44 protein-coding genes are annotated in these 48303 nt (G+C 58.5%); 17 read left to right on the forward strand and 27 right to left on the reverse strand.

Annotation, left to right across the window (positions count from 1 at the left end; translation table 11 throughout):
• The 5 genes from rbsK to IEX53_RS17835 form a co-directional block, all read right to left on the reverse strand.
• Positions 1–939, reverse strand: a complete 939-nt coding sequence (gene rbsK, locus IEX53_RS17815) for a ribokinase (RefSeq protein WP_188825528.1) — start codon at positions 937–939, stop codon at positions 1–3.
• A 119-nt stretch (positions 940–1058) separates the two neighbouring features.
• Positions 1059–2057 (reverse strand): ABC transporter permease, encoded by a 999-nt coding sequence (locus IEX53_RS17820; RefSeq protein ID WP_188825529.1) that lies wholly within the window; start codon positions 2055–2057, stop codon positions 1059–1061.
• A gap of 14 nt (positions 2058–2071) precedes the next feature.
• Positions 2072–3049 (reverse strand): ABC transporter permease, encoded by a 978-nt coding sequence (locus IEX53_RS17825; protein ID WP_188825530.1) that lies wholly within the window; start codon positions 3047–3049, stop codon positions 2072–2074.
• A 13-nt stretch (positions 3050–3062) separates the two neighbouring features.
• Positions 3063–4562, reverse strand: a complete 1500-nt coding sequence (locus tag IEX53_RS17830) for a sugar ABC transporter ATP-binding protein (protein ID WP_188825531.1) — start codon at positions 4560–4562, stop codon at positions 3063–3065.
• Positions 4563–4630: 68 nt separating this feature from the next.
• Positions 4631–5677 (reverse strand): autoinducer 2 ABC transporter substrate-binding protein, encoded by a 1047-nt coding sequence (locus tag IEX53_RS17835; protein ID WP_188825532.1) that lies wholly within the window; start codon positions 5675–5677, stop codon positions 4631–4633.
• A 327-nt stretch (positions 5678–6004) separates the two neighbouring features.
• On the opposite strand from IEX53_RS17835, the gene IEX53_RS17840 reads away from it, so the two are divergent.
• From IEX53_RS17840 to IEX53_RS17880, 9 genes are all read left to right on the forward strand, one after another.
• A complete protein-coding gene (locus tag IEX53_RS17840; protein ID WP_188825533.1) occupies positions 6005–6727 on the forward strand; it encodes a DeoR/GlpR family DNA-binding transcription regulator in 723 nt (240 codons plus the stop codon).
• 622 nt (positions 6728–7349) lie between these two features.
• Complete coding sequence (locus tag IEX53_RS17845; RefSeq protein ID WP_188825534.1) at positions 7350–8345, forward strand: substrate-binding domain-containing protein; 996 nt, start codon at positions 7350–7352, stop codon at positions 8343–8345.
• Between the two features lie 117 nt (positions 8346–8462).
• Positions 8463–9485 (forward strand): galactitol-1-phosphate 5-dehydrogenase, encoded by a 1023-nt coding sequence (locus IEX53_RS17850; RefSeq protein ID WP_188825535.1) that lies wholly within the window; start codon positions 8463–8465, stop codon positions 9483–9485.
• A gap of 102 nt (positions 9486–9587) precedes the next feature.
• Positions 9588–11108, forward strand: a complete 1521-nt coding sequence (locus tag IEX53_RS17855) for an FGGY-family carbohydrate kinase (protein ID WP_188825536.1) — start codon at positions 9588–9590, stop codon at positions 11106–11108.
• Positions 11105–12103 carry a sugar-binding transcriptional regulator gene (locus IEX53_RS17860; RefSeq protein ID WP_188825537.1) on the forward strand — a complete coding sequence of 333 codons (999 nt, stop codon included), beginning with the start codon at positions 11105–11107 and terminating at the stop codon, positions 12101–12103. Before IEX53_RS17855 ends, IEX53_RS17860 begins: the two co-directional genes overlap by 4 nt.
• Complete coding sequence (locus IEX53_RS17865) at positions 12096–13589, forward strand: sugar ABC transporter ATP-binding protein (RefSeq protein ID WP_188825538.1); 1494 nt, start codon at positions 12096–12098, stop codon at positions 13587–13589. The genes IEX53_RS17860 and IEX53_RS17865 overlap by 8 nt, the downstream gene beginning before the upstream one ends.
• Complete coding sequence (locus IEX53_RS17870) at positions 13576–14589, forward strand: ABC transporter permease (protein ID WP_188825539.1); 1014 nt, start codon at positions 13576–13578, stop codon at positions 14587–14589. Before IEX53_RS17865 ends, IEX53_RS17870 begins: the two co-directional genes overlap by 14 nt.
• Positions 14586–15587, forward strand: coding sequence for a deoxyribose-phosphate aldolase (gene deoC, locus IEX53_RS17875; protein ID WP_188825540.1), 1002 nt, complete (start codon positions 14586–14588; stop codon positions 15585–15587). The genes IEX53_RS17870 and deoC overlap by 4 nt, the downstream gene beginning before the upstream one ends.
• 10 nt (positions 15588–15597) lie before the next feature.
• Entirely contained in the window at positions 15598–17997 is a 2400-nt protein-coding gene (locus IEX53_RS17880; protein WP_188825541.1) for an aldehyde dehydrogenase family protein, read from the forward strand.
• Positions 17998–18366: 369 nt separating this feature from the next.
• On the opposite strand, the gene IEX53_RS17885 is transcribed toward IEX53_RS17880, so the two are convergent.
• The 9 genes from IEX53_RS17885 to IEX53_RS17925 form a co-directional block, all read right to left on the reverse strand.
• Positions 18367–20304 (reverse strand): acetoacetate--CoA ligase, encoded by a 1938-nt coding sequence (locus IEX53_RS17885; RefSeq protein ID WP_188825542.1) that lies wholly within the window; start codon positions 20302–20304, stop codon positions 18367–18369.
• Positions 20297–20632: an AtuA-related protein gene (locus IEX53_RS17890; RefSeq protein WP_188825543.1), complete on the reverse strand. Its 336-nt coding sequence runs from the start codon at positions 20630–20632 to the stop codon at positions 20297–20299. Before IEX53_RS17890 ends, IEX53_RS17885 begins: the two co-directional genes overlap by 8 nt.
• A 1-nt stretch (position 20633) precedes the next feature.
• Positions 20634–21980 (reverse strand): acyclic terpene utilization AtuA family protein, encoded by a 1347-nt coding sequence (locus tag IEX53_RS17895; RefSeq protein WP_188825544.1) that lies wholly within the window; start codon positions 21978–21980, stop codon positions 20634–20636.
• An 83-nt stretch (positions 21981–22063) separates the two neighbouring features.
• The gene (locus IEX53_RS17900) at positions 22064–23518 is read right to left on the reverse strand and encodes a carboxylesterase/lipase family protein (protein ID WP_188825545.1); all 1455 of its coding nucleotides are present in this window, start codon (positions 23516–23518) and stop codon (positions 22064–22066) included.
• Positions 23485–24450 carry an ABC transporter ATP-binding protein gene (locus IEX53_RS17905; protein WP_188825573.1) on the reverse strand — a complete coding sequence of 322 codons (966 nt, stop codon included), beginning with the start codon at positions 24448–24450 and terminating at the stop codon, positions 23485–23487. Before IEX53_RS17905 ends, IEX53_RS17900 begins: the two co-directional genes overlap by 34 nt.
• Positions 24450–25466 (reverse strand): ABC transporter ATP-binding protein, encoded by a 1017-nt coding sequence (locus IEX53_RS17910; protein WP_236016257.1) that lies wholly within the window; start codon positions 25464–25466, stop codon positions 24450–24452. The genes IEX53_RS17905 and IEX53_RS17910 overlap by 1 nt, the downstream gene beginning before the upstream one ends.
• Positions 25463–26407: an ABC transporter permease gene (locus IEX53_RS17915; protein WP_188825546.1), complete on the reverse strand. Its 945-nt coding sequence runs from the start codon at positions 26405–26407 to the stop codon at positions 25463–25465. The genes IEX53_RS17910 and IEX53_RS17915 overlap by 4 nt, the downstream gene beginning before the upstream one ends.
• A gap of 1 nt (position 26408) precedes the next feature.
• Positions 26409–27311: an ABC transporter permease gene (locus IEX53_RS17920; protein WP_236016258.1), complete on the reverse strand. Its 903-nt coding sequence runs from the start codon at positions 27309–27311 to the stop codon at positions 26409–26411.
• 2 nt (positions 27312–27313) lie between these two features.
• Positions 27314–28891 (reverse strand): ABC transporter substrate-binding protein, encoded by a 1578-nt coding sequence (locus IEX53_RS17925; RefSeq protein WP_188825547.1) that lies wholly within the window; start codon positions 28889–28891, stop codon positions 27314–27316.
• Positions 28892–29083: 192 nt separating this feature from the next.
• Here IEX53_RS17925 and IEX53_RS17930 point away from each other — a divergent pair, with 192 nt between their 5' ends.
• The gene (locus IEX53_RS17930; RefSeq protein ID WP_188825548.1) at positions 29084–29776 is read left to right on the forward strand and encodes a GntR family transcriptional regulator; all 693 of its coding nucleotides are present in this window, start codon (positions 29084–29086) and stop codon (positions 29774–29776) included.
• A gap of 287 nt (positions 29777–30063) precedes the next feature.
• Here IEX53_RS17930 and IEX53_RS17935 read toward each other — a convergent pair whose 3' ends face one another.
• A complete protein-coding gene (locus IEX53_RS17935; protein WP_188825549.1) occupies positions 30064–30879 on the reverse strand; it encodes a GntR family transcriptional regulator in 816 nt (271 codons plus the stop codon).
• Between the two features lie 207 nt (positions 30880–31086).
• Here IEX53_RS17935 and IEX53_RS17940 point away from each other — a divergent pair, with 207 nt between their 5' ends.
• From IEX53_RS17940 to IEX53_RS17955, 4 genes are all read left to right on the forward strand, one after another.
• Complete coding sequence (locus IEX53_RS17940; RefSeq protein ID WP_188825550.1) at positions 31087–32292, forward strand: mandelate racemase/muconate lactonizing enzyme family protein; 1206 nt, start codon at positions 31087–31089, stop codon at positions 32290–32292.
• 10 nt (positions 32293–32302) lie between these two features.
• Positions 32303–33070, forward strand: coding sequence for an SDR family oxidoreductase (locus tag IEX53_RS17945; RefSeq protein ID WP_188825551.1), 768 nt, complete (start codon positions 32303–32305; stop codon positions 33068–33070).
• A 68-nt stretch (positions 33071–33138) separates the two neighbouring features.
• Entirely contained in the window at positions 33139–34176 is a 1038-nt protein-coding gene (locus IEX53_RS17950) for an L-idonate 5-dehydrogenase (RefSeq protein ID WP_188825552.1), read from the forward strand.
• Between the two features lie 7 nt (positions 34177–34183).
• On the forward strand, positions 34184–34657 hold the full coding sequence (locus IEX53_RS17955) for an ureidoglycolate lyase (RefSeq protein ID WP_188825553.1): 474 nt from the start codon (positions 34184–34186) through the stop codon (positions 34655–34657).
• 71 nt (positions 34658–34728) lie between these two features.
• On the opposite strand, the gene IEX53_RS17960 is transcribed toward IEX53_RS17955, so the two are convergent.
• From IEX53_RS17960 to IEX53_RS18005, 10 genes are all read right to left on the reverse strand, one after another.
• Positions 34729–35460 (reverse strand): amino acid ABC transporter ATP-binding protein, encoded by a 732-nt coding sequence (locus IEX53_RS17960; protein WP_188825554.1) that lies wholly within the window; start codon positions 35458–35460, stop codon positions 34729–34731.
• Positions 35441–36097, reverse strand: coding sequence for an amino acid ABC transporter permease (locus IEX53_RS17965; RefSeq protein ID WP_188825555.1), 657 nt, complete (start codon positions 36095–36097; stop codon positions 35441–35443). The genes IEX53_RS17960 and IEX53_RS17965 overlap by 20 nt, the downstream gene beginning before the upstream one ends.
• Positions 36094–36792 (reverse strand): amino acid ABC transporter permease, encoded by a 699-nt coding sequence (locus IEX53_RS17970; protein WP_188825556.1) that lies wholly within the window; start codon positions 36790–36792, stop codon positions 36094–36096. The genes IEX53_RS17965 and IEX53_RS17970 overlap by 4 nt, the downstream gene beginning before the upstream one ends.
• Before the next feature lie 69 nt (positions 36793–36861).
• Positions 36862–37647: a transporter substrate-binding domain-containing protein gene (locus IEX53_RS17975; RefSeq protein ID WP_188825557.1), complete on the reverse strand. Its 786-nt coding sequence runs from the start codon at positions 37645–37647 to the stop codon at positions 36862–36864.
• Between the two features lie 86 nt (positions 37648–37733).
• Entirely contained in the window at positions 37734–38714 is a 981-nt protein-coding gene (locus IEX53_RS17980; protein WP_188825558.1) for a 2-hydroxyacid dehydrogenase, read from the reverse strand.
• 457 nt (positions 38715–39171) lie between these two features.
• A complete protein-coding gene (locus IEX53_RS17985; RefSeq protein WP_236016259.1) occupies positions 39172–40338 on the reverse strand; it encodes an alpha-hydroxy acid oxidase in 1167 nt (388 codons plus the stop codon).
• Between the two features lie 93 nt (positions 40339–40431).
• Positions 40432–41940 carry a tripartite tricarboxylate transporter permease gene (locus IEX53_RS17990; RefSeq protein ID WP_188825559.1) on the reverse strand — a complete coding sequence of 503 codons (1509 nt, stop codon included), beginning with the start codon at positions 41938–41940 and terminating at the stop codon, positions 40432–40434.
• A gap of 29 nt (positions 41941–41969) precedes the next feature.
• A complete protein-coding gene (locus IEX53_RS17995) occupies positions 41970–42431 on the reverse strand; it encodes a tripartite tricarboxylate transporter TctB family protein (RefSeq protein ID WP_188825560.1) in 462 nt (153 codons plus the stop codon).
• A complete protein-coding gene (locus IEX53_RS18000; protein WP_188825561.1) occupies positions 42428–43387 on the reverse strand; it encodes a tripartite tricarboxylate transporter substrate binding protein in 960 nt (319 codons plus the stop codon). Before IEX53_RS18000 ends, IEX53_RS17995 begins: the two co-directional genes overlap by 4 nt.
• A 47-nt stretch (positions 43388–43434) precedes the next feature.
• Entirely contained in the window at positions 43435–44130 is a 696-nt protein-coding gene (locus IEX53_RS18005) for an IclR family transcriptional regulator (RefSeq protein WP_188825562.1), read from the reverse strand.
• Positions 44131–44260: 130 nt separating this feature from the next.
• On the opposite strand from IEX53_RS18005, the gene IEX53_RS18010 reads away from it, so the two are divergent.
• The 3 genes from IEX53_RS18010 (at position 44261) to IEX53_RS18020 (ending at position 46734) form a co-directional block, all read left to right on the forward strand.
• On the forward strand, positions 44261–45277 hold the full coding sequence (locus IEX53_RS18010; RefSeq protein WP_188825563.1) for a hydroxyacid dehydrogenase: 1017 nt from the start codon (positions 44261–44263) through the stop codon (positions 45275–45277).
• Positions 45278–45327: 50 nt separating this feature from the next.
• The gene (locus tag IEX53_RS18015) at positions 45328–46002 is read left to right on the forward strand and encodes an RraA family protein (protein ID WP_188825564.1); all 675 of its coding nucleotides are present in this window, start codon (positions 45328–45330) and stop codon (positions 46000–46002) included.
• Positions 46003–46233: 231 nt separating this feature from the next.
• Positions 46234–46734: a DUF2165 family protein gene (locus IEX53_RS18020; protein WP_188825565.1), complete on the forward strand. Its 501-nt coding sequence runs from the start codon at positions 46234–46236 to the stop codon at positions 46732–46734.
• Positions 46735–46834: 100 nt separating this feature from the next.
• Here the strand turns inward: IEX53_RS18020 and kdgD are convergent, their stop codons facing one another.
• A complete protein-coding gene (kdgD, locus tag IEX53_RS18025) occupies positions 46835–47740 on the reverse strand; it encodes a 5-dehydro-4-deoxyglucarate dehydratase (RefSeq protein WP_188825566.1) in 906 nt (301 codons plus the stop codon).
• 85 nt (positions 47741–47825) lie between these two features.
• A partial coding sequence (locus tag IEX53_RS18030) for an aminotransferase class I/II-fold pyridoxal phosphate-dependent enzyme (RefSeq protein WP_188825567.1) occupies positions 47826–48303 on the reverse strand: 478 nt, incomplete at its 5' end.

Consider the following 48303-nt stretch of genomic DNA (forward strand, 5'->3'; position numbering starts at 1 on the left):
TCAGGCTGTTGCCGCGACGTGCTCGCGGCAGAACACCTCGAATTCTTCAATGCTGGCATAGGCCTTCTGTGTTCCGGGGCGGGTGATGGAATGGGCTGCATAAAGCGAAGCCTTCTTCAGTGAAGACACGACTTCGCCCGTCTCTGCATAGAAATGGGCGAAAGAGCCTATGAAGGCATCGCCGGCGCCTGTTGTGTCCCTGGGCGTTACCTTGACGGGAGCGATATTGATGGCTTCGCTTGCGGTGATCATGCGCGCTCCGCGTCCCCCAAGCGTGACGATGACCGTACGGATGCCGCGTGCGATCAGGGAGCGTGCGGCCGCCACGATCTCTTCGTCCGTTCCGGTCGGCAGTCCGGACAGCAAAGCCAGTTCGCTCTCGTTCGGAACAAGGAAGGTCACCTGCCGGATGCGATCTGGATCAAGATCGGCGGCGGCCGGTGCTGGGTTGAGAATCGTTTCAATGCCGTTTTCGGCAGCCAGCGCAATGGTGTGGTAGACCGTCTCGACCGGCACTTCCATCTGCATCAGGATGAGGCCGCACTGTTTCAAATCGACCGCTGCCTTGTCCACCTCCACCGGCAGCAGGTGGGCATTGGCGCCCTTGACGATGAGAATAGAATTCTCGCCCGATTGCTCGACAAAGATCGGCGCCACCCCGCTCGAAACTCCGGGGACTTTGTGCACATGGCGCGTATCGATGCCGAAGCTTGCAAGGTTGTGGATGGTGTTGTCGGCAAAGACATCGTCACCCACACGGGTGACCATCATGACATCAGCGCCAAGACGGGCTGCCGCGACGGCCTGATTGGCGCCCTTTCCGCCGCAACCCATTTCGAAGGTCGGCGCCTCAAGTGTTTCGCCCGCCCCTGGCATGCGGTTCACATAGGTGATCAGATCCACCATGTTGGAGCCGACGACACCGATTTTCTTGCTCATTGTGACTATTTCCTGCGAAAGCCGGTTTCAAAGAGTGCGGATGGTAGGGCCGAACGCGACCGCAAAAGTGCTGTGTTCCCGCACCGCCTACGAAGATAAAAACTCTGTCTGCTGCAAAATCACCTGCCGGGGTTGCGCCATGCATTGATGGCGATGACAAGAATGAGGAATGCACCCCAGATGAAGTCGATGAGATGGTTGGAGAACCGCATCATTTGGAAGCCCGACGACAGCAGCATCAGTGCAACCAAGGCGATGACGACGCCAAGCACACGCCCCTTGCCGCCAGCCGGATTGGTGCCGCCGAGAACGGCAATCAGCACTGCCTGCAATAGATAGGATGCGCCATAATCAGATTTTGCCGCGTTGGTGCGTCCCGACAGGATGATGCCCGCGAGCGAGGCCAGGACGCCGGTCAGCATGTAGGAGTAGAGGATCATCCGGTCCTTGCGGATGCCGGCGAAGACGGCGGCCCGCGGATTTGTGCCGATCAGCATGAGATTGATACCGAGGGTCGATCTCGTCAGCAGAACAGCCACGACGAGACAGACGCATATGAACAGCAGGAAGGGCGTGGCAATGCCCAATATCTTGCCGTTGCCGATCCAGTTCCACCCTTCCGGGAAGCCGACAATCGCCGGACCGCCGGTCAGCACCAGCGCAAGGCCCATCAGCACCTGGCCGGTGCCAAGCGTTGCGAGGATAGGAGTAAGGCGGAGCTTTGCGATCAACAGCCCGTTGACCAGTCCGGCCACCAACCCGACTCCCACGGCCAAAAGGATACCGAGTCCTGTGTAGAATATCATCCCCGACGTTGAGGATTGCCCCGCCTGCACCATCGTGGAGTGAAAATAGACGCCCGCTATGATGCCTGCGAGATTGGCGATGCCGACGACCGACAGATCGATCCCGCCGGTCAGCATCGCAATCATCATGGCAATGGAGAGTATCCCCAGTTCCGGCATAATGTAGCTGATGGATTCGAAGTTATAGTAACGCAGGAACTTGTCGGGGTTCATCCAGCTCATCATTGCAAACACGATCAGCGTGATGAGCAGAAGTTGAATGATGTTGTTGTCGTTGCCGAGAAGCCGGCGCATGTCGAACGAATTTTTCATGTTGCGCTCTCCCCTCACGCGATGCTTTTGCGGTCGCGCCATGCGGTGATGGCGGTGGCGACGATGATGATGACCCCGACAACGACACGTTGCCATGTCGTATCGACCTTCATGATGATCAGCGAATTCTTGACCATCACCAGCATGAACACGCCCATCAGCGTACCGAGCACCGTCCCGCGCCCTCCGAAGATTGACGCACCACCGAGGACCACGGCCGCGATAACATCGAGTTCAAGGCCGACAAAATCACGGGGGTTGGCAAGCCAGATCATCGACGAATGCAGGAGGCCGGCAAATTCAGCCAATGCGCCAGCCACGCAATAGACGAAGAAAATCGTCACGCCAGTGTTGAATCCCACGCGCTTGGCCGCTTCAGGTGAGCCTCCATAGGCATACACGCTGCGGCCGATCATTGTGTAGTTAAGGACCAGATGGATGATAAGTGCCAAACCCAGATAGACGAGGAACATGGCGGTTAGGCCAAAAGTCGAGCCTGTTGCGGACGTCAGCGAAATCGCGTCCATCTTGCCGAATTCAATGAGCTCCTTCGGCATCCTGTTGATGTTGACGATGCTGCTGCCGACGAGACCCAGAACCAGGCCGCGCACGATTGATCCCGTTCCCAGAGTTACGATCAGCGGGATCATCTTGAAACGGTGGATGATGAAGCCATTGAATGCGCCGAGCAATAATCCGATGAGAGTGGCGGCGACAAAGGGAATGAAGACGCCGTCATAGCCGAGATAGACCATGGCACGCACGGTGAGATACATCGCCGCTATGGCGAAGGCTGTGAACGAAACGTCAATGCCGCCGGATATCATCACCAGGAGCACGCCAAGCGCCATGATGCCGATCACGACATTGGAGCGAAGAAGGCTGAAGATATTGTCGAGCGACCAGAAGGCGGGGTTGATAAGCCCGATGGTCACCATCGCTATCGCGAGCACGCAAGCAATGACGAATTCAGTGCTTCTGAAGAGCTTCATGTCTGCCGCCTCCTCAACTCAGCGCCTTGAGCCGGTCATTGACCGCATCCTCGGTCAATTCCCCTCCTGCAAGCTCGCCAAAGAAACGACCCCGGTGCATGATCAGCACCCGGTTGCAATTCTGCACGAGTTCCGGAACGTCGTCTGAAAGCATCAAGACTGCCAGTCCTTTATCTTCGGCCAATTTGCGGATTATGTTGTGGATCTGTGCCTTGGAGCCGACATCGACGCCGACGGTGGGGCCGTTCAGGATAAGCAGCTTTGCGCCCGTCAGGAGCCAGCGAGCGAGCACCACGCGTTGTGCATTCCCACCGGAAAGATGATTGACCGGCGTGTGCGGCCCCGGCGCCGCGATCTGCATGGCGGAAAACATCTCGCGGGTCGTTTCTTCCGCCTTCCTGCGGTTGATGAACAGCCCACGCACGAATTTGTCGATCGAAGTGACGATAATGTTGCGCTCGATGGACTGCGTCAGGAACAAGCCTTCCGTCAGCCGGTCTTCGGGAACATAGGCGACGCCGGAAGCAATGCCCTCCTGAACGCTTTTCAGATGCACATCCTTGCCGCCGATGCGAACGGAGCCCCGGAACTCCGGGCGCATTCCAAACAGCGCCAGCGCGAGTTCAGTGCGGCCCGAACCAATCAAGCCGGAAATGCCGACGATCTCGCCGGGATAAAGGGTGAGGCTGGCATCCTCGACGAAACCTGGAATACTCAAATTGCGGACTTCAAGGACTGGCGCATCTGCGCCCTTGCGCGGCGTCCAATGGTAATTGTGGGCGGCAAGTTCCTGGCCGGTCATGGCGCGCGTTATGGCTGGCTCATCGAAATCGGAAATCGGACCTTCGGCGACCTTTTTGCCGTTTCGGAAAACGGTAAGGCGCTCGCTGATTTCAAGCATTTCGCGCATTTTGTGGCTGACGAACAGAACAGCAATGCCCTGTGATTGCAGGTCGCGCACCACTTTGAAAAGAGCATCGACCTCGTGCCGGGTCAGTGCGGTTGTTGGCTCATCCATGATGATCAGCCGAGCATCCGCCATGACAGCGCGTGCAATGGCCACAACCTGCTTGCCGAATGTTGGCAGGCTGTCGACCTCGGCGTCGAGATCAATGGTGACACCAAGGCGTTCCAGGGCCTTCCTGGCCAGATTACGAGACCGCCGCCAGTCGACGATCCTGCGGCCTTCGATGAGGAAGGTGTTGATCGTAAGATTCTCGGCAACCGTCAGGTTTCCGAACAGGGAAAAGTCCTGGTAAATCACCTGGATGCCGTGATGAACGGATTTCACCGGATCAAGCCTGCCAACCGGCTTGCCATCGATCAGGATCTCTCCATCCTCGGGCGTATAGACCCCCGACATTATCTTGATGACGGTCGACTTTCCTGAGCCGTTCTCTCCGGCAAGGCAATGGATTTCTCCAGCCCTGATGTTCAGCGAAACGTCGTCAAGCGCCTTCACGCCGCCAAACTGCTTGCCGATATGGCGCAGCTCGATCAGATTTTCAGTCATGTGTGCCTCGAAAAAGGCTTGAAATGCAGGAGATAAGGGAGAGAGGGGCACCCCCCTCTCCACATGGATCAAAAGTCGTATTTGTCCATGTTTTCCTTGGTCACACCAACCCAGCCTGCACCATAGAGCAGGTTCGGTTTGGAGGGGTCGGGAGCCAGCAGGCTTTCGTAGCCAGGAAGACCGAGGTTGAGACCGGCCTTGATCTGGCCGTTCTTCTTTTCGAGAGCTGCAACCGCGAGCATATTCATGGCATAGCCAGCCACTGCCGGATCCCAGAACTGGATATACTGGATGTTGTCGTTCTTGAGATATTCTCCGGCCACCGAAACGAGGCCCGTGCCTGCGAAGAAGACCTTGCCGGAAAGACCGCTCTCGGCAATCAGCCGGCCGGCACCGGCCGATGTCGGCATCGGAGCGCCTAGAATGCCGGTAATATCCGGGTAGGCAGTCATCGCTTCTTTTAATTTGGTGTAGTCGGTGTTGGCATCGTCATAGGTTTCGAGCCGTTCCGTGACGAGCGACATTTCCGGGAAATTGGCCTTCTGGTATTCTACCGCGCCATCGACCCACTCCATCTGAGACTTGGAGGTCAGTCCCCCGACAGTGGCGACATACTTGCCTTTGCCACCCATGGACCTGGCGAGCTCTTTCATCAAGTTGGCGCCATAAGCCTTATTGTCGAAGGCTTCGATGTCGTAATCGACGTTTTGTATGTTGGAAGCCTCATGACTGATAACCACAATTCCGCGGTCACGGGCCTTCTTGAGGACGGGTTCGACGGCTTCAACCGAGAATGGCACGATTGCGATGGCATCCACGCCTTGCGCAATCAGATTTTCTACGATCTGGACCTGGGCCGCCGCATCGGCCTGGCTTGGCCCCAACATCCAGACATCGTGGCCGGTGTCGGCCTTGAATTGCTCGACGCCGCCGCGCATGCGATCAAACCACGCAATACCATCCACCTTAACGACGGTTGCGATTGTGTAGGTTTTTCCGTTTGCCGTCGTGATCAGGTCCTTGTTGACCTTCGAGGTATCTACGGCGCTCTGTGCGAGCGCTGCGGACGCGGAAAGCGACATGGCAAACGCTGCGGTTGCTATGAATTTGTTCACTGACATTTCCTCCCATTAAAACCGCAGACTCTCCGCCGGCGGGTAGCCAAATTTTTGGTGTTCGAATCCTAACGCATGCCCAGCCCAGTCCTACGGGTCATCTCCTCCCGGGAAAGACACCGACTCCGTTCATGGATTCAATCCACGATAGAACACAATTCCTGTTGTTTTCCCTTTCCGATAATGCGAATTGTAATGTTATAATCCAATCATTATGTTTCGATCGTTCCATGGCTACACCGCACTTGTCAAGCATGTCAAAGGACAATTGCTGGAAAAGCAGCAGGCGTTAAGAAACATGACGGCTAGCTAATTTTTGGAGGGGCAGTGAGCAGAATAAGCGCGCGGGATGCCAGGATAGGTAAGCTTTCGCAATTTGTTCAGGAGGCAGGGATCGTGCGGCTGCGCGACGCCGCGTCATATCTCGGCGTGTCTGAAATGACCGTCAGGCGTGATATCGGATCCGATGGCGAAAAGCTCAATTGTCTTGGTGGCTATGTCATACCCACGCAGGACAGCGCAACTCCCAGTGATTATGTTCTTGATCATGAGAAAGATTGTCACGCGATCGATAAAGCCCGGGCATGCGCTGTTGCGGCTTCCTTGATTGAGCCCCAGGATACGGTGTTTATCGACTGTGGCACGACAACGCCGCACCTCGCCAGGCAAATACCATCCAATTCAGACATTACCGTAATCTGCTACTCCTTGAACGTTGCGGAAGTATTGGCGGTACGCAGTGATGTGCGGTTGATCATGCTTGGCGGGCTTTATCATCCACAGGCGGCATCGTTTTCAGGCGACGAGAGCATAGAGGCCCTCAGACGCATCAACATCAACAAGGCCTTTCTCTCCGCCGGCGGCGTGGATGAGCGGCACGGAATCACCTGTTCGCATTTTCATGAGGTTCCGCTCAAACAGATGGCCATGCAACGTTCGGTGCAAAAGCACTTGGTGGTCGATAGCAGCAAGTTCGGCAAAGTCAGGGCTGCCCGCTATGCGTCCATCCAGGATTTCAATTCTATCATCTCCGATCAGCCGACCTCATAATGTGGGAGGTAATTTAGATCCGCTGCGTGATCTGAAGGTTGCCAGGTTGACCTACCGGGAACTGGCGGAGCGAGACGAATGTTCAAAGAGGTTCGTCTTTGGTCTGTTTTTCAAGTTGGCCAAAATTGCACTTTGGGCCAACTGCGCCTTTGGTGAAAACCGCGTACGGGGCATTATTAACGATTAACGGCCTGAGATGCTTGGTTGCTGCTGCCATTACCAATCCGAAGAAGACGCTTATCTTCGCAAGTGCCAACGGCGCCTTCGCGGCCCTGCCAATCGCTATGGAGGCAATGCTCATAGAAGCCAAGCGCCGCACTGGAAGTAGCCCATACCGGCCAACCCGCCTCAGGCACCCAGGACCAGGCTTCCAAAGCAAACCTCACCCGTTCTGAAGAGCGACAACCAGTTCGCGTTTTGCCCCCTAAATACGTCACCCTCCCAACCACCACGCCATGGCGTGGCGGTGTGGGGCCGCGAGCACCATTAATGTCCTGGTCTCCTCCTCGCTGACAAAATCCATTGACAGCTTCGGGAGCTTCTGATTTCCTCAATTCACAAATGAGTAGTAAATGCTCATTTGTTGATTTTAGGATGTCAGAGCCATTCGGGAGGAGAACCAATGCTCAAGCGCCGCGCACTCATGAACAAATTAATTTTAACCGCCTCGGCCTTATCGCTGACGGTCGGGATAGGCCTTTTTACCCCTGCTGCCCACGCCAAGGATCTGAAGATCGGCTTCAGTCAGGTTACTCTGCAGTCACCGTTCTATGTTCAACTGAAGAACGGCGCCGAAGCCGCCGCCAAGGCCGGTGGCGACACCCTGGTCTTTCTCGATGCCAATGGCGACGTCAGCAAGCAGAACAATGACATCCAGGACCTGATTACCCAGGGCGTCAGCGCCATCATTATCAATCCAGTCAATCCGGACGCCGTCGTGCCCTCGCTGGAAGCTGCCGCTGCCGCTGGCATACCCGTCATTACCGTCGATCGCAGCGTCAACGGCGGTAAGGTCACCGCCCATGTCGGACGCGACAACAAGAAGATGGGCCAGCTGGTGGGCGAGGCCGTCGTTGCACGGTTGAAGGCAGACGGCGTGACCAAGGCAAAAATCATCGAAATCCAGGGCGATGCCGGCGGCGCCGTGATGATGGACCGTCGCGATGGGTTCCATAAAAGCATCGAGGGATCAGGAAACACCATCACCGAAGGCCCCTATGCCGAATACATCCGTGCCAATGCCGTGACTGCCATGCAGGATCTGCTCCAGGCCAATCCGGACGTGAAGGTCGTCTACGCCCATAATGACGACATGGCGCTCGGTGCGCTCCAGGTTCTAACGGAAAACAACCGCACCGACGTGCTCGTTGCTGGCGTCGACGGCCTCTCGGAAGCACTCGATACCATCGCCGATGGCGACAACTACGTTGCCACCGCGCTCAACGACCCGCAATATCTCGGCGACGTCACCATCCAGGTTGCCCGTGAAGCTGCGGCTAAAAAGCCGGTTCCAGCATTCGTCGATGCCGGAACCGCGGTCGTCACCAAGGCCAATGTCGGCGACTTCCCCCATAAGGGACTGTTCGCCGAATATCGACCCCAAGTCTTGGGCAACTGATCAGGAGATCAGCTCCACTTTCCGAAGCGCGGGGCCTCTCCTGCAGGCTCCCGCAGCTTCTCGGGCATTGTTGATCAATGTTCCATCTTTTCATCCGTCGTTACAGGAAATCCTATCATGCGTGCAGCAGTCCTTTATTCGCCCGGCGATATCAGGCTCGAAGACGTTCCAGCTCCCACACTGCAGGCCGGCCACGTGATTGTGCATGTCGAAGCTGTCGGCGTTTGTGGTTCGGATCTGCCGCGTATGCTGATCAAGGGCGCCCACAAAATGCCGCTCATCTGTGGCCATGAATTCTGTGGCCGCATTACCGGGATAGGTGCTGGCGTCGAGGGCTTCGAGGTCGGCGAACTGGTTGCTATCCCGCCTATGATGCCCTGTTACAAGTGCGATCAATGCCTGCAGGGTCAATTCTCGCGCTGCCGCGACTATGATTATTTCGGTTCGCGCCGCGACGGCGCCTATGCCGAATTCGTTGCCATTCCCGTATCGAACCTGTTGAAGACGCCGGCCGGCATCGATCCGCGCGCGGTCGCAATGACCGATCCCGCCTCGATTGCCCTTCACTCGCTGTGGAAGGCCGGCGGCATGGGAATGGGGCGGCGCGGCGGCGTCATCGGCTGCGGCCCGATCGGGCTGTTCGCCATCCAATGGATGAAGCTTATGGGCGCAACGGAAGTCGTTGCTGTCGACCTGTCGGAACGCAAGCTGGAATTGGCGCGCGAAGCCGGCGCCACCCATACCTTTCTTTCCGGGACAGATGTCCCTAGTTCCTTGCTATGCGATACCATCGTCGAGGCCGCCGGCCATCCGTCTTCCATTAACATGGCGGTAAAGATGAGCGCGCCGGGCGGCCATGTCGTCTTCATCGGTATCCCGGTCGGCGAGATAGCGCTTGAGAACAAAACCTTTCAACATTTTCTGCGCCAGGAAATCTCGTTGCATGGGTCCTGGAATTCCTTCGGCTCACCCTATCCCGGTCCGCAGTGGACTGTCACCCTCGACAAGCTGGGAAGCGGCGAACTCAAATGGGAGTTCATGATCAGTCACGATCTCGATCTGGCAGAGCTGCCCAGCATGTTCGACAAATTCAAGAACGACAAAAGCATGTTCTTCTCTAAGGTCATATTTCGCCCTTGAGCATGATTGCTCGTCCCGGACTGGAGGCTCGCATTCTGTGCGTGAAACGGGACGTTGCAATACTGCATATTGGATGGGTGAAAGCTGGGAGGCTTGAATTGAATGACAAATGTGCTGAGTTTTGATTTTGGCACCGGCGGGGTGCGCGCCGGCGTCTATGATGTCGAACGACAAATCATGGTGGCGACCGCCGAGTCGCCCTATGCCACCGATTTTCCGCGTGCCGGTTGGGCCGAACAGCGCCCGAACGACTGGTGGGCAGCCCTTCTCATAGCGGGACGCGACGCGGTCAAAAAATCCGGCACGGCAAATATCGCTTCCATCTGCGTCGCAACCACGGCGTCAACAGTTGCCATCTGCGACAAGGCAGGCAACCCTATTCGCCCCGCCATCCTCTGGATGGATTGCAGGGCTTTTGAAGAGGCGCGCGCCACAGAGGCGGTCCGCCATCCAGTCATGGCCTATAGCGGCGGTGGCGATGCGGTGGAATGGCTTGTTCCCAAGGCCATGTGGCTGCAGCGCAACGAGCCGGATACCTATCGCAAAGCTGAGATCATTTGCGAAGCGATCGACTTTATAAATTATCATCTTACCGGCATCTGGGTTGGTTCGCGGATGAACGCTGCTTGCAAATGGAACTACGATTCCAGCACCGCGCAGTTCGTTCCGGCTGTATATGATGCACTTGGCATCCCGGAGCTGATCGACAAACTGCCGCAGCAGATTATCCCTGTGGGTGATGTCATCGCCCCGCTGAAGCGCGACGTGGCTGTGGCGCTGGGTATCGATTCCGCCGCAATCGTCGCCCAGGGCGGCATCGACGCCCATATCGGCATATTGGGTGCGGGAACGGTTGATGTCGGCGGAATGTTGATTATCGGCGGCACCTCCGTCGTTCATCTGACGCAGCTTGCAGGAGCAGGCGACGTCAGTGGCTTCTGGGGTCCATATCCCAACGCGCTGGTCGATGATTTGTGGCTCGTCGAAGCGGGACAGGTATCGGCCGGATCAATCCTTCATTGGTTGAGCGAGCGCCTTTTCGGTCTTGACGCCGCTGGACATGCCGCGTTGATCAATGAGGCGATGGCGGTTCCCGCCCGCGGCTCAGGCCTGTTGACGCTGGACTACTGGATGGGCAATAGAACGCCCTACCGCGACGGCAACCTTCGCGGTGCGATAATGGGCCTGTCGCTCGGCCATGGTCGTGCCGACATCTATGCCTCCGCAGTGGATTCCATCGCGCTTGGCACCGCAAACGTTCTGGCGGTGCTTGAAGAGCGTGGCGTCGCTCTCGACAAGATCGTTATGGCGGGCGGCATCTGCAAGAACCCGCTCTGGCTGCAGGCGACGGTCGATGCCATCGGCCGCCCGGTGCATGTCGCAAGCGAAGACAATCTTTCGCTGATCGGCGCTGCCATCAGTTCTGCCAATGCGCTGGGACTTTTTCCAAACCTCGCAGCTGCATCGCAGGCCATGGCGATTTCAGCCAAGCCGACATTGCCCAATCCGGCGCGCAGTCGTTGGTATGCAGAGACGCTGCCAATGTACCGTCAGGCAACGGCGGCTCTGACACCCACATTTCACGCGCTTTCGCGCCAGCAAGCGGAAGGATATGCGGCATGAGTGAACCAAAACTGCAGGTAACGAGCGTTCGGCTCCCGTCAGACGAACAGCGCGAGCATCTGATGGTGCGGGTAGCCAAGCTCTATTACGACCTGGAACGCACCCAAAGCGAGATCGCCTCCGAACTCGGCCTGACCCGCTGGCAGGTCGGTCGCTTGCTTACCGAAGCCAAGGAACTTGGTGTCGTTCGCATCGAAATCACACCGCGTGCCCTGCGGAAGACCGAGCTCGAGGTTCAGCTTCAACAGAAATACGGACTTCGCGACGCTATCGTCGTTCCATCGGGAGGCACCACCGATACCGCACTGCTGATGGAGAGTGTCGCCCAGGCGGCGGCAAAATACTTGGCAGGTCTCAATCCCGGCACTGATCTGTTCGGCGTCTCCTGGGGACGGACGATGTCTGCAGTGGCGCGCTTTCTGCCCGCCAACTGGAACCCCGGCATCCATGTCGTTCTCGTCAACGGAGCGACGACATTGCGTTCGACCTCGACTCGCATCAGCGCCGTTGCCGAGGAATTTGCGCAGTCCGGTGGGGGCACGGCAACACTCTTGCCGGTTCCCGCCATCGTCGGGAAAAAGAGCACGCGCGACGCCCTGGAGGAGGATCCGATCATCGAGCGGGTTCTGGCGCTTGCCGAGGAAGCCGATATCGTCTGCTTCGGCATGGGGGGGATTTCCCACCATTCGGTACTGCTGAATTCCGGCTATCTCACCGAAAACGACATCGACCGTCTGCGCGAAGCCGGCGCCGTCGGCGATATTCTCGGTCGCTTCGTCAACCGCGATGGCGAGATTGTCGACAAGGACATCGATGACCGGACGGTCGGTCTGCGGCTTGAATCGCTGAAGCGCAAGCAGCGCACGATCGGCGTTGTCTCCGGCGAGGAGAAGCTGGAAATCGCGGTCGCCGCGCTCAAGGCCGGCTACGTGTCGATCATCGTCACCGATGAGGCGACGGCGTGCCATGCAATCGAGGTCGATCACGATGCATGAAGTCCTGAACGTCAGAAACGTCTCGAAGAAATTCCTGCCCAACATCATTGCGCTGGAAAGCGCCTCCCTCAGCGTCCGCAAGGGCGAGGTCCACTGCCTGCTCGGCGCCAATGGCGCCGGCAAGTCGACCTTCCTGAAGATCATTGCCGGGGCTTTGCGCCCGTCGAGCGGAGAGGTGACGATCGATGGCGTGCCGGTGTCGTTTGCCAGTCCGGCGGAAGCGGCGCGTCGTGGTATTTCGATGATCTACCAGGAGCTCGATCTCGTCCCGCAGCTGACCGTCGAACAAAATCTGTTTCTGGGTCACGCACCGGGCGCATTCGGGGTCATCAACAAATCCGAACGCCGGCGCCGAGCCCGTGAAGCCTTGCGGCGGGTCAGCGCCGGTTTTTCGCCGGATGTGCGGGTCGAGAGCCTGTCGGTCGCCAATCAGCAACTGACAGCCATCGCGCGATCTTTGACGATGGACGCCAAGGTCATCATCATGGACGAACCATCGGCGTCCTTGAACGAAACCGAATTGAAAAGTGTGTTTTCGGTCATTCGCGAGCTGACGGCCGCGGGCGTGGGCATTCTCTATGTCAGCCATCGCCTCGGCGAATTGCGTGAAATCGGCGACCGCGTCACCGTGTTGCGCGGTGGGCGGACGATCGACACCTTCAATGTCTCCGAGACCGGCGATGAGGTGCTGGTTCAGGCGATCATCGGAAAAGAGCAGTCACTGGCCGAACGCAAACCTCGCGAACCCGTCTCCGGCGACATGGCGATCAATGTGACACGGCTGAAGGGCGCTCAGGGCCTGGATATAGCCGGGCTGCAAGTCCGCTGGGGCGAGGTCGCGGGGCTCACGGGCCTTAACGGTTCCGGCCGCACGAGCTTCCTCAAATCGCTGTTCGGCGCCCTTCCCTTCAGCGGCGAGATCACGCTGGGTGACAAGGTGTTTCATCCTCGCCATCCAGCCGATGCGATCCGCAACGGGATCGGCCTGGTCCCGGAAAACCGCAAGACAGAAGGGCTGATCCTGCATGCGCCTATTTATAAGAACGCGACGCTGCCGTCGATGCGCCACAGCTGGCTGACCCGCCATGCGCTGCAGAAGGAACGAACCCGTCCAGTCCTGCAGGCACTTTCAACAAAATATGGCCGGCCAGAACAGGCTGTCGTCCAGCTCTCTGGCGGCAATCAGCAAAAAGTGGTCCTTGCCAAATGGATCATCAATGGCGCGAAGATCCTGCTTCTCGACGAACCGAGCCGTGGTCTCGACATCGGCGCCAAGGCCGACCTCTACACCCTCGTCGAGCGGCTCGCCCGCGATGGCGCCGCGATCATCGTTGCCAGCAGTGAATTCGAAGAGCTTTACGTCGCCTGCGACACCATCTGGGTCTTTCACGAAGGCCGGAACATCGCCTCCTTCGATCCGTCGATTACCGATCGAGATCAGATCCTCAAAGCCACCATTCTGGGGGACAACCATGCCCAACACTAACACCGCTTTAACGGTCCAGTTGACCGATAGACCAGCCATCGGTCGGCGAATGATCAACGTGGCAATTGAATATAATTTCATCGTCATATTCATTGCCGTGGTGATCATCGCCACGATGCTATCCAGCAGCTTCATGACCTTCACCAACATCTCGAACCTGTTTCAGCAGGCTGCAGTCGTCGGTGTCGTTGCCGTCGGCATGACGTTCGTCATACTGACGGGCAACATCGATCTGTCCGTCGGCAGTATCGTGGCACTGAGCGGTATGCTGGTAGCCGTGTTGATCGGCAACGGCTATAATCCGACCCTTGCGGTCGTGATGACGGCACTTGTTGGCCTCGGATGCGGGGCAGGTATGGGCGCGATCACAGCATTGGCGCAGGTGCCGAGTTTCATTGTGACGCTTGCCGGCTTGGTGTCGTTTCGAGGCCTCACCTATCTGATGACCGATGGTGTGCCGGTCAGTGGCTTGCCGCAAGGTTTTGCGGCGATCAGTTCAACGATGATACCTCTGTTGCCCGGTTTTTCGCTGTCGTCGATGGGCCTCATATTCATCGTGCTCTGCATTGCCGCCGGCCTTCTGCTGCGCTTCACAGTCTTTGGTGAGTACATCTATGCGACCGGCGGCAATCCGGAGGCAGCCAGACTGTCGGGTCTTCCGACCCGGCTGATCGTGACCGCTGTCTTCGCCGTCTCGGGGCTGATGGCGGCGCTTGGCGGCATTCTGTTGACGTCCCGCCTGCGCATCGGGCAACCGACAGCCGCCCAGGGACTGGAGCTGGACGCCATCGCAGCTGTCGTGCTCGGCGGTACCAGTCTGTTTGGCGGTCGTGGCGGGGTGCTGGGAACGTTCTTCGCCGTCATGCTGCTTCAGGTTCTTCGCAACATCTTCAATCTTCTCGGTTTGGGCTCCTTCTACCAGATGACTGTCACCGGCATCATCATCGTAGCAGCCATCCTGCTCAACCGCTTCATCGACCATAGAAAGGGCCGCGGATGACCATTCCCTTCCCGCATACGGCGCAAAAAGCCGACATCGTTACCGATCACCACAAGCGCAACCCGGTTTCCCAACTGCAGACCGACTGGTTCGAAGACATAGCGGTCAATCGCTCGGCCTCCGAGCGAAGAGCCGCAAGCTTGCCAACGCGGCGTACCGTGAAAAAGGAATATCAGGCGGCGTGGCTGGTGAAGGCGATTACCTGTATCGATCTGACCACTCTTGCCGGCGACGACACCCCCGGTCGCGTCCGCCGGCTGTGCGCCAAGGCCAGTAAGCCGATACGCGACGATATCGTCGAAGCCCTGGGGCTGGCCGAACTCGGCATCACCACTGGCGCTGTCTGCGTCTATCCGACAATGGTACCGCATGCGGTTAAGGCACTGGAAGGCACCAATATTCCGGTCGCCTCCGTCGCAACGGGCTTTCCCGCCGGCCTGACGCCACTGGCGCAGCGGCTCGACGAAATTCGCTATGCGGTGGGCGAAGGCGCACGCGAGATCGATATTGTCATCACCCGCGAATATGTCCTGACCCAGAATTGGGAGGCATTGTTTGACGAGATCGCCCGCATGCGTGAAGCCTGCGGGGAGGCCCATATGAAAGCCATTCTGGCGACCGGCGATCTCAACACGCTGCGCAACGTCTACCGTGCCTCGATGGTGGCGATGCAGGCCGGCGCCGACTTCATCAAGACCTCGACTGGCAAGGAAGAGGTCAATGCCACCATTCCCGTCAGCCTGACGATGGTGCGCGCCCTGCGCGATTACGGTGAGCGAACCGGTTTCAAAATCGGCTTCAAGCCGGCGGGCGGCATGAAGACGGCAAAGGATGCAATGCTGTGGTTCTTTTTGATGAAGGAAGAACTCGGTCTTCCCTGGCTGCAGCCTGACCTCTTTCGGCTTGGGGCCAGTTCTATGCTCGGCGATATCGAACGGCAGCTCGAACACTTCGTGACGGGCCGCTATGCGGCCGCGCACCGTCACCCACTCGCTTGAGGAAAATCAAATGCCTACGATCAAGGAAATTCTGCAAACTATGGAATATGGTCCCGCTCCGGAATCCAATACGGATGTCCAGCAATGGCTGAACGCCAAGGAAGCTGGCTTCGGCCACTTCATCGACGGCAAGTTCACAAGCCTCGAAGGCCGGCAGATGCTCAGTGTCATCAATCCCGCCAATGACACGATTCTCGCCAAGGTGCCGCAGGGCACAGCTGAGGACGTCAACCTGGCCGTCAAGGCCGCCCGCGCTGCATTTGGCAAATGGTCGAAACTGTCTGGCCATGAACGCGCCAGATATTTATACGCCATCGCCCGACACATCCAAAAGCGCGAGCGGTTTTTCTCGGTCCTGGAAACGATGGACAATGGGAAAACTATCCGTGAAAGCCGCGATATCGACATTCCTCTGGTTGTGCGCCATTTCTATCACCACGCAGGATGGGCCGAACTGGTCGAGACGGAATTCGAAGGATACTCGCCCGTCGGCGTCTGCGGTCAGGTCATTCCCTGGAATTTTCCGCTGCTGATGCTGGCCTGGAAAGTTGCGCCCGCACTGGCCGCAGGCAACACAATTGTCCTCAAGCCAGCCGAGCTGACGCCGCTGACGGCCATCGCCTTCGCTGAGATTTGCGCTGAAGTCGGCCTGCCTGCCGGCGTCGTCAACATCCTTCACGGCGATGGAGCGACAGGTGCTGCTATATGCGGTCACTCCGATATCGACAAGGTTGCCTTCACGGGCTCGACCGAGGTGGGGCGGATTATCCGCGAGCAGATTGCAGGCTCGGAAAAGAAGCTGTCGCTGGAGCTCGGTGGCAAATCTCCGTTTATCGTCTTCGAGGATGCCGATCTCGATGGTGCCGTCGAGGGGGTCGTCGATGCCATCTGGTTCAATCAGGGAGAAGTCTGCTGCGCCGGCTCGCGGGTGCTTGTCCAGGAAGGCATCGCCGAGCGTTTCTTTACGAAGCTGAAGGCGCGAATGCAGACATTGCGGATCGGTGATCCACTGGATAAGTCCATGGATATCGGCGCCATCGTTTCGCAGGGACAGTTGAAGCGCATCAATGGCCTGCTCGAACAGGGCAAGCAGGAAGGCGGCACACTCTGGCAGCCGACCACCACCCTGCCCGCTAAGGGAAGCTTTTGCCTTCCAGGCTTCTTTACTGACAGCGATACGGCTTCCATCGTTGCGGAAGTGGAGATTTTTGGACCTATTGCCGTAACCGGCACCTTCCGGACACCCGACGAGGCGTTGGCGTTGGCCAATAACAGCCGTTACGGCTTGGCGGCTTCTGTCTGGTCTGAGAACATCAATCTCGCGCTCGACGTGGCAGCCCGCGTCAAAGCCGGCGTCGTGTGGATCAACTCGACCAATATTTTTGACGCCGGCGCCGGTTTCGGCGGGTATCGCGAAAGTGGGTTTGGGCGCGAGGGCGGCCGTGAGGGATTGTATGAATATCTCGCGCCGGATTGGGAAACGCGGCTACCTGCGGCCAAAAGCGAGGAACCTTTCAGGCCATCGGCATTCCCAGCGCCGGACGGCAAGATCGTTCGCATTGGTGCGATCAATCGGACGGTTAAAAACTATATTGGTGGCAAGCAGGCGCGGCCTGACGGGGGCTATAGCTATTCGGTCATCGGCAAAGGCGGCGTTGTCATCGGCGAGGCTGGTATCGGCAGCCGCAAGGATATTCGCAATGCGGTTGAAGCCGCGATGAAAGCCGGGGCCTGGAGCGGTGCGACAGCCCACAATCGCGCGCAGGTTCTGTACTATCTGGGTGAAAACCTGGACGCACGAAAAGCGGAGTTCGAGGCTTTGCTCATGGAGAGCACTGGCGTGTCGTCAAAGGCGGCATCGGAGGAATTCTCAGCCGCCATTCGCAGGATATTCTACTATGCTGCCCAGGCCGATAAATATGACGGTCAGGTGCATCAGACAAAATCCAGGCATGTGACCTTGGCAATGAACGAGCCGTTCGGCGTCATGGGCATTGTCTGCCCGGACGAAATGCCGCTGCTGTCCTATATTTCCATGCTGCTGCCGGCTATCGCCATGGGCAACCGGGCGGTCAGCATCCCGTCGCAGCGCCATCCCCTTGTCGCCGCCAATCTCTACCAGGTATTCGACACCTCCGACATACCGGACGGCGTCATCAACATCATCACCGGTGAGCGCGATCTGTTGACCAAGACACTCGCCGAGCACGACGATGTCGCCGCAATCTGGTATGCTGGCTCCAGACAGGGCAGCGAGTTGGTGGAAAAAGCGTCCGTCGGCAATCTCAAGTCCACCTGGGTCAATCACGGCCGTTCTCGCGATTGGCTGAGCGCTCAGCAGGGACAAGGTCGCGATTATCTACGCCATGCCACGCAGATAAAAAACATCTGGATCCCTTACGGGGAATAGTGTCGCATTGCTGGTCTGACACCGCTGGATCTCCCAGATGTCAGACCAGCCGAGCCGAGAAGGGCCGCTGCGGGCGAGTCAAACCATCTCCGGCCGCAAAACCGTGTCGAGCTGTTCCTTTGTCGCGACCGAAACTGCTGATTGTCGATGAGTTGGACTATCTGTCCTTCGAAACCATCGATCTCAACGCGCCCATACTTATGCAGTCGGAGCGCACCGTTCCTGGAGCTTTGTGGCGCATTGACACGGCGCAAGCGTCCAGGACGTGAATACGCACGGCGGCGTCACACTAATGAAAGCAAGCGGGCGCAAGCGCCAATAACGCCCTCTCCTTATCGACCGGCGCTTCTTGGCTCCGCCTTCCACCGCTCACGCCCTCAAGACCGACAGATTGCGGTAGAATTCGAGAGAGGCGGGGTTAGCAAGCGCGGTATCGTTGCCGATCGGCCTGTCATGGATCGTGTCGCGCACGGCGACTTCGGAGATTTTGCCCGATCGCGTGCGCGGGATTTCCGGCACGGCGATGATACGCGCCGGGACATGGCGCGGCGTCGCCCCGGTGCGGATACGCGATCGGATGATGGCCTGAAGCTCGTCGTCGAGTTCCATGCCCGGTCGTAGTTTCACGAACAGCACGATCCGCTGGTCGCCTTGCCAGTCCTGCCCGACGCAGACCGCTTCGATCACCTCAGGGATGGTTTCCACCTGCCGGTAAATCTCGGCAGTGCCGATGCGCACGCCGCCCGGGTTGAGCGTCGTGTCGGACCGGCCCTGGATGACATAGCCGCCCGAGGGCCGCTTCTCGACGAAGTCGCCATGCGCCCACACCCCGGGAAACCGGCTGAAATACGCCGCGTCATAGCGACCGCCATCGCTGTCCGCCCAGAACCCGACCGGCATGGAAACATGCGCATTGCGGCAGACGAGTTCCCCGGCCCGCCCGGCGATTTCGCCGCCATCACTGGCCAAAATAGCGATGTCCATGCCAAGCATAGCGCCCTGCAACTCGCCGCGCCGCACGGGCAGCGTCGGCACACCGCCGAGGAAGCAGGCGCAGATGTCGGTGCCGCCGGAAATCGAGGCCAGATGAACGTCTTCCTTCCATCCGCGATAGATATAATCGAAGCTTTGCGGCAGCAGCGGCGAGCCGGTCGAAAGGATGGTCTTGAGGCTTGCGAGCGAATGCGTTGTCCGCGGCGTCACATGCGCCTTGGCCATCGCGTCTATATATTTGGCCGATGTGCCGAAAATCGTAATCGCTTCCGCATCGATCAGGTCGGGAAGACGCGAAGGAGACGGATAGGCCGGGTTTCCGTCGAAGGTGACAAGCGTGGCGCCGGTGGCCAAGCCGGTAATCAGCCAGTTCCACATCATCCAGCCGCAAGTGGTGTAATAAAAAAGTCGGTCGCCGGGCTTCAGGTCGCAGTGGAGGACGTGCTCCTTCTTGTGCTGTAGGAGAAGCCCGCCAGCGCTGTGAACGATGCATTTCGGCTTGCCGGTCGTGCCGGAGGAGAACAGGATCGCCAGCGGCGCATTGAAGGACTGGCGGTGATAGGCGATAGGCTCCGGTGAGAACGGCGTGAGCCATTCTTCCAGCGAAACATGCAGCCTGGCGTGCGCATTCCGGCTGTCCGCCTCGCCCAGAATGACGATATGCTCAATCGATGGCGTAGCGGCGACGGCATCGATGCTGGCGCCAATATCTATCCATTTCCCGGCATAGCCATAGCCCGGCACGGCGAACAGGATCTTCGGCGTGACCTGACCCAGCCGGTCGCTGGCGCCCGCCGGGCCGAAATCAGGCGAGCACGACGCCCAGATCGCGCCGATGGCGGCGGAGGCGAGATAAAGCGCGATGGCCTCTATGTCATTTGTGACGATGGCGGCGATGCGATCACCCGGGCCGACGCCTTCGGCTCGGAGCGCCTGCACCATGCGGGAGACAAGATCGTGCAGTTCCTTCCGCGTCAGCAACCGCCGCGTTCCGTCATCGCGATGGGCGATCAGCGCAGTCCGCTCGTCGGGATCAGCGAGCAGGTTTTCGGCATAATTGAGTTCCGCGTCAGGAAAGAAGCGGGTCTTGCGAAGGTCGCCATCGCGTTCGACAGCCCGCGAGCCTTTCGCGCCGATGATGCCGAGAAAGTCCCAGAGACGCGAATGAAAGTGCTCCGGCTCATCGATCGACCACCGATGCAAGGCAGCATAGTCGCTCGGGTCAAACCCGGCTTCGCGGCTGAACCGCGCCAGATTGCTCATTGCGATGCGGTTCTCATCCGGAGTCCAGAGGATTTCGCCAATGTCAGACATGCTTCACCCCATGGAATGGAAGGTCAACGGGCAGTTCAAGGTCGAGCAGAGCAGAGCTCAGGCTCTTGCCATGGGCGTCGAGAACTAGCGAGCGGGTCACGCCGCCTGCGAGCGCCTGCCGCAATACAAAGTTCAACGCACCGAGACTTGCAATTTCGTAGCGCGTCACCTCGCCGTCGACAAGGTCGCCGAAATGGACTTTGACGCACTCCGGCGTCACGAAGCGCTGCAACAGCGGATAGTCGCGTTCATCATAGGCGATGACAGAGATGTTCGAGGTGTTGCCTTTGTCGCCACTGCGGGAATGGGCTATCTCGCGCAATTTCATCTCAGCTCTCCAGATAATGGACCATGGGCCGGACATGACCGCGTGGGATATATGTCGATAGGATGCCGATCGTCTCGCGGGCGGATTTGACGACCCCTCCCCCGCCTGCCGGTCCGTTGGTGTAAAGCGTCTCCACCTCATTGCCGATACGCACCGCCTCGGCGAGGTTCGACGTCCGCCCCGCAACCCGGACGCGGACTTCATAGGGCTCATCGTGAGGCCGCCTCAGCGAAAACGCACGACCGTGCAGCGCATCGAGCCCGATGAGATCGAAGCGCAATTGCGAAGCCTCGACGCCGATGGCTTTCAAGCGGGCCCGGACGATGTCGAGAGCAAGTTCACCCCGCGCCCGCGCGCCATGGCCTGCATAGGAAATCTGCCCCTCCCCCACGAAGCCTTCGACCACGCCAACCGAGACTTTCAGCGTTTCGGGCCGTGGATGGCCGGATGCCCCATGGATACGCACCCGGTCGGGGCCGATTTCCTCGACGGTAACGTGGGAAAAGTCCGCCACCACATCCGGCGTCAGGTAACGCGCCGGATCATGGATTTCATAAAGAATCTGCTCCTTGCACCCGGCCTCCGTCACGCTACCGCCGGTACCAGGCACCTTGGTGATGACGATCGTACCATCCTCGCTGAACTCGCCGATGGGAAAGCCGAGCCGCGCGAGATCGGGAACATCCTTGTAGCCCGGATCGGCAAAATATCCGCCAGTCACCTGTCCTGCGCATTCGAGCAGATGTCCGAACAGAGTGGCTTGCCCGAGCCGGGGCCAATCGTCGGTCCGCCAGTTGAATTCATGCATAAGAGGGCCGACAAAAAGCGACGGATCGGCAGCCCTGCCCGTGACGACGATATCGGCGCCGTTGTTGAGCGCCTCAGCAATGGATTCGGCCCCGATATAGGCATTGGCCGACACGATCCCTTTGCCGATATCGTCCACGGCGCCTCCGATCTCCTCGAGTGAGAATTTACTTCCGGCAAGCTGGGACAGGACATCGTCGCCGGTAACTGCAGCGATCTTCAGGCCCTTCAACCCAAGTTCCAGGGCAATCTCCGCGATTCTGCGGGCCGCCGCCTCGGGATTGGCCGCTCCCATATTGGTCACGATCCGAACGCCGTTGGCGTGAGCGGACGGAAGGACGGCGTGAAACCGCTCGGCGAGAAGAGGGTCGTACCCGGCGTCCGGGTTCCTGAGCCTCGCCTGCTGGGCGAGCGCGATGGTGCGCTCGGCGAGGCACTCAAAGACCAGATAGTGGAGTTGGCCCTTCTCCGCTAATTCGATTGCCGGCTCGATTCTGTCACCCGAATAGCCCGCGCCCCCGCCGATACGTACCTGTTTCATCGTTCCCTATCCTAAATCGCAGATCGCCAGCGAGACCGTTCCAGACGACGATGATGATCGTATAAGCATCTCCGCGCCAACGCTTAGCGCAACTGCTTGATCTGGCCCGATTGGCAAAAATCTGGCCAGGAAGGTGCTCCGGTGCGTGCGAAACGGACCAATTCTCCAGACATCTCCCGAGCGAGTTGCTGAGCTTCGGTTCGCCCCCTGGCGAGCGGGACTCTCTCGGCCTCGACATTGCCGAAGATGAAGGGCTCGTCAAAACCGTGGGACGCTCCCAGCCTGCCACCCTCGAAATCCGGAACCCAGCAGAACTCGTAAGCGAAGGCCCGCCCACCTGCCCTGCCATGCGTCTCGGCGGTGCGCTGAGCGGGACCGCGATAAATGGTCACTGAAAGGAACCTCTCTTCAAGTTCCGCAAAGCTGGCACCCGGATAGGCTGCTTGCAGCGTTGCCAAAGTTGCCTTCTCCCGATCCGGAAAAAACCGGCGAATGGTTGCAAGAAGCCGCTCCCGGCTCTCAGGCGGCTGCATGATGCCGCATGCGTACCACATGCGCGCCTCGTCACGTGTCCAGCCGACCACGATCGGCTTGTCGCGGAATTCGCCTGAAGCGAGCCCTTCCAGGGGGTGACGCTTCAGGCTTGTTCCGTCGAGGATTATGCCGAACGTATGGCCTCCAGGCGCGTTGCGCTCACCCAGATCCGTTGCAACGATCTGCTCCTGAAGGCTCAGAACGGTCTCGACCGGCAGATTTTCCAGCGCCGCCCGATCGCCGGGACGGATTCCAGCGCGTTCGAGGAAATCCTGCGTCATGGCTCTCGCCGTATCGATGTCAATGATACGACTTGCCGATCCGCTCATCATCCAGGCCCTATGGAAGAGATGGCCGACGCCCTCCATACCAAACAGGCTGCCGATCATGAAGGCGCCGGAGGACAGACCAAGCAGCGTCACATTGCCCGGATCGCCGCCGAAGTCAGCAACATGCTTTGCCACCCATTCTAGCGCGACAACGAGGTCGAGCATGCCGCGATTGGCGGGTGCGGCATCCCCCATTTGCGCGCCAAGAGCAAGAAAACCCAGCGCGCCGATGCGAAAATTCGGTCTCACGAGAACGACATCGCCAGCGGATGCAAAGCCCATATCATCCTGATAGCCGCCATTTGCGGAACCTGTCTGAAATCCTCCACCGAAGACATGGACGATGACAGGTCGCTTGCCTTCGAGCCCCGGCGTGAACACATTGAGGTTCAGACAGTCTTCGCCGACCTCGAAACCGGTGTTGCGCGGTGCCCAGGCCGGCATCGGACGCGGCACCTGCGGCGGAGCTCTTCCCGCACGCGTCGCGTCAACCATGCCGGTCAGGGCAACAGCCTGTGGTGGCTGAAACCGTAAGGCGCCGACAGGCGCTTTGCCGTAAGGTATCCCGAGGAAGCGAAAACCGTCTTTGTCATAGAGCCCGCGATAGGCGGCTCCGCGACTTGAAACATCGACAGGGGCCATCATGCGCTCGCGGCCCCATCGAATAGATGACATGCTGCTTGCTGCCCGCTGCCAAGGGCGTGCATGGCCGGCGCTTCCCGCGCGCACCGCTCATGGGCATGCGGACAACGCGTGCGAAAGGCGCAACCACTTGGCGCAGCGTGGGCGCTTGGTATCTCGCCGGTGAGCCGTGTCCGCTTGCCCGAACCCTTGCCGGGAGCGGAGGCGAGCAGCGCCTGGGTGTAGGGATGGGCCGGCGCGCCATAGAGGCGATCGCGCGGTCCCTGCTCGACGATCTCGCCGAGATACATGACGGCAATGATGTCGCACATGAACTGCACGACCCGCAAGTCGTGCGAGATGAAGAGCAAAGTTGTACCGTGCCGGTCCTGGATATCCCGCATCAGGTTCAACACCTGGGCCTGGACCGATACATCCAACGCGCTCACCGGTTCGTCCGCGACAATCAGGTCAGGCCCTGTCGCGAGCGCACGCGCAATGGCAATCCGTTGGCGCTGGCCGCCTGAGAATTCATGTGGAAACCGATCGAGCGCTGCTGATGGCAGGCCGACTTCAGCCAGCATGCTGCGGGCGGTTTCGATCCGGGAGGCTGGCGTACCAATACCATGCACGAGCTGCGGCTCGACCAGCGTTTCGCGAACCGTCATGCGTCCGTTGAGGGAGCCGAACGGATCCTGGAAGATCATCTGCATGTGCCGGCGTTGACGGCGCAATTCTTCCCGTTTCATCGCAGCCAGATCCGCCCCCTGGAAGTGGATTTTGCCCGCGGTCGGCTCGATCAATCTCAGCACCAGCCTGGCTGTCGTCGATTTGCCGCTGCCAGATTCACCGACAATGCCGAAGGTCTGCCCCCTTGCCACGGAGAACGAGACGTTGCGCACGGCACAAACAGCCTTGAAAGATTTCGAAAGGCCTCGCACATCGAGGACGGGCGCATCGGAGACCTGCGGATTGACGCCATTCATCATGCGGTCTCCTCGACAGGGTGCCAGCAACGAGCAAGCGAGGCACCGACAGAGTCAAGTATTGGATGGTCGTGGCATTGTCTGTCGGCGCGTCCGCAACGCGGAGCAAATCGGCAGCCCGGCGGCCATGCGCCGACCGGAGGAACCGTTCCGGGAATCGGCGTCAGGCGGTTGCAAGTCTGCCCGTGCGCCGGAATGGCGTCGATGAGCCCGCGGGTGTAAGGATGCCGAGGCGTCTTACCGATCGCCCGGCTCGCTGCCCGTTCCACGACTTCGCCCGCATACATGACAACGGCCTGATCGCAGAAATCGCCGACAACCTCCAGATCATGGGTGATGAACAGCATCGCTAGATCAAGTTCGTGGCGCATATCCTCCAGAATATCCAGAACCTGGGCTTGTATCGTCACGTCCAAAGCTGTGGTCGGCTCATCCGCGATGATAAGCGATGGGCCACAGGAAATGGCAAGCGCGATCATCACGCGCTGACGCATGCCGCCTGAAAGTTCATGGACATAGCCATCGAGAATACTGCGTGCCCTCGGAATGCCCACCTTCGCCAGGAGTTCGGCCGCTCGGTCACGGGAGGCAGTCCTGCCGAGGTTGAGGTTGTGGCGCAGCGTATCCGTCATTTGCCGACCGATGGTCAGGGTGGGATGTAGTGCAGTCATCGGTTCCTGGAAAATGAAGCCCATATGCCGACCGCAGAGTCTTCGCCGTTCCTTCGCGGGCAGACCCGAGATGCGTTGACCGTTGAGGTGAATTTCACCGGTAATCACCGCATTGTCCGGCGCAAGTCCCATGATCGCGCTGGCTGTAATCGATTTACCGCAGCCCGATTCTCCGACGAGTGCCACAGCCTGCCCACGGCCAATCGTAAACGATACATCAGTCACGATCGGCAGCAGACCGCCTTCATTGCGGAACGACAGACAGAGGTTCTCGACGCTGAGAACGGGATGAGGCGGTCCATGCTCCAGACCGAGCGGCGTCCCCATTGAAATGATCTTGGTCATCGGTAACGTATCCGTGGATCGAGAATGGCGTAGACGATATCAATCGCCAGATTAAGGGCCGCCAAGATCAGCGAAATGGTCAGCACGCCGCCCTCGACGAGAGGATAATCGCGCCGTGCAACGGCTTCCACCAACATGCGTCCTAGCCCCGGCAGCGCGAAAATGATCTCGATCGCCACCGCACCGCCTAACATATGCCCTGCGGCCAGCCCGATGACGGTGATGACCGGAATGGATGCAGTGCGTAACGCGTAGCTTCCAATCACCTTACGCTCGGGCAATCCTTGGGCGCGCGCAGTCGTGATGTAAGGCTCGTTCAGCACGTCCAGCATCGAGGAACGCATCATGCGGGTCATCAGGGCCGACTGGCGCACGCCGAGAGCAAGTGCCGGAAGAAAAATGGTGGCGGCGAAGGCGATAAGGCCCGCCGAGGGCGGATTGTAGCCAGCCACCGGAAACCAGCGTAGCGTGACAGAAAACAGGAATATGAGCAGCAGGGCGAACCAGAACTCAGGCAGCGAGATACCCAGAACCGCACTCACGACGACACCGCGACCGACGGGGTTGCCCCGGTTCATGGCCGAGACGATGCCCAGTGTCACGCCGATGAGAACGGCAAGCGTGAGCCCCACCAGCGTCAACAGGATGGTAACGCCGGCATAATCGGGAATGATGCTCATGACAGATTTCCGGAAGAAAATCGACTGCCCGAAGTCAAGCGTCACGATGTTCTTCAACCACAGCAGAAACTGCACGAAGATCGGCTGATCGAGGCCGAGCTCCACCCGAAGTGCAGCGATCTGATCCGTCGTTGCCTGGTCGCCCAGCATCATTCCGGCGGGGTCTCCCGGCGCCAGGCGCAGCAACAGAAAGACCAGAATCAGGGGCACAAAGATTGTCGGGAGGGTGAGCAGGAGACGTTTGCCGAGATATTGAAACATGTCAGCGCCTCCTTGCCAATCGAGGATCGAGCAGATCACGCAACGCATCGCCCAACAGATTGAGGGAAAGGATCGTCAACATCAGCGCGAGCCCGGGGAAGAGCACGATCCATGGTGCCTGTCCGATATAGTTGCGGGCTTCGGTAAGCGCATTTCCCCAGCTGAGATCCTTGGAACCAATGCCCACGCCGATGAAACTAAGACCCGCCTCGCCCAGTACTGCTGCCGAGAAAATGAAGGATGTCTGCACCAGGATGGGTGAACTGACCGCAGGCAACACATATTTGGTGAGAATGCGAAGCGTGGGGACACCTGTTGCCCGCGCCGCCTCGATCATCTGCAATTCGCGCACCACGAGAACCTGCCCGCGCACAATACGCAAGGAGGGAGCAATCAGGACGAGCGACAGCGATGTGATAACGGTGCTGACGCTCGGGCCCATGATGCCGGCGGCAGCCGTTGCAAGCACGATGCCCGGAAAGGCCATGAGGCCATCCACGAACCGCATCAGCACCATATCCACCTTGCGGTAGAAGCCGGAGAGTACGCCCAGGATAATAGCGATAGACATGGAAATCCCCGTCACCACCAGGCCGACAAGCAACGATGTCTGCGACCCGTGCAGGACCAGCTTGAACATATCGCGCCCGAGATTGTCCGTCCCGAAGAGATGCTCTAGGCCCGGCGGGGTGAATCGCTGCGCCGGGCTGACCCGCATGGGATTGCCGGGTGCAATGACCGGCGCGAGAAGCGCACCGGCACCAAGGACAAGCAGGACGACGATGGAAAAGACGGCTGCAGGATTCGTGAGAAGCCTCTGCCAGAATGGACGGTGAGTGGAGACGATTGTCGCCGCCTCGCCCTTATCCATATCCTTGGGCAAGCTTTGATCCAGCGAGGTCATCCTCATTTCCCTGCCGGAGGTGCTACGTTGAACAGGTCATCCGAACGTGCAGGAACGCGCGGCGGGTTACCAACCCCCTCGCGGATGCCGTACATGTTCGCCTCGGTTCCGTATTTGATGAACGGGAACTGGTCGTAGATGAGGGCGTGTATTTTTTCAAAGATTGCCTTGCGCTCCTTGGGGTCAATCGTCGTTACGATCTTACTCATCAGATCCATCTTCTCCGGATCCGTCCAGAAGCCAGGATAGGTCGGGTTGAGATAGGCAATCGCGGTCGGATCCACATAGGTGGGCAGGAAGCTTGAGAAGGCATCCATCTGCGCGGGATTGGCTCGGGCCTGGATATAGTTGGCCATCGGCTGCTGTACGATTTCAACGTTGATGCCGAATTCTTCAAGCTGCTGGCTGGCGGTGATCGCTGTGAGATAGTGTTTTTGATACTGCTCGCTCGCAACGAGCCACCGGATCGGCTCGCCGTTGTATTTCGACTTCGCCAGATAGTCCTTAACCTTTTGGGCGTTCGGCTTGCCAAAGTCGGCCGGCACGCCAGCCTTGGTGTACCAGAAGGAGTTCGGGTCCGGGATCCAGCTTGGATCCAGGTTATAGAACTCAGGATCGCCAACGGAGGCCTGCATAATCGGCTCCATTTGCAGTGCATGGTAGATTGCCCGACGCAAGTTGATGTCGGCAGCCAACCCTTCCTTCGTATTAAACACAACCGCCAGTGACTGGTTGTTCGGGACAACGACCGGCTCTGTGCCGACATTGCTCTTCAGCGTCTCATAGAAATCCGTCGGCATTTCGCGTGCAATATCGATCTGGCCGGTAATGAGCGCATCGCGCCGCACCGAAGGCTCCGGCATCAACTTAAGATCGATCTCGTCTGCATAGGCGTGCTTCATTCCGGCGAGGCCTGAGGATGGCTCGCTGCGGCTCTTATACTCCTCCCACCGCACCAGCTTTGCACCTTGGTCAGGCTGATAGTTGGCAAGCTTGTAGGGACCTGCGCAGTCCAAACCTCTGGTTCCGATGGTCGGCGAAGCACCCTCGAGAGATCGAGTGGACATGATTGATGCCTGGGCACCCGCCAGGAGACCGGGCAAAATCGCGCTCGGGCTTATCAAATCGAACTCAATGGTATGGGCATCCACGGGCTTTATCGAAGATGTCACGGCTTTCAGCGAAGCGCCAATACCCGCGGCTTCCCGGAAACGAAGAAGTGAGGCCACCACATCCCCCGAAGTCATCGGGGCACCGGAGTGAAACTTGAGCCCCGGCCGTAGCGTCACGGTTAGCTTCAGACCATCGTCACTGTAGGCAAAGCTGTCCGCCAGCATCACCTGCGGCGTCCAGTTTTCGTCCAATGCGAACAGCCCTTCGCAGACGACATAGGCCGTTGCCCAGTTGACGCCGAAGGTGGTCACCACAGGATCGGGAGATGGCGCCATTTGTGAAATGCCGACACGCAGTTGGCCGCCTCGGCTTAATTTTTGCGCGTCTGCGGTCGCAAGGGGAACTGCAAACGTGCTGATTCCCGCCAGAAGGGCCGAGGCAAGACCCTGATTGTTCAGTCTAAGCATTTATCCACTCCTCCCGAGAACAGATCAAAACGAGTTGTGTCTGCACGGCCGGTCTGGCTGCGCTAACGTCCATGTCGTTCTCCTCTGTCGCGATTTTGTAGGTAAGATTATCGATAATGTCAACGATGATTGTATTGAATAGGAAGATGCGCTAATCCTGTTTTCAAAGAGAACGATCCCGGATGCGAATAAATGAATGATACGACTGAAAAACACGGCAGCTGGGAAGCGGTCTATCGAGACCTCCAGCGCAAGATCATCTCCGGTGTCTGCCATCCCCGCGAGCGGCTTATCGAGGACGAAATTATGGCCCGCACCGGTGCGACGCGACACGGCGTTCGCCGAGCCTTCGATGAACTGGAGAGGGTTGGCCTCGTCATCCGTCAGCCGAATAAGGGCGTGCATGTGCGCGATTATTCGGTGCGCGAAGTGGAAGAATTATATGAAATTCGCGAGTGCCTGGAAACACAGGCGGCAAGGCATTTCTCAAAGCCCGCCTCACCCGAGATCGTTGCTGCGCTGATGAAAGTGGCGACTCGGCACCGCGATGCGTCAAGGGCGCAGCGTTTTTCGGAGATCTTTCTCCTCAACAACCAGTTCCATGAGATGCTTTACGCCGAGGCAGGCAATCGACGACTCGCGGAGGCGATTCAGCACTACACCTTCTCTACCCATCCGATCCGCACCCGCGCCTTTCCGAACGAGGAGATGCGCGAGGTGGCGATCAAGGATCATTTCGCGATGATTGATGCCATCCGCGACGGCGACAGCGACCGACTAGCCGAGATAATCCGCAGCCACATTGCTCGGCCGAAGGAATTCTACCTGCAGGCCACAAGCTTCGAGAACTCATTCGTGGATGGCGCAGTCGATGAGATTGTCTAGCTGCACGTGAGGTGCCAATCTGCGCCAGCAGCAGCGCCAACTGATCCTGATCTCCGACAATGTTCTTGACCGCGGCGCAGGCTATCCTGATCGTGTTTCTTGCCTCCGTCCTGATGCGGTCAAGCATTCCGTTCTCGTCTTCGGCAAGCCGCTTGAGGTTGTTGACCAGATCGACCAGGAGAAATTCCTTCGTTGTAACGGCCGGAAAGTCGAGCTTCATGCATAAAGCTTGGCTACGCTGCTTCCCAGTGCTGATTGCATAAGCTGCACGTTCGCCGTGCGCGCCTTCAACTGTGGGTGACGGAGCTGGCCGGCAGTCGGCTGTAAACATCCGTCTGGCAACCAGGCAGCGCGTCAAAACTGCAGTCCAAAATGGCAGGATCAATCTTCTTCTCAATGGCATCGAGCATATCGTCGACAAAGGAGATTAAGGAATCCGACGCCTCCACCGCCTCAGCTACATTCCGTTTGACAATGGCCTCAAGCAGCTTGATGTGCACATTGACGGTTCCAGAGAGGCTGTCGCTTCCACCGATATTCACGTGATGAATCAGGCCGATGCGTCTGAACAATGTGTGGAGGGGACGTAGCGTATGCTCCAGAAAAGGTTCCCCGGCTGCCAGCAGCACAAGCTTGTCTATCCGGCGATCGAAGGCGTTGAACTCGCTGATCGACATGGTATCGCGCTGTTCCTGAAGATTTCGCGTTATATGAAGCATCTGTGAGCGATGTGTTGCTGTGGAGTGCTCCGCAGCAAGCGTGACAACGAAACGCTCCAGATCCTTGCGCAGCCGCAGCAGCATCCGCTCTCTTGCAAGATCGATCGGCGCGATCTGCAAGCCATGGCGAGGCCGGATGATGATAAGCGTATCGGCCGCAAGTTTGTTAACGGCCTGATGTACGGGTGTGCGACTATATCCCGTGATCTCCACAAGGTCCTGAATGGCAAGAAACGCGCCCGGTTTCAGATCGCAACTGATGATCAGGTTTTCAATGCGCTCATACGCTTGCTCAACGAGGTTGACCGCGTTACGCCGCCTGCCTTCGCCGGTTTTTGCGCTATTTCCTTCGTTTTCATCTTTTTTGTTTTTTAAAGTGGCCATGATCCAATCCGTTGATCCGGGTTCTGAATCTAACCGGTCACGGTCGTATTCGCAAAAAATAACTTCAAAAAATATTGTGATATTTTACAGGCCACTCTATGTTCCTTCTCATGCAGGTCAGGAGTGAGGCGGGACAGCGCGATTGCGCCGTTGTCACCTGACTGAGGTGGGTTCGATCTGTGATCGAATGGCGGAGAGGAGATACCGTTGAAAATTACCCGGATTGAGACCCTGCGGACGCAGGAGTTCGCGAACGTTCTATGGGTCAGGGTTCATACGGATGCTGGCATAATCGGCCTTGGAGAAACCTTCTATGGCGCGGGTGCCGTCGAGGCGCACATCCATGACACGCTGTGCGGCCGGCTGATCGGCAAGAACCCGCTGCATATCGAGGCCCTCCACAAGGAGATGCTCAACCTGCCCATGGCCCAGTCTTCCACGGGTGTCGAGTATCGTGCCGCCTCCGCCATCGATATCGCCCTTTGGGACCTGTTCGGAAAAGTGTGCGATCTGCCGGTGCATCAGATGCTCGGCGGGCTGTGCCGCGACAAGTTGCGCATCTACAATACCTGCGCCGGCTACGGTTACGTGCGGTCCAACAATATCAAGCCTGTCTCCAATTGGAATTTCAGGAAAAGCGACGCAGCCGGTCCCTATGAAGATCTCGAAGGCTTCATGACGGATGCCGGAGCGCTGGCGGAAAATCTGCTTGAAAGCGGGGTCAACGCCATGAAAATCTGGCCTTTCGACCCTGCCGCCATCGAGAACAACGGCCTTTATATTTCCGCCGAGCAGATGAAAAAGGCAATCGAACCGTTCGAGAAGATCCGTAAAGCGGTGGGAGACCGGATGGACATCATGGTGGAATTCCACTCCCTTTGGAATCTGCCGGCTGCCATGAAGATCGCCCGTGCCCTCGAGCCCTACATGCCGATGTGGTACGAAGACCCGATCCGCATGAACTCGCCCCAGGCTCTGGCGGAATATGCCCGTTCGACCGACGTCTGGGTATGCGCCAGCGAAACGCTAGGATCCCGCTGGCCTTATAAGGATATGCTGGATCGCGACGCCGCGCATGTGGTGATGGTAGATCTATGCTGGACCGGGGGCTTGACCGAGGGACGCAAGATCGCCGCGATGGCCGAAACATATCATCGGCCGTTCGCTCCGCATGACTGCATCGGCCCCGTCGGCTTTGCCGCGGCGGTCCATATGTCGTTCAGCCAGCCCAATACGTTGATCCAGGAATCGGTTCGGGCTTTCTATACGGGTTGGTACAAGGAACTTGTGACGGTCGTTCCGAAAATCAAGGACGGTTATGTCTACCCGATGGAAGGACCGGGGCTTGGTGTCGAGCTACTGCCTTCGGTATTCGAACGCCCGGACCTTATCGTCCGCACAACGGAAGCATGAGGGAAAAACCATGTCCAAGCAATTGTTCGACCTCGCCGGCAAAACGGCGCTGATCACCGGCTCGTCACGCGGACTCGGATACGCTATCGCCAGCGGACTGGGTGCTGCCGGCGCCACCCTTGTTCTCAACGGCACCAGTGCCGGCAGCTTGGCGCAAGCAGCAATGGCCCTGCGCGATCAGGGCATCACGGTTCACGAGGCGGCTTTTGACGTGACCGACGAGGCGCAGATCATTGCGGCATTCGAACGTTTCGACGCCGAAAGTCTACAAGTCAACATTCTCGTCAACAATGCCGGGATCCAACTGCGCAAGCCGATGGTCGAACTGACGACATCCGAATGGCAAAAGGTCATAGACACCAACCTGACCAGCGCTTTCGTGATCGGCCGCGAAGCAGCAAAGCGAATGATCGTCCGCGAATACGGCAAGATCATCAATATCGGCTCACTGACCAGCGAGTTGGCACGCGCAACCGTTGCACCCTACACGGTCGCCAAGGGCGGCATCAAGATGCTGACCCGCTCCATGGCTGCCGAATGGGCCATTCATGGCATCACCGCCAACGCGATCGGTCCAGGCTATATGCTGACCGACATGAACGAGGCTCTGGTCAACAATCCACAATTCGACGCCTGGGTTAAAGGCCGCACGCCGGCAAAGCGCTGGGGCAAGCCGGAGGAACTGATCGGCACTGCGATTTTCCTCGCGTCCGACGCCTCCGCCTACGTCAACGGCCAGATCATCTATGTCGATGGCGGCATGCTGTCGGTTCTTTGAGAATGCCATCAGACACTCTTCCCCAGACAGCAGGCGCGCCCGCTGTTCCCGTTCGATAGGAAATCGTTATGCTTGGCGTCATACTTCACGCACCGAAAGACCTGCGCATAGAGCCAGTACCCACGGCTGAACCCGGACCGGGTCAGGTCAGCATCGGCATCAATGCCGGTGGCATATGCGGGTCGGACTTGCATTATTATCACAATGGTGGAACGGGCACGATCCGGCTGAAGGAGCCTATGGCTCTCGGCCACGAGATTGCCGGAACCATCGACAAGGTCGGCAGTGGTGTCTTGCATCTCGTTGCGGGCATGCGGGTTGCCGTCAACCCCGCCGGTCCGTGCAATGTCTGCGAATACTGCCACGCAGGCACCCATAACCAGTGCCTCGACATGCAGTTTATGGGAAGCGCCATGCGCATGCCCCACACCCAGGGCGGCTTCCGTCAACGGGTGACGGTCAATGCCTTCCAGGCCATTCCGATTGCCGATACGATGACCATGGCCGAAGCAGCCGTTGCCGAGCCTCTGGCCGTGTGCCTGCATGCCGCCAGGCGAGCGGGTTCGCTGATGGGCAGGCGCGTGCTGGTGACGGGCGCCGGACCGATCGGCTGCCTGGCCGTGCTGGTTGCCCGCTTCAGCGGCGCAAGCGAAATCGTTGCGACCGATATCGGTGAATTCGCCTTGAAAACAGCCCGTGCTTGCGGTGCGACTGCCACGATCAACACGACAGAGGAGCCGGATGGGCTTCAGCCGTGGTGTAAGGGCAAGGGAACCTTCGACGTCTTGTTCGAAGCCTCCGGCAACCCGGCTGCCCTGCTTAGCGCACTTCCCGCTCTTCGCGCTGGCGGCATCATCGTTCAGCTCGGTTTGGGCGGGGATATCACCTTGCCGATCAATGTGCTCGTCGCCAAGGAGCTTCAGCTTCGCGGGACATTCCGTTTCGACACTGAGTTTCAGCTTGCGATCGACCTGATGAGCCAAGGTCTCATTGATGTCAAACCGCTAATCACGCACAGCTTGCCGTTTGAGCGAGCGGTGCAGGCGTTCGACATTGCCTCCGACCGCACAAGCGCTATGAAAGTCCAGCTTGAGTTTCCGGGATAATCAAACAATGCGAGTGATCACTGCCACGCCTCTGTCCGCCGAGGCATTTGCACCCTTCGGAACCGTTACGCAGATACCGCACGCAACCGGACTGGTAAGCGTGGACCAGGCCTATGATGCGACGTCCGATGCGCAGATACCTGTCTTCCAGCTTATGCGGACGGTCACCGGCCCACAGCCGGTGGCTGTCCGGCAGCTGGAACAGCACCCGTTCTCGGCCCAAACCTTTGTGACACTGAGCGGTGCGTCATCAGTGATCATTGTCTGCGAAACCGGCCCTTCCGGCCCAGAGGAGGCAACGGCGCGCGCTTTCGTCTGCGCACCGACCCAGGCCGTCACCTATGCAAAGGCAGTCTGGCATCACAGGCTGACACCGCTTGGTGACAACGCCGTCTTCTCGATGACGATGATGCACACGGGCACGGGCGGCGATACCGTATTGCAGGACCTCGTCGAGCCATTTGAAGTGGCGCTGCCGTAATCGATCTATCCCTGCATAGACGTGAACCCGGCATATAATTGGTTGCCGGGGGGCGTTTCTATGTGGCCGATTTAGTTGCGTTCGACCCGGATGAAGTTACGCAGTTCTTCCGTCTTCGGGTTTGCAAAAAGATCGGCCGACGGCCCCTGCTCCCAGATCTTGCCCTGATGCATGAAGACGGTCACATTGGCCACGGAACGGGCGAAACTCATTTCGTGCGTCACCAGCAGCATAGTCATGCCTTCGCGGGCCAATCGTTCCATGACCAGCAACACCTCGCCCGTCAGCTCCGGATCGAGCGCCGATGTCACCTCGTCGAACAGCATCACCTTTGGACGCATGGCGAGCGAACGGGCAATCGCCACACGCTGCTGTTGGCCGCCGGACAACTGGTCGGGATAGGCATCGAATTTCTCCAGCAATCCGACCTGGGCGAGAACCTTTTCAGCCCTTTCCCGCGATTGGGCATAGGAAACCTTCTGCGTGATCCGCGGCGACAGCATGATGTTTTTGCCGACCGTCAGATGCGGAAAGAGATTGTAGCTCTGGAATACGATGCCGACATCCTTGCGCAGCGAGCGCAGTTTCTCCGGTTCCTGCGATACAGCGTGGCCGGCGACGGTGATGCTGCCGGACTCGATGCGCTCCAGCCCGTTGATACAGCGCAGGAGGGTACTCTTGCCTGATCCGCTCCGGCCGATCAGTGCTACAACCTGCCCCTGTTCCACGCTCATGGAAATGCCCTTGAGGACTTCGAGCGCGCCGAAACGCTTGTGGACGGAATCAATTGTTACGGCCGACATTGAGGACCCTTTCGAAATACCTGCTCAGCCTGGACAGGGGAAAGCAGATCAGGAAGTAAATGACTGCGACCGCACCGAATACACGGAAGGGGTCGAACGTGGCATTGTTGATGAGCTGGCCGGCGCGCGACAGCTCGACGAAACCGACGACCGAGACGATCGAGGTATTCTTCACGAGTTGGACGATGAAGCCGACGGTCGGCGGCAGCGAAATGGCAACCGCCTGAGGCAGGATCACATAGTAGTATTGCTGGCCACGGGTCATGGCGAGCGATTCCGACGCCTCCCATTGCTGCACCGGAACAGCCTCGATAGCGCCGCGCCATATTTCGGCGAGATAGGCACTGACATAAACACCGAGCGACAGCGAGGCGGCTAGCAGCGGTGGCGGTTCAAGCCCTGCGAAGGAAAGTCCGTAATAGGAGAGGAACAACACCATCAGCACCGGAATTGACTGGATGACGGCGATAAACGTGCCGGCTGCGTGGCGTAGGGCCGTGAACCGGGACAATCTGGCTATTGCGATGACGCCCCCGGCAACAGCGCCGATGATCAGCGATATGGCAGTTAGTGCCAGCGTCCACCCAGCCGAACGCAGCAGGTAGAGAAATTCGTGGTAGCCGAATGACTCGATCATGAGTGACCTCCTGCTCTGGTGCGGGAGTCTCCGCCGGCCGGACGGAAGGCCATGCGGCCGATGGCAAAAAGCAATGCCTTCAGCGACAGTGCAAGGCCAAGATAGATGAGCGTTGCGAGAATATAGGTCTCGAAACTACGGAACGTCCGCTGTTCGATGATCGCCGCTGTGCCTGACAGCTCTTCGACGGATATGAACGACACGATACTCGATGCCAAAAGCATCAGCACGTATTGGCTGGACAGCGCCGGCCAGACTTTTGACAGTGCCGGCACCAGAACCACATGCACGAAGACCTGAAGACGCGAGAGCGCGAGCGACACGCCTGCCTCGATTTGGGACTTGTGGGTGGCATCAACGCCGGCACGGATGATTTCGGTCGAATATGCCGACAGATTGAGGATCATGGTCAGCAAGGCTGCCTGGCTGCCGGACATCCTGAAGCCCGCCAAGGGTAGGCCGAAGAAAATGATGAACAATTGAATGAGGAATGGCGTGTTGCGCAGCATTTCGACATAGGTATCGATGGCAAAGCGCACCGGCGCGTTCCCCAGAAACCGTGCACCAACGAGCACCAGAGCAAGGCCTGTGCCGAGAATAATGGCACCTGCCGAAAGACCCAGTGTCAGTAGAACCCCACGGACAAGCAGATCCTGTTCGGCGAGAACCGCCGCAAACTGCAATTGGAAATTCATCAGTCATGCCCTTCGTCGCACAGAACACGACGCACCTTCTGGTGCGCCGTGGACGGGATGCGCTGTGAATCAGAACGTGGGAAGAGAGGGCAATGCCGAACCCACCCACTTCTGGCTGATTGCTTCCAGTTCGCCATTTTGCTTCATGATGTAGATGACATTGTTGAGCCACTGGTGCAGTTCGAACTCGTCCCGACGAACGGTCATCGAGTTGGGCTGGACCGAGAAGACGAATTTCTGTTGCATGTCTGCATTGGGCCGCATCTTCAGGGCCGCATTCGCTTGGGCATCCGGTTCCGCCACGGCATCGACCTGGCCGGAAAACAGCGCCTGGATGGTGGTGGCATCGTCATCGAAACGCACGACCTCCAGACCGCGGTCGACCAGCGTTTTCTCGACACTCGAGCCACGGTTGACACCGACGCGCTTGCCTTTGAGATCATCCCAGCCGGAAATGGCGGTTCCCTTGGGCGCATAGATCGCCACCTGGAACGCGCTATAGGGTATCGTGAACATGACGGCTTTGGCACGTTCGGCTGTCGGCGCCAGTGTTGCCACCAGGAAATCGACCTTGCCCGATTCGAGAGCCGGAATGCGGGAAGGCGGCGTCAGCGCAACAAGTTCCGTGGTCACTCCCAGATATTTGCCGACGAGCGTTGCAACATCCGCATCGTAGCCGACCGGGTTGCCTGTTGAATCAATCGAACCATAGGGCGGTGCGCCGACAAGAACGCCGATCTTGACGGTTCCCTTGTTGACGATCTCCGTCACGGATGCCGCGTGTCCTACGCCGGCCATCAACATTGTGCCGAGAATGGCGGTGGCAACGAATTGTTTCATTTTGCTGAAAGTCATGTCTTCCTCCCTTTTCCGCTGTGCCAGCGGCTCCTCACCAAACCTGATCTGACGCGCCAAGCGTGCCCTTTCGGGCGGTCCGGTTTTCAGCGGACGCTGTCGCGCACGATGTTGACGCAGCTCTCTCCACGGGCAGTGCGATTGATGTTGTCTGCGATTGTGTTTTTGCGCCGGCGTATCGTGCCCAACGTCCAGCCCGACATGTGCGGGGTCATGACGATATTGGACAATTGATGGAACGGCTTGGTTGAAGGCATCACACCTTGCTGGTTAGCGGCGGGATACTTATACCACGTGTCGATCACCGCCCCGCCGATGGACCGGTTCTCAAGCGCTTCATAAAGAGCGTCCTCGTCGATGGTGGCACCGCGCCCGACATTCATGATAACGGCATCGCTGCGCATCATGGTAAAAGCATTCCTGCCGACTATTCGCTTGGTTTCTGGTGTCGATGGGATTGAGACGACAATGAAATCCGCAGCGGGCCAGAAGCCGACCAGCGCATCGAGGGTGAACGACGCATTGACCATCGGCGATAGCTCCACCGGGCTTCTGTTGGCGACGATCACATCCATTTCGAAGGCTTTTGCCCGCTTGGCGATTGCCTTGCCGATATGGCCGAAGCCCAGCAGACCGATGGTCTTTCCAGCGATTTCGTCATGGGCCCTGGAAATCGCCCCTGATGTATAAGACCAATCGCCGGCGCGAAGCCGCATATCCGCATCGCGGAGCGGCACGTGACGGTCGAGAATGGAGGCAAAAACGTATTCGGCAATGGCCTGCTCGTGACCAAAGCAATTGCAGACGACTGCAGATGCCGGAACCGCTTCCAGGTCGACGGCATCGTAACCCGCACCCGGTACATGAAAGAGACCGAGCCGCGCTGGAACCGGAAGCGACGTGTCGAATTTCACACCAATGATGACATCTGCATCTGCATAGGCCTTACGGTCAGCGTCACTTTCCAGACGGTCCGGCAACAGCGTGATATTGGCCGGTGCATCCAGCTCGTTCTGAAAGCCCTCGCTGAACGAGCAGGCGTTCTCTCCGTGGAAAACGATGTTCATATACCCTCCCTGCACATGGTGGTCGCGCGAAATGAAACGCGAAAACCACTTTTCCGAATACGGCATGAACAAGCCATTTTGGCATCAGAAAACGATCGTCTTTATCGAGTTCCAAAACCGTACATGGCTAGCACCTCCGTAATCCTCCTCCATCAAAGATTAAGACATGTTGTGAAATATTACAAGCTAGGATGTTTCACAATCAGTCACTCAAGAACTGGAACAACGGCTCTTGCCGGTCAGCTTGCGCCTTGGCGATGCAGGTCCCAAGACAGCGCTACTCCCCTGCGCATATCCTATCCTAGGTTGGGGCTTGCTACGGACCTCGGCGCCACTGAAACCGCCGGTTTCAGGCAGGCAAGCGCCGTCTCGATGATATTCTTGCGTGTAAGACGGTGATGTTTCCGAATGAGGCGATTGCCGGCACCCATGCGGCAGCTCATGCCAAGTCGCTTCGCTAACTCTCGACGAGCAGTGTTTTGCTGATATCCTCAATCCGGCTGACACCGAGAAGCGCCATATTTCGATAAAGTTCCGTTTTCAGGATGTCCGCCGCCATGGCCACACCAGCCTCCCCGCCAATTGCCGAAGCGTACAGGAAAGGGCGACCGACGAACACGAAACGTGCTCCCAAAGCAAGCGCCTTCACTATGTCCGTACCCCTACGAATGCCTCCGTCCATCATGACCGTGACCCGATCGCCGACGCGGTCGGCAATGGCGGGTAATGCCTTTAAGGGCGAGATCGTTCCGTCGAGTTGCCTGCCACCGTGATTTGAGACGATCACACCGTCTACGCCGTGCTGAACGGCTCTGGCGGCATCGTCCTGATGCATGATCCCTTTCACAACCAGCGTGCCTGTCCATCGTTCGCGGATACGGGCAAGATGTCTCCAGTCGAGGTGATCACGTTTTCCGAAGTCCCGCATGACGTTGCCCGAGATGATCGGCGCTCCCCTTGTAGCGTAGGAGTTCTCAAAATGCGGAACTCCGTGGCGAACCAGAGTCCGGACGAACGTCCCAAATGTCCATCGGGGATGGGTCAAGCCTTGCCATGCGTGCGTCAAGCTCGGCCGCAAAGGCGTCGAAAAGCCCGCACGGATATTGTTTTCGCGATTGGCCAGCGCTGCCGTGTCTACCGTGAGAACGAGCGTTTTGAACCCGGCAGCGGCGACGCGATCTACGAGCGCGTCGATCTTGTCGATTTCGCCCGGAAGATAGGCCTGGAACCAGGCGTCCGCCGCCAGCGCCGCGACGTCCTCCAGCGGTATCAGCGACGAACCACTCATGACCATTGGAATTCCGGAAGCTGCCGCGGCCTTGGCCAGAACCAGATCGCCGCGGTAGGCCATCAGCGCGCTAATCCCCATGGGGGCGATGCCAAAGGGCGCCGCGTAGCGTTTGCCGAATAGGATCGTTTCCGTCGTGCGTGCAGAGACGTCCGTTAAAACGCGCGGCAGAAAACCATAATCCTGAAAGGCGGCACGATTGCTGAGCAGAGAGAGGTTTGTTTCGCTCCCTCCGGCGATGTATCCGAAGAGGGGCCGAGGCAGGTGATGCCTCGCACGAGTTTCGAAGTCATCCAGTGAAAGCACACTTCGAATGCGACGGTTGACTTTACCCAACTGTGACCTTCCTCGTTCTATCACGACGCATCTTTGCGCCAAAGGCGATGGCCGTTTCGATCCATACCATCGCCTTCCAGTGATGGTTGGGGCTCAATCTTCGCTGGCCTCAAACGCTTCTTTACGGTTCTTGCGTATCGCCGGAACCACCAGGGTGAGCAACATGATCGCCGTCACCGCAAGAAGGGTGCCGCTGATCGGGTGCTTGAAGAACACGGTCCAGTCTCCTTGCGACAGCAGCATCGCCCGCCTGAGATTGGTCTCCAGCAGAGGACCCAGGACGAAGCCGAGCAGCAGCGGACCGGGCTCGCATTTTGCCTTCCGCAGCACGTAGCCGAGAATGCCGAACAGGATGACAAGGGCAACGTCGAAACCGCGATTGCTGACGCTGTAAACGCCGACACAGCAGAACAGCAGGATTGCCGGATACATGAGGCGATAGGGTATCTGCAGGAGTTTTACCCAGAGACCGATGAGCGGCAAGTTGATGACCAGCAGCATCGCGTTGCCGAGCCACATCGAGGCGACCAGGCCCCAGAACAGTCCGGGCTGGTTTTGAATGACCGAGGGACCGGGCGTAATGCCGTGGATGGTCATTGCCCCCAACATCATGGCCATGATCGAGTTCGACGGGATGCCAAGTGTCAGCAGCGGGATGAACGAAGACTGCGCGCCGGCATTGTTGGCGGCCTCCGGGCCAGCCACACCCGCGATGGCGCCATGGCCGAACTTCTCCGGATTCTTCGACATCTTTTTTTCGACAGAGTAGGCGCTGAAAGCGCTGAGCGTCGCTCCGCCGCCTGGGAGCACCCCAAGGATGGTGCCGACGGCGGTCCCACGCATGACTGCCGTCCAGCTCTGCTTGAACTCTTCCCCTGTCGGCCACAGGCGTCCGATCTTGCTTTGCAGCACCCCGCGAGACTCCGCCGACTCCAGATTGGTGGCGATCTCGGCAATACCAAACAGACCGACGGCGATCACGACGAACTCAATGCCATCGTAGAGATCGGTCGAGCCAAATGTCAGGCGTGGCGACCCGCTGTTGACGTCGATGCCCACCATGCCCAGCACCAGGCCAAGGCAGACCATGCCGATCGCCTTGATGACCGAGCCGTGTGCGAGGATCGTTGCCGCCAGCAATCCAAATACGCACAGAGCCACGTATTCCGCCGGACCGAAGGACAGGGCGAACGAGGACAGCGTCGGGCCTGCGATCGCGAGCGCAATGGTGGCGACCGTCCCGGCGAAGAAAGACCCCAGCGCCGCGATCGCCAGCGCTGCGCCCGCTCGTCCTTGCCTTGCCATCTGGTAGCCGTCGATGGCCGTGACCACGGCTGATGCTTCGCCCGGCAGGTTGACGAGGATGGCCGTCGTTGAACCACCGTATTGCGCGCCGTAGAAAATGCCCGAAAGCATGATCAATGCGCCGAGCGGCGGCAGGAAGAACGTCACGGGCAACAGGATCGCGACCGTAGCGGTTGGACCGATGCCGGGAAGAACGCCGATCAAAGTCCCGAGAAGAGCGCCGATGAAGCAAAACAGCAAGTTGGTTGGCGTCAAGGCTTCTGAGAAGCCCAGCATTAGTACATCAAGAAATGCCATGGGAGTGTCCGATCAAACGGGGATATTGGTCAGAAAGGCCAGACAGGCATCTGAACGCCAAGCCCATAGACGAAAAGGAGAGCGCCAAGCGTCGTCAGGATCGCCGTTGAGATGAGAATCTCGCGCCACCTGGATTCCGGATCGGCCAGACTCCCGACGATCAGCAACCAGACAGACGCCACCACAAAGCCGAAGCTCTCCGCCGTGAATGCAAAGCCGGCAATCGCAACTACAAGAATTGCAAGAGGCCGCAGGTTCACGGTGGCGACGGATTGGGCTGGCTTGGACAAGCCTTTGACCAGGACGAATCCACCAATCACCATCATGATCACGCAAAGCGACAGGGGAAGAAATCCCGGCCCCATCATGGCCGGCGTCCCATAGGTAAGGTCACGCCCGGCCCAAAGGCCAAGCGCTCCCAATCCTATCAGCAGAACACCTGCGAGTATGTCAGGGTGATCCCCACCGGCAAAACCGTTCGCCGGTGTCATTGCTGCACCCACGGCGTTTCGTTCCAGATTTTCTGGAACCGCTCAAGGCGAGCCGGCATGGCCTTTTCCCAGTCCGGGCCGCTGAGATAGGCCAAAGAAAGCGCGAGCTTCTTTGCCTGCGCCTGGAATTCCGGATTGTCGATCGTCGCCTTGACCGCTGCGGCCATTTTGGCTGAGATTTCAGCCGGAACGTCGGCGCGCGCCGCGATTCCACGCTCCGATGTCATCTCCACATTGAACCCGGATTCGATCGCCGTTGGAACGTCGGGTAGTTGCGGCGAGCGTTCCGCACCAAAGCTTACGATCATTCTCGTGCCCGACGTATCGTTTCCCGCGAACTCGCTGACGTTCAAGCCGCCGCCCGTGACCTGCGAGCCGAGGATCGCCGTGCGTGTTTCACCCGCGCCGTTGAAAGGAATATGGGTGATTTGGGCGCCTGCTTCGGATCCCAGAATGATGATCGCCAAATGATCGTCGGTGCCGATACCCGACGAACCATAGGAGATCGCGCCAGGTTTTGCCTTAGCGGCCGCCACGAAATCGGCAACCGTCTTGATTTCGGATTTCGTGGGGACCACGATGGCCGCGGGATCGTCTACGATGCGTGCTACCGGCTTGATCGTCTTGGGATCGTAGCCGAGCTTTCGCTGCACCTGCATCGAAAGGAACCCGGGCGTGTTGATGTAGGAGAACGTGTACCCATCCGGCTTGGCTTTGGCCAGTGCGGTATAGGCGATCTCTCCGGACGCGCCGGGGCGGTTTTCGATAACGATGTCTGCACCAAGTTCCTTTTCAAGGAACGGTTCCATTGCACGGGCCATGACATCCGTGCTTCCGCCAGGCGCGAAGGCGACGATCATCTGGATCGGACGATCCTTTGGCCATTCGGCGTGGGCAATTCCCATCGCTGACAGCAGCGTGCCCGCCGACAGAACGGTGGTTTTTAGAAGTCGCATTCGTAGGTTCCTCCCAGAACGATATGCGGGCCCGGCGCCCGCTCCAACTAGCCGGGATCTCCCCCCATGGCCGCGCTCAACTTGCGAGCCGCGGCGCGGAGAATTTCGAGGTGTTTTTTCACAGCGTCGTCGCCGAACCGCGATGGCGGTCCGGTCAAGGCCATGGAGCCAAAGAGCTTGTGACCGTCGCGATAGACGGGAACGGCGATGCTCGCGACCTGGGGATCGCGCTCGCCATTGGTGAAATGGTAGCCCAATTCGCGTATGCGTTCGTAGATCGCACCTCCCATTCCGGAAAATGCTAGGATCACTCGACCCGGCGCACCGCGGTCCAGCGGCAGTGCGTCGCCGATGCGTGCCGAATGGCGGATGGACTGGGTTGAGTCATGCCGATGCAGGCAGACGCGCGTATCGCCCTCGCGGACATAGATAGCTGCACTCTCACCGCTGGTGTCGCTGATCTCCGCGAGCAGCGGCTCGACCACCGCTGAGGACTTGAAAGTCGACTGATAGAGCGCGCCGAGACGGACCAGCTTTGGTCCCAGGCGCCAGCTGCCGTCGTCGTTTCGAATGAGCATGGAGGATTTCGCCAGCGACCGAGCAATGCGCAGCACAGTCGATTTGTCGAGTTCGCTTCGACGCGAAAGCTCTCCGAGCGTCAACGCATAATCCATGTCGGTGAAGGCCTCAAGCAACGAGACAGCCCTTTCGACTGCGGCAACGCCTGATGAATTTCCTGGCATTTGGTAAACCTCCCGGTGAAAATCGTTGTACTAGGTACAACATCTTTTCATTTAGTACAATACCCGATATTGAGAATACGTCAACCGGCACAGGAACTGACTGTGGCGGGCCGAATATCGGGAGGTTTACATGAATGAAATCAGCGAGACGGTGACGGCCGGCGCTGAGGGTGACAGGGCTTCGCGCCAGGCCGTGGTTCTTATCACCGGGGCCGCGATCGCATCGGAGGCCGGTGCGCTGTTTGAGCGCAACGGGATCAAGGCGATTTATGCCGATGGGTACAGCAGCTCGGAGAAACTTGCCGAAATTGCCGCCGAAAACAATATCGATGCGATCCTTGTGAGGCAGGGAAAGATCGATGAAGAGGTTATATCCGCATCCCCGCGATTGCGCGTCATCTCCAAGCACGGCAGCGGTGTCGACAATATCGACCTGGTCGCCGCCACCACCCGCAATATCCCCGTCCTGCGCGCGCTCGCCGCCAATGCCCAGTCCGTCGCTGAACTGGCGATAACCCTCGCCGTGACTTTGATGAAAGATGTTCCGATCCTCAGTGAGACCGTTAAGCGCGGCGAATGGCCAAAAACGAAGTATGTCGGCCGGGACCTGGCCGGTGCGAACTTTGGGGTCGTCGGCTTCGGTGAGATCGGCCGTCGTACCGCAAGGCTGGCGCAGGGATTGGGTATGAACGCCTTGGCGTTCGATCCGTTCGCAAAGGATGCCGAAGGCATACGCGTCACACGCGATCTGCGGGAGGCGATCGAGGCAAGTGACATCGTCAGTCTTCACTGCCCTCTGACGCCGGAAACCCGTCACCTTATCGAGGAGGAACGTCTCGGCTGGATGAAGCCTACGGCCTTTCTCGTCAACACGTCTCGTGGCGCCGTCGTGGACGAGGCTGCGCTGTTTGGCGCACTGAGCGAAGGTCGGATCGCGGGCGCGGCTCTCGACAGTTTCGAGGAGGAACCGCCGCGACAGGACCATCCGTTCTGGGCGCTGCCCAACCTCATCGCCACGCCCCATGTGGGCGGAGCAAGCCGCTCCGCCTTGCGTAACATGGCGGTTCAGAGCGCGCAGCATATCGTCGATGTCCTTACGACGAAGGATTTCGATCGCCGCGCCCTTGCCAATAAGGATCTGGCCTGAGGCCGTTCCGCAGAATTCACGAAAACATTCATTCCAGGGAGGATAACGCAATGCTTGGTTTCAGAGTTTGCAAGAGACAGCAAAAGGTCGGTAGGGAGTGGGTCGAGAAATTCGCGCATCTCCCGGTCGCCTGTGTCAGCGATGTCATGTCTCGCATGACGGCCGGCGGCGCGCCGCTACGCCCCTTTTACACGGGAAGCCGGATGGTCGGCGCTGCCATAACGGTCAAATCTCGTCCGGGCGATAATCTCATGGTTCACAAGGCGCTCGACATCGCTGAACCCGGCGACATTGTCGTCGTGGACGCGGGCGGCGACCTAACGAACGCCATCATCGGTGAGCTCATGGTGGCGCACGCTGCCCAGCGTGGTCTCGGCGGTATTATTATTTTCGGAGCGATCCGCGACAGTGCGGAATTGAGCGCCGGATCGTTTCCGGTTTTCGCCGCAGGCGTTACTCATCGCGGCCCGTACAAGGACGGCCCGGGCGAAGTTAACGTTCCCATCGCGATCAACGGCATGGTTATCAATCCCGGCGATCTGGTTTGTGGAGATGCGGACGGGTTTCTTTCCGTGCCACTCGCCTTGGTGGAGGAAGTGTTCAGCGCTGCATCCAAAAAGCATGCCGCCGAGACCGCACAGATGGATAACATCAAGATCGGAAAGAATGAACGGTCGTGGGTTGATGCGTCGCTCGTTCGCCTTGGATGTGTCATCGATGCCTGAAAACGAATGGAGGCGCGGCGGCTAAAGATGCGCCTCTTCCACACTGTCAAACTTGGTTGCCTAGATGTTCATAGGAGCAAGTACCTCGTGGCACTTGCTCCATAATGCCGCTTATTTGCGACACCCTAAGTAAATCACAATATTTCTATTGCTAATTACGGTAAAATTATCCTTATCTCGAATAAGTGGAATATAAGCGAACGACAAAGATGGTAAAACCGGGAGAGAAAAATGCAAATCGGTCGATTGTCAAAGGTAGCGCTTGTCGCAGCCATTGCTTTTTTCGCATCGCTCGTTTCTTTCGGAAATATCACTGATTACGGGACGAATTACCAATTTGTCCACCACGTCCTGGCCATAGACTCGATCTACCCGAGTTCGACGATCAAATATCGAGCCATTACCAATCCAGCGCTCCAGACGTCCGCTTACATCATGATTATCGCCGCCGAACTATTGACGGCTATTCTATGCTGGATCGGCGCTTATGCGATGCTGGTAAAGCTCGGCGCTCCCGCCACTGTCTTTAACGTTTCCAAGAAATGGGCAATCGCCGGATTGACCCTTGGTTTCCTAACTTGGCAAGTGGGTTTCATGTCGGTCGGCGGCGAGTGGTTTGGCATGTGGATGTCGCATGAGTGGAACGGCATCGACAGCGCCTTCCGTTTCTTCATCACTATCATCGCGGTCCTGATCTATGTCAGCCAGCGGGATTACAGAGAGGAAGCTTAATGCCAATCGTATAGATGGGAACTGAGGGACTATCGATCCAAGAGTGGGAAACAATGCGGCCCCGGATTGGGGGTCGCATTATCGTCTTCAAGCGGGCCGTTCAGCGCTTGTATTTACCGATCAGGGCTTCCATCATTCCCATCTCATCGGAAGTGAGATCCTTCAATGGCGGACGCACGGAGCCGGCATCAAAACCCTGTAGCCGCACGCCGGCCTTGACGGCCGAAACCGCATACCCCTTGGCACGATTGCGAATGGCCATGAACGGGTAGAAAAAGTCATTGAGGATCGTCTCACATTTCCCCCGCTCGCCTGCTCGCAGCGCCTTGTAGAATTCGATTGCTAGACCTGGGACGAAGTTGAAGACGGCCGAGGAATAGGTTGTGAACCCCGCGCCAAGATAGGCTTCGGCAAACAATTCTGCGGTGGGCATGCCGCCGAGATAGGTGAGGCGATCGCCCATTTTGGCCGTGATCTGTCGGACGAGACCGATGTCACCGGTGCCATCCTTGAAACCGACGAGATTCGGGCATTCGTCGCAAAGCCGGGCCAGCGTATCCGCCTGAAGGACCAAATTGTCCCGGTTGTAGACCATGACACCCATGCCGGTTGCCTGGCACACGGCCTTGATATGCCGATAAAGTCCTTCCTGCGGAGCGTCGATCAGATAATGCGGGAGCAGCAGGATACCGTCGGCACCGGCTTTCTCGACGGACTTGGCGATCGCCACGGCAACCGGCGTTCCGTAGCCGCATCCCGATACGATCGGTGTCTTGCCGGCGGCCTCCTTGGCGACGCGGACTATTTGCGGAATTTCTTCCGGCGTCAGCGAGAAGAACTCGCCCGTGCCCCCGGCCGCGAAAAGCGCCGCAGCCTCGAAGCTGGACAGCCAGGCGACATGTTCGGCATAGCTTTTTGCGTTGAAGTTTCCATCGGCATCGAAATGGGTCACGGGGAAAGAAAGGAGACCCGCTCCCAGGACATGCTTCAGTTCTTCTGTTTTCATGGGGTTTACCCTCCTGTTGGGGAAGCTGGGACGGGGCCCATCCTTCCTGATTGACTATGTCTGTGATGATTTCGCCGTGGACCCGCTACCTGCCGGCAGCGAGCGATTGCACCATTGCGGACAGCCGTTCGCAGGCGCTCTCCAGTTGGCTATCGGAGGCCGCGATCGACAATCGGATGAAGCCGGGCGCACCGAATGCCGCCCCGGGAACGCTGGACAGGCCGAATTCCTGCAGCAAATAGGAGGCCAAAGCAGTATCGTCGGAGATGAGTTCTCTCGCCAACGTCTTGCGGCCCAGAAGCCTGCCTACACCGATGAAGGCATAAAAGGCCCCATCCGGCGGGGTGAAATCGAGCTCTGCAATGTTGGCAAGCCGATCCGCTACGATCTTTGCGCGTCCGGCGAAGATGCCCGCAGCGTCACGGACAAAGGTCTGATCACCGGTCAGCGCGGCAAGGGCGGCTGCCTGGGCCACGGTGGATACCGAAGAGACACTCTGCGACTGCATCTTGTTCAAGGCAGCGATCAGTGCCTTCGGGCCGGCCGCATAGCCAACGCGCCAG

The sequence above is a fragment of the Paramesorhizobium endophyticum genome (genome assembly GCF_014640615.1).
Taxonomy (GTDB): Bacteria; Pseudomonadota; Alphaproteobacteria; order Rhizobiales; family Rhizobiaceae; genus Paramesorhizobium; species Paramesorhizobium endophyticum.

What these genes read in the sequence shown, in the direction of transcription:
- IEX53_RS17820 (WP_188825529.1), bottom strand. Translation starts at nt 2,057, where the DNA reads ATGAAAAATTCGTTCGACATGCGCCGGCTTCTCGGCAACGACAACAAC.
- IEX53_RS17850 (WP_188825535.1), top strand. Translation starts at nt 8,463, where the DNA reads ATGCGTGCAGCAGTCCTTTATTCGCCCGGCGATATCAGGCTCGAAGAC.
- IEX53_RS17920 (WP_236016258.1), bottom strand. Translation starts at nt 27,311, where the DNA reads ATGACCTCGCTGGATCAAAGCTTGCCCAAGGATATGGATAAGGGCGAG.
- IEX53_RS17880 (WP_188825541.1), top strand. Translation starts at nt 15,598, where the DNA reads ATGCCTACGATCAAGGAAATTCTGCAAACTATGGAATATGGTCCCGCT.
- IEX53_RS18005 (WP_188825562.1), bottom strand. Translation starts at nt 44,130, where the DNA reads ATGCCAGGAAATTCATCAGGCGTTGCCGCAGTCGAAAGGGCTGTCTCG.
- kdgD (WP_188825566.1), bottom strand. Translation starts at nt 47,740, where the DNA reads ATGAAAACAGAAGAACTGAAGCATGTCCTGGGAGCGGGTCTCCTTTCT.
- IEX53_RS17960 (WP_188825554.1), bottom strand. Translation starts at nt 35,460, where the DNA reads ATGTCGGCCGTAACAATTGATTCCGTCCACAAGCGTTTCGGCGCGCTC.
- IEX53_RS18010 (WP_188825563.1), top strand. Translation starts at nt 44,261, where the DNA reads ATGAATGAAATCAGCGAGACGGTGACGGCCGGCGCTGAGGGTGACAGG.
- IEX53_RS17945 (WP_188825551.1), top strand. Translation starts at nt 32,303, where the DNA reads ATGTCCAAGCAATTGTTCGACCTCGCCGGCAAAACGGCGCTGATCACC.
- IEX53_RS17825 (WP_188825530.1), bottom strand. Translation starts at nt 3,049, where the DNA reads ATGAAGCTCTTCAGAAGCACTGAATTCGTCATTGCTTGCGTGCTCGCG.
- IEX53_RS17975 (WP_188825557.1), bottom strand. Translation starts at nt 37,647, where the DNA reads ATGACTTTCAGCAAAATGAAACAATTCGTTGCCACCGCCATTCTCGGC.
- IEX53_RS17830 (WP_188825531.1), bottom strand. Translation starts at nt 4,562, where the DNA reads ATGACTGAAAATCTGATCGAGCTGCGCCATATCGGCAAGCAGTTTGGC.
- IEX53_RS17990 (WP_188825559.1), bottom strand. Translation starts at nt 41,940, where the DNA reads ATGGCATTTCTTGATGTACTAATGCTGGGCTTCTCAGAAGCCTTGACG.
- IEX53_RS17870 (WP_188825539.1), top strand. Translation starts at nt 13,576, where the DNA reads ATGCCCAACACTAACACCGCTTTAACGGTCCAGTTGACCGATAGACCA.
- IEX53_RS17890 (WP_188825543.1), bottom strand. Translation starts at nt 20,632, where the DNA reads ATGAAATTGCGCGAGATAGCCCATTCCCGCAGTGGCGACAAAGGCAAC.
- IEX53_RS17860 (WP_188825537.1), top strand. Translation starts at nt 11,105, where the DNA reads ATGAGTGAACCAAAACTGCAGGTAACGAGCGTTCGGCTCCCGTCAGAC.
- rbsK (WP_188825528.1), bottom strand. Translation starts at nt 939, where the DNA reads ATGAGCAAGAAAATCGGTGTCGTCGGCTCCAACATGGTGGATCTGATC.
- IEX53_RS17905 (WP_188825573.1), bottom strand. Translation starts at nt 24,450, where the DNA reads ATGAATGGCGTCAATCCGCAGGTCTCCGATGCGCCCGTCCTCGATGTG.
- IEX53_RS17855 (WP_188825536.1), top strand. Translation starts at nt 9,588, where the DNA reads ATGACAAATGTGCTGAGTTTTGATTTTGGCACCGGCGGGGTGCGCGCC.
- IEX53_RS18000 (WP_188825561.1), bottom strand. Translation starts at nt 43,387, where the DNA reads ATGCGACTTCTAAAAACCACCGTTCTGTCGGCGGGCACGCTGCTGTCA.
- IEX53_RS18015 (WP_188825564.1), top strand. Translation starts at nt 45,328, where the DNA reads ATGCTTGGTTTCAGAGTTTGCAAGAGACAGCAAAAGGTCGGTAGGGAG.
- IEX53_RS17950 (WP_188825552.1), top strand. Translation starts at nt 33,139, where the DNA reads ATGCTTGGCGTCATACTTCACGCACCGAAAGACCTGCGCATAGAGCCA.
- IEX53_RS17910 (WP_236016257.1), bottom strand. Translation starts at nt 25,466, where the DNA reads ATGACCAAGATCATTTCAATGGGGACGCCGCTCGGTCTGGAGCATGGA.
- IEX53_RS17845 (WP_188825534.1), top strand. Translation starts at nt 7,350, where the DNA reads ATGCTCAAGCGCCGCGCACTCATGAACAAATTAATTTTAACCGCCTCG.
- IEX53_RS17955 (WP_188825553.1), top strand. Translation starts at nt 34,184, where the DNA reads ATGCGAGTGATCACTGCCACGCCTCTGTCCGCCGAGGCATTTGCACCC.
- IEX53_RS17935 (WP_188825549.1), bottom strand. Translation starts at nt 30,879, where the DNA reads ATGGCCACTTTAAAAAACAAAAAAGATGAAAACGAAGGAAATAGCGCA.
- IEX53_RS17980 (WP_188825558.1), bottom strand. Translation starts at nt 38,714, where the DNA reads ATGAACATCGTTTTCCACGGAGAGAACGCCTGCTCGTTCAGCGAGGGC.
- IEX53_RS17965 (WP_188825555.1), bottom strand. Translation starts at nt 36,097, where the DNA reads ATGATCGAGTCATTCGGCTACCACGAATTTCTCTACCTGCTGCGTTCG.
- IEX53_RS17970 (WP_188825556.1), bottom strand. Translation starts at nt 36,792, where the DNA reads ATGAATTTCCAATTGCAGTTTGCGGCGGTTCTCGCCGAACAGGATCTG.
- IEX53_RS17915 (WP_188825546.1), bottom strand. Translation starts at nt 26,407, where the DNA reads ATGTTTCAATATCTCGGCAAACGTCTCCTGCTCACCCTCCCGACAATC.
- IEX53_RS17865 (WP_188825538.1), top strand. Translation starts at nt 12,096, where the DNA reads ATGCATGAAGTCCTGAACGTCAGAAACGTCTCGAAGAAATTCCTGCCC.
- IEX53_RS17895 (WP_188825544.1), bottom strand. Translation starts at nt 21,980, where the DNA reads ATGAAACAGGTACGTATCGGCGGGGGCGCGGGCTATTCGGGTGACAGA.
- IEX53_RS17900 (WP_188825545.1), bottom strand. Translation starts at nt 23,518, where the DNA reads ATGTCATCTATTCGATGGGGCCGCGAGCGCATGATGGCCCCTGTCGAT.
- IEX53_RS17925 (WP_188825547.1), bottom strand. Translation starts at nt 28,891, where the DNA reads ATGCTTAGACTGAACAATCAGGGTCTTGCCTCGGCCCTTCTGGCGGGA.
- IEX53_RS17885 (WP_188825542.1), bottom strand. Translation starts at nt 20,304, where the DNA reads ATGTCTGACATTGGCGAAATCCTCTGGACTCCGGATGAGAACCGCATC.
- deoC (WP_188825540.1), top strand. Translation starts at nt 14,586, where the DNA reads ATGACCATTCCCTTCCCGCATACGGCGCAAAAAGCCGACATCGTTACC.
- IEX53_RS18020 (WP_188825565.1), top strand. Translation starts at nt 46,234, where the DNA reads ATGCAAATCGGTCGATTGTCAAAGGTAGCGCTTGTCGCAGCCATTGCT.
- IEX53_RS17930 (WP_188825548.1), top strand. Translation starts at nt 29,084, where the DNA reads ATGAATGATACGACTGAAAAACACGGCAGCTGGGAAGCGGTCTATCGA.
- IEX53_RS17995 (WP_188825560.1), bottom strand. Translation starts at nt 42,431, where the DNA reads ATGACACCGGCGAACGGTTTTGCCGGTGGGGATCACCCTGACATACTC.